This window comes from Roseiconus lacunae, assembly GCF_008312935.1.
GTDB classification, from domain to species: Bacteria; Planctomycetota; Planctomycetia; order Pirellulales; family Pirellulaceae; genus Stieleria; species Stieleria lacunae.
Genome location: NZ_VSZO01000009.1, coordinates 173,015 through 230,685 on the forward strand (window position 1 = coordinate 173,015; position 57,671 = coordinate 230,685).

Sequence of the window (57,671 nt, forward strand, 5' to 3'; positions counted from 1 at the left end):
TCCGCCGTCACCAACTCCGAATTCGGTAGCCGCTAGCGAATCCCCTATCGATCGCGGCTTCGCGAAGTTGGCTCTGCTGGCACCGGCAAACGGAAGCCGCCAGATCGCTAAACGCCCGCTCTGAAGATCATCTCCACTCCCCTGCATTTGTCGAATATGAGCCGAGTCATCTACATCAACGGTGAATTCTTCGCCCCCGAAGACGCCAAGATCAGCGTTTACGATCATGGCTTGCTCTATGGTGACGGCGTTTTCGAAGGTTTGCGAGTTTACAACCACAAAGTCTTCCGGCTGCAAGAACACCTGCTGCGTCTGGAAGAGTCGGCACGTGCGATCGGACTAGCGCTCCCTATCTCGCTCGAACAACTCACCGAAGACACCAACGCGACGGTCGCCAAAAATGAAATCAGCGACGGCTACATCCGCATGATCATCACGCGTGGATCAGGACCACTCGGCTTAGATCCGTTTACTTGTTCCAACCCGCAAGTGATCATCATCGCCGACAAGATCACGCTGTACCCAGACAGCTACTATGAAAACGGACTAGAACTGGTCACCGCATCGACGATCCGCAATCACCCCGCCGCACTCAGCCCAAGGATCAAGTCGCTCAATTACCTCAACAACATCCTCGCCAAAATGGAAGGACTCAAAGCCGGATGCATCGAGGCACTGATGCTCAACCACAAAGGTGAAGTCGCCGAATGCACCGGAGATAACATCTTTATCGTTAAAAACGGCAAATTAAACACGCCGCCGATCGAAGCAGGAATCCTTGAAGGGATCACCCGCAACGCCGTTTTGGAACTCGCTCGCGAAGCCGGCATTCCGACCACCGAAGCTCCGATGACGCGGCACGACATCTACATCGCCGACGAATGCTTCCTGACCGGCAGCGCCGCCGAAGTGATTCCCGCGGTCAAGCTCGACGGCCGAGCGATCGGCGACGGAAACGTTGGCCCCGTCACCCAACAGCTCAATCAAGCCTTCCGAGAGCTCGTCCGACAGTAAACACCACCCCACAGGGCCACTCCGGTCGCTCGAGTGACCGAATTCCTGACGATACGCGACAAAAATTCACCACGGCAGACTGTCGCATGCCCGTTCACCCTCAATTCAGGTGTCCACGTTGAATCCGAATGTGTCATCGGACCGATGACCGTTTGTGCAACGGAAGCTGATCAGGAGTGCGTGGGGCAGGCCTAGTCAGCCAATTTCAGTTGCACAGGAAGTCGAGCGGCCTGGATTTTCTCAAGCGAGACTGTGCGAGCGACAGTTCTCCGTGGGGCAGAAAATCCAGGTCGTCTCGCATGCGCGGTCACTATTTTTCGTCGCCACCGATTTGACTTTCGCTTGCATTTGAGCGTTAATACGGAGGCGCGGTCAGACTCGACTGCGTTGTGAGCTATCCCACCAATTTGCCCCATAGTTCTTGGGCATGACAGAATGGTTTCGCTACTGCCTGGCGTTGTTGCGCCGCTGGCGTTCGTGGCGAGTCTGTCACACGAAGACACCCGGAGACGATGAATGAAACGGTTCGCGATCCTTTTTGGCTGCTTGGCCCTGTTGGCTTCGCCCGCACTTGCGACGAGCGATTTCAACAAGATGTGGAAAGAAAAATACATCACCGACGATGACGCCAATGAAGACCTGAAAAAGACCGCCCGCAAGCACGGCTGCTACATCTGCCACGTGAGCAAGCAGAAGAAAGACGTCCGTAATGAATACGGTAAGGCCGTCAACAAATTCCTCAAGGCGGAAGACTATCCCAAGGACTGGGTCAAAGCCAATCCCGAAGAAGCACGCAAGAAAATCTTCGCCGGCCTCGACGAAGCCGCTAAAGAAAAGAGCAAAGACGGCGACACCTTCGGTGACAAGATGAAAGCGGGCAAGGTACCTGCCGTCGATCACGGCAAAGACTGATCTGGCAACGAATCGCTTAAAAAAATCAAAACGCTTGTTTGCACCCGCGCGTGCGGCAAGCGTTTTTTTGTGTCCTGATATTCGTCAATCTATCCCCCACCTAGTTCCCCACACCCCATCGTGTCCGCCATGAAGTCATTCCCCCAAAGCATCGCTGTCGCAGCACTACTTGCCGGTTTCGTCACCGTAGCCGTTCCCCCACTGCATGCCGAAGAAACCGGTGACCAAGGCTTTGTCAAAATCTTTGACGGCAAGTCACTTAACAACTGGAAACTGGCCGAAGAAAACCAAACCGCTTGGCATGTCGAAGACGGCATGCTGGTCTGCGATGGCGAACGTTGCCACGTGTTCTACGATGGCCCGCTTCAACCGATGAAGGACTTTCACTTCCGCTGTGAAGTCAAAACCACCCCAGGAAGCAACGCGGGGATTTACTTCCACACCAAGTACCAAGCGACAGGCTGGCCCAAGTACGGATACGAGTGCCAAGTGAATGTGTCGCACAAAGACCCCAAGAAGACCAGCAGCCTGTACGCGGTTGAGAACGTAGCCGACCCGGGGGTGAAAGATAACGAATGGTACACCCAAGAAATCATCGTGAAGGGAAATCACATCGAGCTCAAAGTCAATGGCAAGACCATGGTCGACTACACCGAACCGGCGGGCAAAGATGCCTTCAGCAAGGATTTCGAACGGCGTCTCAATGAAGGCACGATTGCCTTGCAAGCCCATGACCCACAGAGCAAAGTTTACTTCCGCAATCTTGAAGTTAAGCCGCTCTAGATCGTTCCTCGACCAACGGGAAACGAACAACGGCCGACGGGGCACCGGCAACACAATGCCTTTGCCCCGGGGGGGCTCGCCAAGGCGATCGTTTCCGGTTCGACATAGAGAGTTGACCAGAGTTTCGGTGCGTTCACCGGTGCGAATGCACGGCGGCTGATGTGTCGAACCCGAAACGCTGATCGAGACGGAACACTCCCCGCCAGCGTTGTCCCTAGCCAAGGCTGGCGACGCAGGTCTGACGCTAGCTTGTGAGGACGATCAATTTCCAACCGGGCTTTTTAGGCGTGCTCGGTCGCGACGCTTTCGCCTTTGGGCTGACCGATCGCGTCAAGCAACTCGCCGAACCATGGCGTGTCGATATCGAAAGGCTTGCCGCCTTTGATACGCTCGAATTCAATCGCTCGCAACTCGTCGCCCTGGTCTTCATCTTCGCCGATCACGCCGCCATCTCCTGCGAGCGCACATTCGACGCCCTTACGTGCGCAGCGGGCGATCAATTCGATGTCGGCAGGATTGGCGGCAGCGGCGCGACTGTAGTAGCCGCTTTTCTGCACCAAGGTCTTTTCGGCACCCAACATTTCGGCGAACTGCTTACCGAACCACTTGCCGGGGTTCACCGCATCCAGTTTGACATGGCCGAATGCATCGGTAGGAACGTCTTCACCACGGGCACGCATCTCGTCAACGATTGTGCCAACTCCGGCGCCTTCGGAGATAAAGATATTCACGCAATCGTTCTCATCCATGATCTTTCGCAACCGATCCGCTTCCTGTTGCAGATCGAAGTGCATTTCTGGGATGTAGACTCCATGAACTTCTTTGCGTTCCCGGCTGAGGCCAGCTTCGGGTAAGAAATTCAGATTGTCCAAACGTTTGCGGTATTCCACGGCGGTCGCCGCGGTCAACCAACCACAGTTGCGTCCCATGACTTCGTGCACGATCAGCATACGTGGGTTGGCGTTGTGTTCTGCGACAACGTTTTCAAAGTACTTTGCGCCTTCTTCGGCAGCCGTCCACGCGCCCAAACTCTGCTTAATCGGGATCACGTCATTGTCGATCGTTTTGGGCAACCCAACGACGGTAAGATCGTAATTATTCTCAGCCAAAAAAGCGGCTAAGTCGGCGGCCGTGGTATTGGTATCGTCGCCACCGACTGTGTGCAGCACGTCGACTTGATCGGTCTTCAATCGCTCCGCGGCGACGTGCAACGGATCTTGCCCTTCGCTCACCAATCCGCGTTTGACACAATCGGCGACGTTAGTCAATTTCACACGACTATTTCCGATCGGACTTCCGCCGTGTTCGTGCAAGATTGCGGCCTTCTCGCGAACTTCAGGACCGACGACAAAACTATCGCCTTGCAGCAGTCCTTTGTATCCGCTTCGGTAACAGATAATCTCGACCTCGGGCGCCAACTCGGTATAGCTTTCGATGAGTGCTCCGATCGCCGACGACAAGCAAGGTGCAAGCCCCCCAGCAGTAAGAATTCCGACACGTTTGACTGCCATTGTGTTGATTCCTGTTGTGTGTCCGTCTGGGGTGGAATGAGAAGCCATCGATGGGCTGGCAAACCAAATGCGAGCCATGCACCAAAATATCGAAATCTCGGCGTTTGGTAAGGATCTCGATCGTGAAGATCCTGTGAGGGCGGTCAACACGTCGCTACTGCCCGATTGGGGCACTTCATCTCCGACTTTTTTTCACCCCCAGTGCCGCAGATCGATGCCCACCACGGGTGGCCAATCTCGTTAAACTAGACTCGCAGACGGGGTGAACGCGATTGCTACGAAAAGGTTGGTAGCGGAACGCGCGGAGCGTTTCGGTTCTGATCGGTTCAACGTGAGGTGGCCGGACGATCCAAACTCACCGAAAGCCTCGGCGGCTTCCGCTACGAATATGTTTCTCCCCCGAAAACACTGGCACACCACCAACAGCTTGCTTGATGAAACAATCTTTCGCCTCAGCCGCAATCCTTTTCGCACTTGCAACCTGCGGCGGCCTGCTCGCCCCGGCAACGGCTGCCGATCGACCGAACGTCCTGATTCTATTCCCCGATGATCAGCGTGCCGACACAATCGCAGCCCTCGGCAATCCTGACATCATCACCCCCAACTTAGACCAAATCGCCGACCGCGGCTTCCATGCCTCATCGGCGTATTGCCTTGGTGCGAATGTCGGAGCGGTTTGTCGCCCTAGTCGAAACATGTTGCTATCGGGTCGAACGTATTTCCGCTGGACGGCACCGAAGAACGGAAAACCGCAAGCGAACGCGCCAGCGACGGACACCACGCTACCGGCCGTTTTCAATGCAGCAGGATACGAGACGTACCATCATGGCAAACGTGGTAATACCGCCCAAAACATTCATCGCCAATTTGATCATTCACACTACCTAGACGATTTCAATGATCGGTGGTCGATGCAAGCTGGTCGCAAAGTCATTGACGATGCACTCTCTTTTCTCGACGCGCGCCAAGCGAACGCGGCCAAAAGCGATTCACCTTGGTTGATGTATCTTGCCTTCGCGATGCCGCATGACCCACGCGCCGCGAGTGAAGAAGCGTTAGCGATGTATGATCCCGATACGCTGCGGCTATTCCCCGCTTCTCGACGCGCCCATCCCTTTGATAACGGAGCGGTACTGGTCCGTGACGAATGGACAGCCGTTTGGCCGCGAACCGAACAGGTCCTTCGCGATCAAATACACGATTACTACGCGGCGATCACGACCCTCGATCAGAATATCGGCCGCTTGATCGACCGCCTGCGTCGCGACGGCGAACTGGACAACACCCTCGTCGTCTTTTCATCGGACCACGGGCTCGGGATGGGAAGCCACGGATTGATGGGCAAGCAAAATGTTTACGAAGCCGGTTACAAGGCTCCGATGGTGATGGCCGGCCCCGGTATCCCTCACGGGACCAACAATGATCCTGTCTACTTGATGGATTTGTTTCCGACGTTGTGTGAACTTACCGGGATCGCCGTTCCAGACGGCTTGGATGGAGAAAGCTTCGCGGCGATGGTCCGCGAAGGAAAATCCGGGCCGCGCGACGCTGTGCTGCTCAGCTACACCGACACACAGCGGGCCATCCGCCAAGGTGATTGGAAACTGATCTACTATCCCCAATCGCGGCGAACTCAGTTGTTTAATTTGGATCGTGATCCGAACGAGCAGCAAGACTTGTCAAACGACCGGTCGCAATCCGATCGCATCAATTCGCTTTTCACGGTGATGAAAACGCTACAAGACGAACAAGGCGATCCACTTCAAATTCCTGTGGAACGCCAACCTATGATCGAAGACGATTTCATCGCACCGGAAATCCGGCTGGCCAAATCAGGCCGTCCGAGTTTATCGGCAACGCCATCGGGATTGCACTCGACCGAACTTTCCGGGCAACAAACGGGAGACCCATTCTCCGTCCTTCGCCCCGAGGACGGATACTTCGCGGCGGTGTCGGTCGGTCTTAGCCGAACGGCCCCAAAAGTAGTCACGGGGATCCGGTTCGATATCGTCAAAGGTCCAGGTCGCGACGCTGATCGATGGACCGAGGTTGTCGGCAACCCACAATCTCGCTGGACACCGCTACTCGATCAAATGAATCCTAAACGCCAACCGATCGGAATCTATGGCACAGCTGACGGTGTTCTGCGGCGGCTTGGTTTCATTCAAACCGATACTCGAATCGCCCCGACGTTCGGCGGTTCCGATGGCGGGACTCCTTTCGAGGTGCGCATCCCAACGGAAACGAACACGATCGCCTCCAAGCAATTCGCGGGTTTTCACGGGACGGTAATCTCCGGTAAGCAACAAACCGTGATCGAGTCGCTCGGATTGCTCTACCTACCCAACGGCAAGAACTAGCTCGCGTGATGGACATGAATCTGAATTCGCTCCCAGTGTTTCGTCGGCCCAACCCACTGATGTTGTTGGGGTGCGTTGTCGTGTTGGGGCTCCTGCAAACCAATGTGTGTGACGGCCAACGCCGCCTCGACGAACCGCCGATCGATTATCGCACGACTGATGCGGATAACCCGGTTTCTGATTTGGCCGACAAGGTCAACTCGGGCGAAATACGATTGGAGTACGAACCAGGCTTCGGATACCTACGTTCGATTCTTGAGGAACTGGAGATTCCGATTTCGTCGCAGGCACTGGTGTTTTCCAAAACCAGTTTGCAAACCGGGCGTATCGAACCGAAAAACCCGCGCGCGTTTTATTTTAATGACGACGTTTACGTCGGCTGGATTCGTGGCAGTTCGCTGATGGAAGTCGCCACGGCGGACCCAAAACTGGGGGCCGTGTTTTATTCAATCCAAATGCAACCGCGTGGTGCTTCGATCCGCCGCGAGCATCATCGCTGCTTGGTATGTCACGAAAAAACTACCGATAGCGGCAAAGTCCCACTGCACACCATCACCAGCGTGATGACCCGCGATGACGGGCAAGTCAATCTGCTGCTGGCCGAATTCGAGACCGACCATACCAGCCCTTTCGAGGAACGGTGGGGCGGCTGGTACGTTACCGGCCATTCCGAACTAATGAAACACATGGGAAACGCATTTCTAGAAGGTGATGCTTTGGTCCCAATGCAACCAGCGTTTTTTGACCGCTTGGATCACGCCTTTGATACACGACATTGGCCCGCCGCGACGAGTGATATCGCGGCGTTGATGGTGCTGGAACACCAGGTTGAAATGCACAACCGAATGACAAACGCAAACTATGCGGTTCGTCGGTCCGAATATTTATCCGACGCCGGAAAACGGGACGACGAGGCACACCACCAACAGATCAACCAGGCCGCGAAATCAATCGTCGAGTACCTATTGTTTTCCGGTGAAGCGAAGCTGCCTTCACCGGTCACGACATCCAGTCCGTTCGCCGACGAATTTGCTCAACGTGGCCCATTCGATTCCCAAGGTAGATCACTCCGACAATTTGATCTCCAGACGCGTCTATTCAAATATCCGTGTAGCTACCTCGTCTACTCCGAGCAATTTCAACAACTTGAACCGGAACTGCTTAAACGCGTCAAAGGACAACTTCGTGCGATCCTAGAAGGCGACAACCAAGACGCCGCGTTCGAACATTTGACCGCGGCAGATCGGGAGGCGATCTTGAACATTCTGGTCGAAACCAAAGTCCTATAGTGGTCCGCCATTTGCTATGCGAAACTTTTCGGAGCCCCGCTTCATTGGAAATCAAGTCACGTGCACGTCGCATGCACACACTGTCCTTCCCCAGCCGAACGCACCTGATGTCCACAATTTCGATCCGCTTGTTGCCGTTATTGATCTTCGTTGCGTTTATGACGCACGCCTATCCGCAAGACGTCCCGGCGGAAACAGATCAACCCCAGACGGATCGATCTGCTCAAGCGAATGACGCGGGCAAACCGAAAGAGTCAAAACGCAAGAGCTATCTCGGTCGCGTGCTTGCGCAACCGATGAGCCACGTTGGGGCCCCGTGGCTGATTCGTCCCGAACGTGACGATGAGGAAAACGCGTCCGAGTCTTTTAAGATGCTGGAGCTTAAGACCGGAATGGTTGTTTGCGACCTCGGTTGCGGCAACGGTTATTGGACGCTCCCCATGGCACGCGCCGTTGGCGAAGAAGGCCTTGTGTATGCCGTCGACATTCAACAAGAAATGTTGCAAAAGTTAGGACAACGCGCCGCGAGGTTCAAAATCGAGAACATTCGCCCGACTCTTGGTCAAATCGACGACCCCAAGTTACCTCAAAACGAGATCGACTTGCTTTTGATGGTCGATGTCTACCACGAATTCTCACATCCCCAATCGATGCTTTGGGAAATTCGCCGCAGCCTGAAACCCAATGGCACGGTGGCGCTTCTTGAATATCGGGAAGAAGACCCTAACGTCCCGATCAAGCCGCTTCACAAGATGTCAAAAATTCAAATCATGAAAGAGTACGAGGCGAACGGATTTAAGTTGGTCAAGGAATACAACGAGCTTCCCTGGCAGCACTTGATGTTTTTTGCCCGCGACGACAGTCCGCTGAAGGCAATCACCCCGATTCCGGCAAACGAAGTGCTCCAATCGCTGAACAAATAAACGAAGCCGATCGACATCCTTCGAGAGTGAGGCTTGTCATGCTGCAAGTAACCTCGGTGTCGCAGACAACAATCTTGGGCAATCGAAATCGGTGATGGCGTGGTTAGCTATACTAGCGATACAGATCGTTTTCCGATCTATCTTCCCCGTCCATCCCCTTTGACTGTCACTGATATGATTCGCACCCTGTTACTCGCCGGATGTTGTGCCCTTTCCTCGGCCACATACGCGCTCGCTGCCGAGCCGACCGCATCAGAAGTGGTGAAAGTCTGGCCCGAAAGTCCGCCCTCTTGGACGCCTCCCACCGAACCGGAAGCCGATCAGACCAAAGCCGACGGTAGAAAGGTCGCCGATCGACACGTCATTCGCTTGGGGAATGTCAGCACACCACAATTGCATGTCTTCCCGGCCAAAGATTCAAAGACGACGGTGATCATTTGCCCTGGTGGTGGCTTCAGCATTTTGGCATGGGATCTCGAGGGCACCGAAATCGCGAGTTGGTTGCAAGATAACGGCATCAGCGCCGCAGTACTAAAGTATCGTGTGCCCACGCGAAGCGAGTCGACGAACTGGGTCGCCCCCGCTCAAGACTTGCAACGAAGTGTTTCCCTGATTCGATCCGGTGCCATCGAATCACTCCCGACCGAAAACATCGGGGTACTTGGCTTTTCAGCCGGTGGCCATACCGTTGTCCGCGGGACACTCTCGACGGAGCGGCTTTACGAAGCCAATGACGATCATGACCAAGCATCCGCCCGCCCGGATTTTGCCGCATTGATTTACCCGGCATACCTGACCAAGAAACGAGACTCTGCCGAAATGGACGAAACCTTGGTCGTGACAGAAAAGACTCCGCCATTCTTTTTCGCTCATGCCTTCGATGATCCGTTGACACCCATGGGAAGCGTCGGCTTGTTCGCGAAACTAAAAGCACAGGGAATCCCATCGTCGCTACACGTGTTTTCTTCCGGCGGACATGGATTCGGAGGTCGGGATACCGGTGCCGAAAAGGACGCATGGCTGCCGATGTTCAAGGCGTTCCTGCAAGATCGCGGTTTTTGATTCGTAGCGACATCCGCAATACGCCCCATACCCTGGCTATACAGCTCGAACGCTGGCGATGGACGATCACGTCTCCGGTTGCAGTGCTACTCGCCGAGATGCGTTTCGGTGTTCGCAGATTCATTGAACGCTTCCCCTTCTAACAACCCCACTCCCATCACCATGCCAGCGAACCGACATCTTTCCGCACTCGCTCTCTCAACATTAGCGCTGTTACTTGCCTGCACGACTGCCTTCGCTCAGCACCCCAACGTCGTGATCGTGATGACCGACGACCAAGGCTATGGCGATCTGTCGTGTCACGGAAACCCGATCCTAAAAACGCCACAACTGGATCAGCTTTACGCCGAATCGGTACGATTGACGGACTACCACGTCGCACCGACTTGTTCGCCAACGCGGGCGGCGTTCTTGACGGGGCACTGGACCAATCGCACCGGCGTATGGCATACGATCATGGGCCGTTCCATGCTTCGCGAAAACGAAGTCACGCTCGGAGACGTATTCACGGACGCCGGTTATGCGACGGGCATGTTTGGGAAGTGGCACCTGGGCGATAACTACCCCTATCGCCCTGAAGACCGTGGATTTAGTGAAGTGATGCGTCACGGAGGGGGAGGCGTCGGGCAAACACCTGACCACTGGGACAATGCGTACTTCGACGGCGCTTACTGGCATAACAGCAAAGTTACCCCAGTGAAAGGATTCTGTACGGATGTCTTTTTCGACTACGCCAAGAATTTCATTCGCAACTCCGTCGAAAATCAAAAACCGTTCCTGGCGTATATCGCAACCAATGCGCCGCACGGCCCGATGCATTCGCCGCCGAAATACAGCAAGCCGTACGAAGACCAGAGCAAGCACTTGGCAAACTTCTACGGGATGATAGCCAATATCGATGAAAACGTAGGCCAACTACGCCGCTTGTTAGACGAACTCGACATCTCTGAGAATACGATCTTTATCTACACGACTGACAACGGAACGTCGTCTGGCGAGAAGGTCTTTAATGCCGGTATGCGTGGTAAAAAAGGCAGCCAGTACGATGGCGGTCACCGAGTGCCATTCTTTGTTCGTTGGCCGTCTGCCGGTCTCGCGGATGGCCGCGACGTCGATACGATCACCAGTTATGTCGACATCGTTCCCACATTGATTTCGATGTGCCAAATCGACTCGCCAAGCGATGTTAAATTTGACGGCGTTGACATTTCACCACTGATTTTCGATCGCGCCACCGATTGGAAAGATCGCTATCTGATTACCGATTCGCAACGGGTCAAAGACCCGGTCAAATGGAAAAGTTCGGCCGTAATGTCAGATCGTTGGCGACTATGCAACGGCAAAGAACTGTATGACATGAACGTTGACCCGGGACAAAAGAAAGACGTAGCCGAAGCTAATCCCGAGGTCGTCGAATCGATGCGAGAGTTTTACGAACAGTGGTGGGCTGAACTTGAGCCATCGTTCTCGCAGTCAACCGCGATCGGGCTGGGACACCCCTCGGACAATCCGGCACGACTGACCAGTCACGATTGGATCACGACCAGGATGACACCTTGGAATCAGTCCCAAGTTCGCCGCGCCTTGAACGGCGAATCGAATACCGGATTTTGGAATGTCAACGTGATCTCCGACGGACGCTATCGCTTTCGCTTGCGTCGTTGGCCCGACGAAGTCAAAGGACCGATTTCGCAACCATTGCCGCCGGGCGATCCTGTCCCAGGTGATCGCGCGTTCCGAGAAACACCTGGCAAGTCTGTCAATGCGGTCAAGGCCAGCCTCACCATTGGCGAGCAAACCAAATCGACCTCCGTTGCACCAGACGCAGATGAGGTCATCATCGAAATGGATCTGAAACAGCAAACGACCCGGATGACGGCCCAATTCGAAACGGCGGACGGCGAGGTATTCGGTTCATACTTTGTTTATGTCGAAAAGCTGTAGTTCCCGCGACCCGTGTCACCCCCGCTACGCGAGTGACAGACGACAACCTCGACTGCCATCGGGCGCTCATTGCGATCGACACGGTGGCAGCAAAACGCCCGAGTCGCGATCTACCCTACGGGCAACTTGATTCTTGAGTTGCGGCTCATCGACCACAGAACACGCCGAATGGGAATTGCCGCACCATTCACGACGTTGTTCGCCCGAAGCAGTAAAACTCGATGCATTTTCCAATGCCTCGTGGGCAGGTGGCTATATTGAAGGTTCGATCGCTACAGTGAACCGCCAGGGCCGTCACGTGCTTCGTCGAGATGATGGTTGCAGAATCGCGAGAATCAGAATTTCGAGTCTACGGCGGCCGTCTCTGCCAAGTGACAATCCGGTAGTGCTCGTCGATGGTTAGCCAGAACAGGAAGCTTTCATAGCGACGAAGCACTCGCCTTGTTTTGCCGGCCGCCGCCGTATCCCACCGTAACCTTGCCTACCTCAACAATGTCGATGTTTCGAACTCTGGTTGCCCTAACGGCACTGCTACAACTCGGTCATGCAGTCGCGGCACAATCCAACCTGCATGACGCTCTCCTCGAACGCTCGCCCGATCAAATAGCCAAGCACGCCAAAGTGCTCGGTGACCCACGGCGTGGGGCGATCATCTTTTATTCTCAGCGACTCAGTTGCAGCCAATGCCACACCGCCGGCGATGGCTCGAAGTTACTCGGGCCAGACCTAGCAACACTGGCGGACCGGGCGAACTACGCTCATGTGATTGAGTCAATTTTGCGTCCGAGCAAAACAGTGCTCAAACCGTACACGACGCAGAAACTGCTACTCGAAGACGGCCAAGTGATTGTTGGATTGGTCAGCCGCGGGTCCGACGACAAAATCTCAGTCATGGTGCCGGGCGAAGACGCACCGCGACTAATCGATGAAACCGATATCGAGTTACGCAAAGACGCCGATTCGGTGATGCCCGTCGGCTTGATCAACCAGCTCGATGGCGAATCAGAATTCTACGATCTGGTCGCCTTCCTCGTTGAACTTGGGCAACGCGGACCAAAGGACGCCGCGATGCTCAAACCTGATCTTGCCGCAATCACTCCGCCACCGCTTCCCGCGTACGAAAGCAACTTGAATCACGCGGGGATGATCAAGGACCTCGGCGAACGTTCCTTCGAAAACGGAAAACGCCTGTACCAATCACTGTGCATCAACTGCCACGGAACCAAGGATCTTGAAGGTTCACTTCCCAACGCACTTCGATTTGCAAGTGGCGTGTTCAAAAACGGAAGCGATCCCTATTCGATGTACAAGACGATCACTCACGGTTACAAGATGATGTTGCCTCAGCGTCAACTGGTCCCCAAACAAAAGTATGACGTCATCCACTACATCCGCGAAGCCTACCTTCGGCAACACAACGATGGACAATTCTTTACAGTCACCGATGAGTACCTCAAGTCGCTACCCAAAGGCAAGCTTCGTGGCCCGGCGCCGAATCGAAGCGAACCATGGCGTGAAATGGATTACGGGCCATTCTTGATCAGCACCTACGAGCTCAAATCGCCGACAACCCCACCGCGTCTCGGAATTACCGACGAGGAACGCCAACGGGCGCGCCAGGAAAATCGTCCCCCGGCGGAAGTCTGGCCAGACGACGTCAACTTTGCCTACAAAGGCATCGCCGTTCGATTGGACAATGGCCCGGGAGGTGTTGCGGAAGGTTCACACTGGATGGCGTTCGACCATGACACCATGCGAATAGCCGGAGCGTGGTCAGGCGAGGGCTTCATCGATTGGCGCGGAATTCTGTTTAACGGCAATCACAACATGACGCCAAGGACCGTCGACCGATTGCATTTTGGATCCCTGCCGGGTCCGGGATGGGCGAATCCTCAGACCGGATCGTTCGAGGACCCAAGACTGCGTGGCAAAGACGGCCGCGCGTACGGCCCCTTGCCTCGCCAATGGGCGCATTACAAAGGGCTTTACAAACATGGCGATCGCGTCGTGATCTCTTACACGGTCGGCGACGCCGAAGTCCTCGAATCATTCCATCTGAAACAAGTCGACGGCAAAGCTGTCTGGCAACGCACGTTGAATGTCGGACCATCGACGCACGACCTTCGCTTGAGAATCGCCCCCTCCGACCAGACCATCGCTACGGTCAATGGCGGTCTGTCAGTCGAGCCCGAAAAAGGGTATTTGACCGTTGCCATCTCCGCTGACCGAACCCCTATTCGTTTTGATATCCTGACGACCGAACGTAAGCACCAGATCCAACTTGACGGTTTACGGCGATCGCCTACCGAAGACCTCCGACCGTTAACCATGGGCGGCGAATCACGCTGGCCGGCTTTGCAAACCAAAGCGTCACGCGGACTGGAGACGGGCGCGTTTGCGATCGATACGTTGACACGTCCGACCGATAATCCGTGGAAAAGCCGATTGCGGATGTCAGGGCTAGACTTTTACGACAATGACGATTCGTTGGTCGCATGCTGCTGCGACGGAGACGTATGGCGAGTTGACGGGATTAGCGATCCCAATGGACGCCTCACTTGGAAACGCATCGCGTCGGGACTGTTCCATCCGTTGGGGATCAAGATCGTCGACGGAAGAATTTTTGTCACCTGCCGCGATCAAATCGTGGTCCTCAACGACCTCAACGGTGATGGTGAAACCGACTTTTACGAGTGCTTTAACAACGATCATCAGGTCACGGATCACTTTCATGAGTTTGCGATGGGATTACAAGCAGACTCTGATGGCAATCTTTATTACGCCAAGAGTGCCCGGCACGCGCGTGACTCGCTAGTGCCTCATCATGGGACGTTGCTGAAAGTAAGCCGCGACGGCGAAACCACTTCGATCGTTGCCAACGGCTTTCGCGCCGCAAATGGTGTCTGCTTAAATCCGGACGGATCGTTCTTCGTCACCGATCAAGAAGGACATTGGAACCCGATGAACCGGATTAACCGAGTGGTTGCGGGTGGATTCTATGGCAACATGTATTCCTATGGCGCCCCGGACGATTCTAGTGATGACGCAATGGAACAGCCTTTGTGTTGGCCGAATAAACCTTTTGATCGCTCGCCTTCGGAACTGTTGTGGGTTGACAGTGATGTTTGGGGACCACTTGATGGGACGCTTTTGAATCTGTCGTATGGCTACGGAAAAGTCTTCGTCGTTCCGCACGAAGAAATTGACGGCCAATGGCAAGGTGGTCTGTGTCGCCTACCATTGCCAAGTTTCCCCACCGGTGTGATGCGAGCGAGATTCCATCCGAGCGACGGCCAGATGTACGCCTGCGGGATGCAAGCTTGGGGAAGCGATCAAGACGAAAGCCCCGGAGGGTTGTATCGTATTCGCTACACCGGAAAAGCATCTCACCTGCCAACTAAAATCCAAGCCCACCGATCCGGCGTGACGATCACCTTCACCGAACCCGTTGATCCAAAGCTGTCAGCGGACCCAAGCAACTTCCTAGTTGACACGTGGAGCTTAAGACGAACGAAAAACTACGGAAGTGCTCGCTACGATGAACGGAGTCTGACCGTCGAATCCGTCGATGTTTCCGACGACGGACGTGACGTCACGTTAATGATCCCAGACATCGAACCGACGTGGTGCATGGAGATTTCGTACAAATTACGTGATCGAGATGGGCAACAGTTCCTCGGCACGATTCAAAATACCATCCATGAATTAGGAACTCGCGAAAAGTGACGTCTCCGATCGATGCTGAGCACGTGGAGAGTGACCAATCGCAGCGCAGGACGCCTAATCCTTACGACAGCCCACGTCCTGACACGACCGTTCTACGCAGAAGAGCGGTCGTGCGTCCGGCTTGCTTTGCCGTAGTGACGGCGCTAACGGCAATCCTCATCGCGATCCCCGGAGTCGTTATGCTCAACCAAAAGATGCAGGTGATTCCGACGACGACATTTATATCCGGTGTCGAATTGAATGGTGTCGCGATGGATAACACGAGTGTGATTACGTATTCGCTAGGGATCGCGTTGCTCTTCTTGCTCTCGGGGATGTATTTCCTGGCATTGTCGTTTAAGAACTGGTCAGAAAACCACTCGGCGATCCGATCAGATCGAACTTCGCAATTTGCGTCCGTCAATCGTCGATCGGTTCCGGTGCTGGCTCCAGCATCGACGATTGAAACGGATGACTGATCATCGTGTAGGTGCGATCGGCATTGTGCGACATGGGATTATCAGCGTCTCGCTCGGAACTCCAGACGTTCCGACCCTTGTAGTTGGCATAGAGGTTGTGGTGCGAAAAACGTGCAAGTGTCCAGTGCCATTGCGGGCCGTGGTCGGTTTGAATCGCCTTGAGGTGTAAGAACGCTTCTGGATCCGTGCCAACAGAGCAGACGAAGGCGAACAGGGCTCCGTCCAAAGTTTTCGCATCTGAACTTTGCGATCGATAGAAAGGTTGAGGAAGCAGTCTTAGTTCGACACGATCACCAGACTCCGAGATCGAATGCAACGCAAAGTCACGCCCAATTGCTCGCATCTGACGAAGTCGAATTGCAGCGGTCGCCCCTGCCTGGCCAGCTGACCCCGGGACGGGTTGGGGGCGGACGCCGGAACGAGGTTGCCAAGTGTCGAATTCACCTACCGAGCGAAGCTTGGTCGACGAAAGTGAATGGAGTTCATGCACTATCGCACGCTGACCGGCTGCATTCACGTACCGCCAGATACAAGCCACCGCTTCGGCAGTCCCCTTATGAGTCCACACGTAAACCGCACCATAAGTTGAACCTTGTTGTTGTGGTCGCCCCCAAACATAAAGCGGTCCTTCGGCCATCTGAAGTTCCGATGAATCGCTTGCCTCTGCTTCGCGCAAGATCCGGTATTCACCAGAGACTGAATCAAACAGGCGGCGCCAAGCTGCTTCGGTATCGGCTTCGTCGGCTAGGCAGGACGCCGAAACGACAGCCACCATCACGAGGGAAGCCAATCGCATCCCCACCGTCGAACAATTTCTGGACCGCCGCATTGGATCTCCTTAGCATAGGACGACGCGAGTTTGTCTTGCCACGAAACAAAACTGGGTATGAGTCAATTTCAACAACGAACTCTGCCCCTCGCGGGACTTCACAAAACCCATTATAGACACACCGTCTTTTCCATGTCCAACCAAAAAGCACTGCCCCCAATCTGCCCCGTGCCGTCGGGCGAGCGATCAATAGTGGTTCGCTTCAATTGTAAATTTGGATAAGCTTTAAGGTCACGATACTGGTGGTTTACGCTTTCGAGAAAACGAAGATGCTCCGTTCATTCGCAACTTCACGTCCGAAATTTTTACTTGCCGTTGTTTTATTGCTGGTCACCGTCGTGAGGACAGATCAGACGTTCGCCGACGACCCAGCTCGTTCGGAAAAGTTAGAAACGGCAACGTTTGGCGGCGGGTGCTACTGGTGCACCGAGGCAATTTTCCAGCAGATCGATGGCGTGCAATCGGTCAAACCAGGGTTCATGGGAGGTCGCAGTGACTCCCCCACCTACGACCAAGTCTTGACCGGACGTACCGGCCATGTCGAAGTGGTCCAGCTTCAATTTGATCCCGAGCGAGTTGGTTACGAAAAGCTGTTGGAGATCTTTTGGAAGACGCATGATCCGACAACTCGCAATCGACAGGGCCCCGATCTGGGTTCCCAGTACAGAAGCGTCGTCTTCTATCACTCCGACGATCAAAAACAAACTGCGATCGAATACAAAACGTTGCTCGCTCGTAGTCGTACATTTCGAGGCCGGATCGTGACTACCATCGAGCCGGCTTCAGAATTTTTTGTCGCCAAGGACGATCACATTGACTTCTTCAAGAAGAATCCAGAAAACCAGTACTGTGAGCGCTACTTGGTCCCCAAACTGGAAAAACTGAAAAAGCAGTTTCCCGACGACCTCAAGGATCACTCGTCCAAGTGAAGCACTCATCAGGATGCCTATGAGCTTTTCGAAACCCGCAGCTAGCCGTGAACACGGTTCTTGAAAGTATCCGGCGATGCATGCCCGATGCGAACGCGTTCGCGCGACGGGTTCAATTCACATCTGGTTCATCGATTCGGGCACACCGTTTGCTACCATCCCGCCAAGTCACCTGCGACGCTTCCCCATTCGCAATCGATGCGCAAGGAGTCGTCGCCCTTCGCTCCTTCGCGCTTATTGCCGGTGGGTCAGCTTCGATGTCTTTTTTGCAACGGTTCTTCAGGGTTCGTTTCGTCAAGCTCTTCTCAGTAACGCTCCCCTTTGTCGGTTTCACGGTGCTTTCCGCACAGGCAGCTTGGTCGGAAACAGACCAAAACGACGAAACCGCTATCGTCGCATCCGCATCACCCCCGGCGACGCCGCCGGTCATCATCCGTGTCTCCGAGGACTTGTTTAATTCCGGATCGGAAATCGAGAGCACGTCAGATGTGGACAGTTGCATTTTGGGAATCCGCAACCTCGGTGAAGCAGACGTCATCGCGAATACGTCGATCGAATTCGTTCCGGCGAGCGATGCGGCGCACTTGAAGATTCGCTTTCGAGGCCACTTCACCGCCGACACTCGAGGCCGAAAAGGCCCGGCGATCATTCAATCGCAGAGCACGATGCGGTTTGATTTACACATGTCGGCAACTTTCGACCGCGAGGACGGTTTTGTTGCTGGAGATCCGGATGGTGATGTGATTCCCACCGAGTCACGTCGGACCGTGTCGAGCACGCTCCCCGGATTGCGTGGCAGGATTGTCAAGAATGTTGCTCGTCGGCGGATGGCTGAAACCAAACACCAGGTCGAGCAGATCTGTATCGCGAACGCACGCGAACAGCTCATTGTCGAAATGGAGCGACGGGTCAAGAAGCAACTCGAACAAGCGAATCAACGGCTAGTCAATTTGAAAGCTCGCTTGAAAGAGCAGCCCTGGTACGACGAGGTACCAACGTTGAATTTCACCAGCGAAGAAGGCTATCTGGTCATCCAAGTGATCGGTTCCGATGTCGATCCAGATTCCATTGACTTTCAGTTGCCATCTGATTTGCCCGCACCGAACTCTGGCGCGATGTCAGAGTTGCTTTTGGCGCGAACTTGGGTTGATGAAAAGGACGACACCAATGCGCTCCTTGACTATGCCGCTTCTTACCCAAGCCTTGTGAACTTGACGCTGCAGGCAGCCACCAAGTTCGCACTTCCATACCAACAGCATGACAATTGGTTGGTGTTCGCTTTACATAAGGACGAAAGAGATTCGGAAGAGAACGAGCGCCGCACGTTTTTTGTCAATCGAAATCAACGCGGCGAATGATTTTGCGGCCGTTCGAACGAAGCGTAATCTGCGGCGTCTGTTCCATCATAGAACTCAGGTGCGATCCCCAAGCCGATGGGCGTTTGCGCCGGCTATTGCGTCAACCTTCACTAGCGCCAATCGGCTGATTTGGGACTGCACCAAGGTAACACTCATAAGAGACACCATGTCAATTGACGTGATAGGCCGACAGATGGATCGGCCGCCGCCTGATGTCATTTAGAAAACCTTGGTTTGCGATCGCGTTAGCGAATCGATTCGTCTGGCAGTTCCGACCCGATGCCTTGGTCAATCGGCATTCGATCGCTTTCTTGGTCAAGCCCCACCGCTTTCATCGCACGGATTAAGCGTCGCTCCATTTCGGCGATCGTCGCGGCATGTTTTGCATCATGAACTAAATTCGTTGACTCTGCGGGATCGGCTTGCATGTCGTAAAGCTCGGCCATGTGACGATCCTTGCTGCCGTCACCGTGTGGATAACGAATGTACTTGAAACGATCCCCGCGAACCGCACGCACGTTTGGTGTGTATGGGAACTGCTTTTCGTAGTTGTAATAGTACAGCCACTCGGTGCGCCATTGATCAACATCACCGCTCACCAACGGACGGATCGACTGGCCATGGATGTTTTTCAACGGTTCCGCGCCGGCAGCGTCCAGAATGGTGGGTGCGACATCTGTCGTCAGTACTTGTTTGGTGATTCGAACCGGGCTTTTGGTCCAACCGGGATAGCGGATGATCATCGGCACGCGAAGGCTGCCTTCATGTGCGGTGCGTTTGTCGACCATTCCGTGTTCACCTTCGAGCAATCCGTTGTCCCCCATGAACACAAACATTGTGTTGTCTAGTTCGCCTGTTTCGTTCAGATACTCCACCAATCGGCCTACGCTATCGTCGACCGAAAGAATCGTCCCCCAATAGGCGCGAACCATTTTGGCGAAGTCGACCACCGCGCTCGCTTTGTCATCGGGGAACTGTTTTCGCCAGTCGAACAGTGGGCCATAGATGCCGTGCCAGGTCATCAAGCGTTGAGTGATCCACTTGGGTTTGTCACCTAGCTGAAACGATGAATGTGGATAGTTGACTTCGACGTGATCGAAAGCATGTTCATATTTTGGCTCCGGATAATAGAAGCTATGAGGAGCTTTCTGCCCGATCATCAACAGGAAGGGTTTGTCATCGGACTGCTTCTTCATCCAGTCCAGTGACATGTCCGTCACAACGGTGGTGTAGTAGCCTTCGACAACCTTTCTTTCTTTACCGTTCAGATTGAACTCGGTATCGAAGTATTGCCCCTGGCCTTTGTGAGTTACGAAGTAATCAAAACCAGGACGCGGCTGGTCATTCTTTTCCCCCATGTGCCACTTTCCGATGTAAGCGGTTTGATACCCTGCCGCTTGCAATCGCCTGGGAAAACTATCTAACTCGGCGGGATAATCGGTGAAGTTGTTTGTGACGCCATGCGAATGGGCGTACAAGCCGCTTAAGATCGTCGCACGACTGGGCGAGCACAGACTAGTCGTGCAGAACATGTTTTCTAAATAGATCCCCTCGGCCGCCAGCTTGTCGATATGCGGCGTCTTTAAGTGGGGATGCCCCGCGCACGACAGCGCGTCGTAGCGGATGTCATCGCACAACATCACGACGATATTCGGCTTGGATGTCTTCGCCGACTGGGCTGTCACTTCAAGCGGCGCGACGACCAGGGTGGAAAAGGCGAGTAACGCGAGAGCCGATATCAGTCGTGCGTGGAGTCTCATTTGATAATCGATTTGGTCCGCAGGAGTTCGATAATTTGGTCGGCACACTCGTCAATCGAGTTTTGCGAGGCATCGACGACCAAGTCCGGTGATGCGGGCGGTTCATAGTCCGCCGTGACGCCGGGAAAGTTTAACAGCTCGCCGGCGTCAGCTTTGGCATATTGTCCTTTGGCATCACGTTCTCGACAAATTTCCAGCGGCGTCGCCACATGAACGACAAAGAATCGATCTTCGCCGATGACCTTGGCAACCTTTTGCCGGACCTCTTCGCTCGGCGCGACGAAGCACCCGACGCAGATCAGACCGGCGTCATTAAGCGAATGGGCGAGGTAGGCACTGCGGCGAAGGTTTTCGCTGCGGTCTTCGGCGCTGAACCCGAGATCCCTGGAAAGCCCTTTCCGCACATGTTCTCCGTCGATAATCGAAACGGCACGGCCAGAGTCGAATAGCTTTCGTTCGACGGCTTGTCCGATCGCCGACTTGCCGGCCCCGGTCAGTCCCGTCAAAAGGACCGTCGCCGGCTTTTGACCGAACCGCGCCGACCGTTCCTCGTCGGTCACTTCCGATATCGCTTGGTCATCCCCCTTGGAGGCCGCCGGATCGTCATCCCAGACCGACTTCGATTGTCCGTCTCCGGATTTATCCAAGATCATCCCGGCGGCAACGGTCGCGTTTGTGATTCGATCAATGACGATGAACGCACCGGTCGAACGGTTACGACGATAGGCGTCAAAATGAATGGGGGCCGACAGCGTGATTCCCACACGACCGATCTCGTTCAATTCCAGTTCCGGCGCTGGACTGCGGTGCAGCGTGTTCACATCGACGCGATAGTTTAGTGTGTCGATGGTTCCGGGAACCGTTTGTGTGGTGTGCTTGAACAAGTAGGTCTTGCCGGGGACCATCGATTCCTCGTTCATCCAGACCAGCATCGCTTCGATCGAATCGCGCGACTTGGGAACATTCCCGGGGCGAACGATCATGTCACCACGCGAGGCATCGATCTCGTCTTCCAACGTCAACGTGATCGACAACGGTGCGAAGGCTTCTTCCAAATCGCCGTCATAGGTCACGATCGATTTAACCTTGGATGTCTGCTTGCTGGGCAAGACCATGATCTCGTCACCCTTGCGGATGATGCCCGAAGAGATCGTGCCACAGAAACCACGGAAATCCAGGTGCGGACGATTGACGAACTGGACCGGCATTCGGAAATCTTGCAAGTTGCGATCGCTGCCGATGTAAACCGTTTCCAGAAAATTCATCAACGTCGAACCGGTGTACCACGGCGTCCGTTCGCTACGGTCGACGACGTTGTCACCGTCGAGAGCACTGATCGGAATAAAGTGCAAATCGGGCAAGTCTAATCGTGTTGCGAACGATCGATATTCATCGCAGATCTCTTCGAACTTTGCCTCATCAAAATCGATCAAGTCCATCTTGTTGATCGCGACAACGATGTGCCGAATTCCCAACAGTGAGACGATAAAGGAGTGACGCTTTGTTTGAGTCAGTACGCCGTGACGAGCATCAATCATCAAGATGGCTAAGTCGGCGGTCGAGCCTCCGGTCGCCATGTTCCGCGTGTACTGTTCGTGGCCCGGCGTATCGGCGATGATGAACTTTCGCTTTGCGGTACTGAAGTATCGGTAAGCGACATCGATCGTGATGCCTTGCTCGCGTTCGGCCTTCAAGCCATCTGTGAGCAGCGCGGGGTCAAACTTCCCGCCGGTCGTCCCGACGATTTTTGAGTCAGCTTCGATTTGAGCCAAATGATCTTCGTAGATCATCTTGCTGTCGTACAACAGGCGACCGATCAACGTTGACTTTCCGTCGTCGACACTACCGCAGGTGATGAACCTCAGCAGTTGCTTATTCTCGTGCTGCTTCAAGTAAGCTTGAATGTCGGTCGCGATCAGATCGGATTGATGGGACATGAAATCGGAGGTTGGTTTGAAGTCTTGACTGGGTCGCCGCGCAGGATCCGAGGTCAGCGTCGATGCTGAGCTGCGGCTGTCGCTTAAAATGTCGCCTTATGCTCTGCGAAACTCGCGTTCTGCTGTCATCGCGGTTCTTCGATGATGTTCCGCACTGGCAACCAGGTGCCGGGGCGCGTCCCGGCTGAAATACAAAAAACGGCTGAACTAGAAAAACCGCGGCCGATACTCGCGGCCGCGTCGATCAAATGGAACAGGACACCGGCGGTTGGCTAGAAGTAGCCCCGTCGTTTCTTCTCTTCCATGCCCGCACCACCTTCGTCTTGGTCGATGATTCGCCCTTGGCGTTCGGAGGTGGTCGCGAGCAACATTTCCTGGATGACGTCAACAAGGTCGGTCGCTTCGGATTCGACCGCCCCGCTGAGCGGATAGCAACCGAGCGTCCGGAACCGCACCATCTTTTCCTCTTCGACTTCACCGTCGAGCAACGGCATGCGATCGTCATTGCGCAGAATCAAGATGCCGTCACGATTAACGACTCTTCGTTTTTGCGACAGATAGAGGGGAACGATTGGGATTTTTTCCAGATGGATGTACTGCCAAACGTCCAGCTCGGTCCAATTGCTCATCGGGAACACACGAATGGATTCGCCTTTATTGACCCGTGCGTTGTAAACGTTCCAGAGTTCAGGGCGTTGATTTTTGGGGTCCCAGCGGTGCGACTTATCGCGAAAGCTAAAGACGCGCTCCTTCGCGCGACTTTTTTCTTCGTCGCGACGGGCCCCACCGAAGGCCGCGTCGAACTTGTATTTGTCGAGGGCGGCCTTGAGCGAATCGGTTTTCATCAACTCGGTATGTCGTTCACTGTCCTCCCAGGGCTTGATCCCATGCTTGAGGCCTTCCTCATTGATGTGCACCAGCAATTCGAGGCCGAGTTCCTTGGCGACGTAGTTATCGCGGAAGTCGTACATTTCCTTGAACTTCCACGTCGTGTCGACATGGAGCAGCGGGAAAGGTGGTTTCGCCGGCGCAAATGCCTTCAGTGCTAGGTGAAGCAGAACTGACGAATCCTTGCCAATGCTGTAGAGCATCACGGGATTAGAGAATTCCGCAGCAACCTCGCGAAAGATATGAATGCTCTCGGCTTCGAGTTGTTTCAGGTGGGTCAGGCTATAGTCCGACATCAGCTCACTTTAAGGGAGGCAAAAATCACGTTCGCGTAGTGGTCTGCCATCGGCGTGCCAAAGTTGCTCGCCCCGGCTAACGATGGGCGGGGCCGAGTATAGTCGCCGACCGGTTCAATCGGAACGGGTTCGAGAATGAGAACGGCGGTTGGAAACACGAAAATGACGGCGGGGGAGTGACGACACAATGCGGACACGGGGCAAGCGGGTTGGGTTCCGTCGCCCTCGTCTTTTCTTCGCTCCCGTTGCCACCGCGGCCGATGACGTTTAGGCTCTTGGATTCTGCGCCGGCAAAACCAAATTGATGCCGGACAATCTAGTTGCCTCCGGAGTGAATCGGTGTCGGGAACCTGCGTAATCGGTTTGCAGTGGGGAGACGAAGCAAAAGGCAAGTTGGTCGATTTGCTCGCCCCTCAGTTTGATCTAGTCGTTCGTTATCAAGGTGGCGCCAATGCGGGCCACACGGTGGTCGTCGGTGATGAAGTTTATAAGCTGCATCACATCCCAAGCGGGATTCTGCACGGCGGCGTCGAAAACTTGATTACGCCCGGCGTGGTCATCAACCCAGAAACGATCATTACCGAAATGGACGGGTTGGCCGGTCGAGGCATCGATTGCGCCAAGAACATGCGGATCAGCGAGCGTGCACATTTGGTGATGCCATGGCACATCGCCGAAGATCGCCAAATTAACGCCACCGCAGTTCGCGGTGAGTCGATCGGCACGACGAATCGCGGCATCGGTCCGTGCTATCGCGACAAAGTCGGCCGAACGCACGCGATTCGAATGACCGACCTGATCCAGCCGACGCGTGACGAACGCCTCACGACGGTTGCCGAACAGAAGCAAACAATCTTGCGAAATCTCGGCGCGTCAGAAGAAGAACTCGAATCGATCGCACCGCAACGGGTCGTCGCCAAGGCGGCGCAGTGGGCCGAGCGACTCGGTCCGATGATCGCCGACACGACCGACTTCGTTCTCGATGCTTGCGAAGCTGATAAACGCATTCTTTTCGAGGGTGCCCAGGGCGCGCTGTTGGACATCGACCACGGGACCTATCCGTTTGTGACCAGTAGCAACAGCAGTGGTGTCGGGGTTTGCGCCGGCGCCGGTGTCCCGCCACGTTGGATCAATACCGTCTTAGGCGTCTGCAAAGCGTATAGCACCCGTGTCGGCGGCGGACCCTTTGTGACCGAACTCGAAGACGCGACCGGCGATCGAATTCGCGAACTTGGCAATGAATTCGGCACAACGACAGGACGCCCACGTCGTTGCGGTTGGTTCGACGCCGTTGCCGTTCGGTACACCGCACGACTAAGCGGTGTGACTCGATTGGCACTGATGATGATGGACGTGCTCGCCCATTTGGATGAGCTGAAAATTTGCGTCGCATATGAACTTGATGGCGAACGGATCACACGCTTCCCGAGTCATGCCGATCAACTTCGTCGCTGTAAGCCGATCTATGAAACCATCCCAGGTTGGAAACAACCGGTCGACGACGTTCGACGCGAAGAAGACTTTCCCGCCGGGGCTCTTGAATATGTCAAACGAGTCGAAGAACTCGTTGGCATCCCCGTCGGCGTATTGTCCGTTGGGCCGGATCGATCGCAAACGATCTTCACGTCCCAGGCTGACAAGTTGAACCTACAGCCAATCGGAGCCTAACGGCTACGTTGAGCGACCAAGAGATGAACGCCAAGGAATCGAACCCCGCCGATTCGGCGGATTCCGTCCCGAAACTGGGGCCACTCCCCGACCACATCGCCATCATCATGGATGGAAATGGGCGGTGGGCTCAATCACGCGGCATGCCTCGAATCGAAGGGCATCGCCGTGGCGTGGACACCGTCCGAATGGTCAGCGAAACCTGCACCGAACTTGGCATCGAAGCCTTAACCCTGTATTGCCTTTCCAGCGAGAATTGGAAACGCCCCCAACAAGAACTCGACTTCTTGATGGAACTCTTGGAACGCTACTTGGTCGAAGAAAGACCGCTGATCATGGAGCAGCAATTGCGACTGCAGGTCATCGGACGACGCGACCGCTTGCCCGATAGCGTTATCAAGGAAATGAACGAAACGATCCGCCTTTCCGCTGGCAACCCCGGTACCAAACTTGTCTTGGCGATCGACTACGGTGGTCGCGACGAAATCACGCGGGCCGCTAAGCAGCTTTGTGACGATGTCCAGGCCGGTCGACTCGGCCGAGCTGAAATCGATGAGCAAGCGATCAACGATCGACTTTATACGCACAACCTCCCGGACGTCGACTTGATGATTCGGACCGGCGGGGAAATGCGAGTCAGCAACTTTTTGCTCTGGCAACTGAGCTATGCCGAACTGTGGGTCACTGAAACCTGCTGGCCAGAATTCCCAAGGTCAGAACTTGAACGGGCGATCGAAAACTTTCGGAGTCGTGATCGACGTTTCGGAGGACTCTCGGTTGGGCAGTGACATACGGCGACGGAGTCGAATTGAATCACGTTTGCCCCCGTCAGAGCGAGGCGATTGATGCTCCGCGAGCGAGTTTTTTCTAGCACGATCCTAATCACGCTGACCGTCATCCTGCTATGCCTAGACGGTCTCCGTGCCGTCAATGGTGCGCCCGGGTTGTGGCTGCTGCCGCTGCTATCGTTTTTTGCGATCGGCACCGCCTGGGAAATGTCGACGATGCTCAAACAAGGCAATCACCTGATCCGCCCTAAATTAGCAGTCTTCGGTGCCGCGTTGATCGCGCTGTCGGCGGCGGTTCCGTATCTTTGGGCAATTGGCGGAACGACCTATCCGGCGGATTGTCCTGTCGGACGACTAGGCTGGATCGTGCTCGCGGCGACCTTGGCGACGTTCATCATCCTGATGGCCGAGATGCGCGAATATGGCCGAGTCCCAGAAGTACAGCTCGGAAGGGCGATCGAACGAACCAGCACGGCCGTTTTTGTCTCCATGTACGTCGGATTGCCGATGGCCATTTTGATCGCGATTCGCTGTCTCGATGGCCCGGGCATTCCTGGGCGTTTCGGATTGGCAGCGTTGATCACGTGCGTACTGGTGACCAAGGTGGCCGATATGGGGGCCTACTTTTCTGGAAGAGCCTTTGGAAAGCACAAACTGATTCCGCGGCTCTCGCCTGGAAAAACCGTCGAAGGCTCCATCGGTGGCATTTTAGCGTCAACGATCGTTGCTTACGTTTGCCTGAGTGTCTTGTTCGAAGCGCTCGGGGCGAGCGTCGCCGCCGGTCCAGGCACTACGTCCCCGCAAGTTGTCAAAACCGGATTGGTATCGTTTTTGGCACAGCCACTCTGGGGGGCATTGGCCCTCGGTCCGACCTTGGCAATCACGGGAATGATCGGAGATTTGGCTGAATCGTTGTTTAAACGTGACTGCGACGTAAAGGACAGCGGAAGCCTTCTCCCAGGTTTGGGGGGTGTATGGGACGTGACGGATTCGTTGATCGCGTCAAGCATCCCAGCATTTTTCTGCTTCGTGTCCGGAGTTGGTGGGTAATAATCGCGTGTGGAGTCGACGTAGAGGCGATACCATAGTCGCCGCCTCTGGCAGATTCACCGTGCTACTAGACAAACGAACCCCTGTTTGTCTGATTCAGAACCGTTTTGATGTCCACAAAGAGTTCGCTGTAAATTTCTACGACGAGGAGACCATGGCCCGCAGTCGGCCCTTGCTGAATGACTGAAGCCACATTGACGGTCAGCGCCCCCGAAGAGCTGCTACAGCTTTTCGGCCCACGCGACCAGCATTTACGCATTTTGCGACAGTTATTCGATGTCACGATCACACATCGAAACGGACGCGTTCGGATCGCCGGCGAAGGCGACAACGTGAACGGTGCGCTGCGCGCGCTCGAGAAACTGCGGCACAAGATCCAGAAACAAGGCGGTATCGCGGGCGGCGACGTGGAAACGGCGGCACTCGAAGAAGGCGCCCAACCGCGTGATGGCGGTAAATCGGTCAAGCCGGGTGCTTCAGCAGGCGCCTCGGGCGAAGACATCCAAATTCGCCATGCCGGACGCCGCATTCGTCCACGAACCCGAGGCCAAGCTCGTTACGTCGACGCGATCCGTGAACACGACCTGACGTTCGCGACCGGTCCGGCAGGCTGCGGGAAAACGTTTCTTGCCGTCGCGACCGCGGTCGAAGCTTTAAAGGCAGGGCAGATTCGGAAGATCGTGCTGGTCCGGCCCGCCGTCGAAGCCGGTGAGAGCCTGGGCTTTCTTCCGGGGGACCTACGGGCGAAGCTAAATCCGTACCTCCGTCCGCTGCTTGACGCCCTGGGAGAGATGGTCGACTACGACCGAGCACGCGAATTGATGGAACAAGAGACAATCGAGGTGATCCCGCTGGCATACATGCGTGGGCGGACGCTCAACGATGCGTTCATCATCCTTGACGAAGCTCAGAATACGACGATCGCACAGATGAAGATGTTCCTGACGCGGATGGGCGAGCGCAGCAAAATGGTTGTCAGCGGTGACGCGACACAGCTTGACTTGCCACGCGGCGTCACAAGTGGATTGCATGATGCCCTGCGCCGACTCAGTCGGATAAAAGCGATCGGCGTGGTGAGACTGTCAGGCGAGGACATCGTTCGTCACGCCTTGGTGCAACGAATTGTTGAAGCCTATGACGATGATGATCATTCCGTTTCGGCGCGACAAAGACGCGGCAAAGTTCGCGTGGTCGCCGAATCCAACCCAAATGGCGAGGAAGCTCTGGATCGATAGCGCCCTCCGGGGTTTCGATCCGATGTGATGAACGGTCAATCCAAGACTCGGACCCGCCAAGAACGAATCGAATCGCTGGGAATCCCCAAGCCTCGATTTGTTCAGTGGTGGATCGATAGCGACAAGGCCGACTGGGCGGTGCGTTCTGCGATCGGTCTGTTCGCCGCCGCTGCCCTGCTGATCATTTGCAAGACTTGGGAACCACGGTTCGCGTTTCGTAGCGGATCGATCCCGACGCGCGACGTGATCGCCAAAGTCGACTTCGAAATCGAAAACGAAATCGAAACCCAAGCCCGCCGGCTGCAACAAATCCTGGGCGTTCCGGTTTTCTATCGCAATAACCCCGCGCCGCTGCAACAGCTTGGCGCGCGGCTGAGCAATCGCTTATTCGTTGTCCTCGAAGCTCCTTCGATCGAAGAGATGAATGAGGACGAGAAAGCGGCGTTCGGCGAATTTATCGCCAACAACCCACTCGCGCCCGAAACTCTCGATGGCAGTCGACCGACCGACGAAGATCGCTTCACGGCACTGAAGGCGGTCTTTAAAAATGATGCCGAACTAAAAAAACTGCAAACCGCGTTCAAGCATTTGGTCAAGGACGAGTTTGAGTACGGCGTCATCCAGTCGCTCAAGCACGATCCCGAACAGGGCAACCAACAATTCATTCGTGTGTACACCGTCGATCCCGCCGACGCAGTGACCGTCAACGTCGAAGACGTTCAGGTTGCGTTGATGGGCGATCGGATCGAAAAAATGCTAGCCGAGGAATTTCGCTCGCTTTACGGCAACGACGTCAGTTCCGATCAGTACAGCTTGGTCGCAAAGATGATCAGCCGCTGGATCGGATCGCGGTTGCCCGAATATGAAACGCTGTCCTACGACAACCAGGCGAGCGACAAAGTTCGCGCCGACGTCGCCGCTAGCGTCGCGCCGGTCATGAAGCAGTACTACGCCGGCCGATCCGAACTTGCCAGCGCCGGCGATCCACTCGATCAAGATGAGTTAAAGCTTCTGCGACAAGAGCACTCCCAATGGACACAGTACCGTGGCACCATTGATCGAATCTCGCGGTTGGCAGCCTACGGTGGGATGATCGCAGCGTTGTACCTGCTGTGCGGTTCTTATATCTTTTTTGTCGACGATCGATCACAGGTCATGGATCGCGTCAAACTATCCAAACTACTGCTGCTGTTCGTCGCGGCGATTAGCGTGAGCTACTGGGTCGCTAGCGATCGTTATCGCAGCGAGCTTGCGCCGTTGGTCGTGGCCTCGATCATCGCCGCGATCGTTTATGGTCGCGACTTGGCGTTGTTGTTGATGGCAGCCGCCAGTATCAGCGTGACACTATTCCTCAACGAAGACCTGCGTCACCTTGTGATGCTGGCTGCCGCGACCACCAGCGCGACATTGTTGACGGGCCGAATCCGATCGACCAGCCACCTGCTGTTTGTCGGTTTGATTTCCGCCGCCGTCACGATGTTAACCATGGTCGGCGTCGGCATCGTCGCCGGCGAAACCATGTCGGTCGGTCAGATCACCGAAACCAACGTCGAACAGATCATTCCAACGTCCACGACATTCATCGACGTGCTGGCAGCACTTGCGATGGACAGCCTACGGGCCGGGGTCTTCATCATTGTTGCCGCCGCAGCCTTGACGCCGGTGTTGCCATTTATTGAGAAGTTTTTCGGCGTCCAAACCGACCTCAGTTTGCTGAAATTGAGCGACGCAAGTCACCCGCTACTGCGTCGCTTGGCCCAGCGAGCCCCCGGGACCTACAACCACAGCATCAATGTGGCATCAATCGCCGAAGCGGCGGCCGATTCGATTGGCGCGAACGGATTGTTGGTCCGGGTCGGGGCTTACTTTCACGACATCGGCAAGATGTTCAAGCCCGAGTACTTCATCGAAAACCAAAGCGGTGTGAACCAACACGATTCATTGCAGCCGGCAATGAGCACACTTGTGATCATCGCCCACGTCAAAGATGGCGCCGACTTGGCTCGCAATCACCACCTGCCACAACCGCTGATCGATCTGATCCTACAGCACCACGGAACGACATTGGTCGAGTACTTCTTTCACGAAGCGGCCAAACGCAGCGAGGAGAATCCTGACGAGAAAGAAGTCAGCGACAAAGACTTCCGCTACCCTGGCCCGAAACCACAAACCTTGGAAGCGGCCGTGATGATGTTGGCCGATGCCGTCGAAAGCGCCAGCCGAACGCTGGTCGATCCTACCCCGGCCCGCATTCAAAGTTTGGTCGATAAAATTGCCCAAAAGAAAATGGCTGACGGCCAGTTCGACGAATGCGGACTGACGTTTCGCCAGTTGTACCTGGTTCGAAAAAGTTTGGTGAAGTCCCTTACCGCGATTTATCACGCACGTGTCAAATATCCCAGCCAGCAACCCGCCTGAGAATTCGGCGACCGAAACGTCGACCAATGGCAGCGGCGACAGTTCTGCGGAGTCCGACTGTCGACCTCCCCATGCCGCCGATCACCCCACGACCTCCGTCACGATCGATCTCGTCTGGGACGAGTCTGTCGAGCCCTGGAAGTCCAAACTTGGCCTGACCGACGACCGAATCGTCGACGCCGCCCGTGCGGCCGCCGTACATCTCGGTTTTACGTGTGGGCAACTGGGAGTACGCGTGACCGATGACGCGACCATCCACATCATCAATCGGGAACACCTCAATCACGACTATCCGACCGACGTGATTAGTTTCCCCTACTCCGACGATGCACCCCATTTGGAAGGCGAACTTGTCGTAAGCATCGAAACGGCCAACGAGAACGCTCTCCAATACGAAACAGAAACGGTCAGCGAGCTGCTGCTATACGTGATTCATGGGGTGCTGCACATCGGCGGTCTCGATGACCAAAGCGACGAACAACGCGACGTCATGCGTGCCGCCGAACGCACGGTGATGGGTGTCCTTGGTTTGAACGGGATTTCTTCCGGGGCTCCACAAGCATGAACGAGCCTTGGCCATACTTTGTCGTCTCCGCCTGCGGCTTCCTGCTCAGCAGTATCGGCGGCTTGGGAGCGGAACTACTTGACTCGTTCGCCGGCCGATCACTCGAAGCGTTTTGCCGCGTCAAACGCAATCGCGATCGCTTCGGAGCCGTTCTTGAGCATCAGGATTCGGTGATCCGAGGTAGTGAATACCTGCGGATGATCGGGACGGTGTTATTTCTTGTTTCCGGAACGGCGGCGTTGATTATTTCCAAGCAAGACTCCGAAGCAATCGGCTTGACTTGGGAGATCGGAACGCTGTTCGCATGGACGCTGCTGGCGATCATCTCGATGATGTTCGTGCACTCCTGGCTGCCGGCGGTCGTGACGCGTTTTGCATCGGCCCCGGTGCTCTATCACACCTGGCCGTTCTGGCGAGCCCTTTCGTCGGTGATGAACCCGTTCTCGATCCCCGGGGATGTGATCGAAGCATTCACGGCGCGGTTATCCGGAAAGAATGAATCCGAAGATGATTCGGAAGAACTGATCGAAGACGAAATTCGGACGATCGCCGCTGCGGGCACCAACGCGGGGATCTTTGGACCCGGGGTCCGCGAAATGATCCAAAACGTGATGGAGCTGAACGACGAAAACGTCGGCCACATCATGACCGTGCGCAGTGACATCGATGCCATCGAAATCGGCGACAGCTGGGACAAAATTCTTGAGACAGTGATCGAGTCGGGGCGGACCCGATTGCCGGTCTATCGCGAAACACTCGATGACATCGCCGGCGTCTTGTACGTCAAAGACCTGCTTCCCGAAATCGTCGACGGAACCCAACCACGCAAGACACTCGAAAGCCTGATGCGACATGCCTGGACGGTGCCTGTGGACCGCAGCGTCGAATTTTTGCTGCGCGAGTTCCTGCATAGCCGAAGTCACATGGCGATCGTGCTTGACGAATTTCAACACACCGTCGGAGTGGTCACGATCGAAGATGCCCTCGAAGAGATCGTCGGCGAAATTGTTGACGAATCCGATGAGCACGAGGAAACGCGTTTCGACATCCTTGACGAACACACCGTTGTCGTCAGCGGCCGTGTGATGATCGATGACCTAAACGATCGACTTCACTGGGACCTTCCCGAAAGCGACGATTATGAAACGATCGCGGGATTTGTGCTCAGCCACCTTGGCGAGATCCCGGAAACGGGCGCCAACTTCACCATCGGCGACGCCGCTTTCGAGGTAATCCAGGCCACCCGACAAAAGATCGAAATGATGGAAGTGCGCTACGCCCCGGGGCAGCGTCTGGCCGTCTAACGGGCTGACGATCGAGCTTCGCGTCCGAGTCAGATTCTTTGGTCGAGAGGTGGGAGCGCCGTGTCGCCGCAAAGCGTCGACGGCGTCCGCTACGGGTTGCTGATTTGATTGGTAGCAATTGCGTGACAGAAACCGTCATTCTGGCAGGCCAGTGCATGACCTGACCCGATTTGCAAGCCTCGATCTTAACCTGACGTTCGTTTCTTGCCCAAAATGCCTCATTCATCACGTGTGGTCATTACGTTTTGGCGACTGATTTATAGAATTCTGAAAAGTTTCCGATTTGGAATACTCGATACAACCCGTACAGTCCGTCCCATTTGATTGGGGCCGACCGTGCCAGCAATCTCGCCGCTGGCACAGAATCCAGATCCCACCCCGATCGAGCTTGCCGCCGATCGACAGAATTCGAGCATTGATTCGTTGATGACTAATAAAGATGTCAAATCGGTCACCGGAATCACCGTGCGATTGGCCGGTGATTCGGGTGACGGAATGCAACTACTGGGGACCCAGCTAACCAACACGAGCGCCCTAGCGGGCAACGACGTGGCGACCTTCCCGGACTTTCCGGCCGAGATTCGTGCCCCGCGTGGTACACGCGCTGGGGTCAGTGGATTTCAGGTTCAATTTGCGAAAGAGGAAATCTTCACCCCTGGCGACACGCTTGACGCCTTGGTCGTGATGAATCCCGCCGCGTTGGTGACCAACATCGGCGATTTGCGCAAAGGCGGAATCTTGATCGCCAATGAAGACGGCTTCACCGAGAAGGACTTCAAGCTCGCCAAAGTGGACGCCAATCCGCTCGAAGCGACGGTGATCAACGACAGCTATCGCTTATTCCGTGTCAACATGACCGACCTGACGCGGAAGGCGGTTTCCGAGCACGGACTTAGCCCGAAGGTTGCCGACCGCTGCAAAAACTTCTTTGCCATGGGTTTGGTGTATTGGTTGTTTGGCCGATCGCTCGATCCGACGTTGCGATTTATTGAAGCCAAATTTGGAAAGAAGCCAGATGTAGCGGCGGCCAACGAGGCGGCCTTGCGTGCCGGTTGGGCGTACGGTGAAACGACCGAAGCATTCGGCGAAAGCTATCAAGTCGAGGCAGCGGAACTCGAGCCGGGCACCTACCGCAACATCATGGGCAACCAGGCGCTCGCATGGGGATTGGTCGCGGCAAGCAAGCTGAGCAATAAAGAGTTGTTCTATGGGACTTATCCGATCACGCCGGCCAGCGATATCTTGCATGAGCTGACCAAGCACAAGAACTTCGGCGTCCGTACCTTTCAAGCCGAAGACGAAATCGCGGCGGTCTGTGCGACGATCGGGGCGGCGTTCGGCGGTACGATGGCAGTCACCGCCAGCAGTGGCCCCGGGATTGCGCTCAAGGCCGAAGCCATGGGGTTGGGGATGATGCTTGAACTGCCGATGGTTGTCATCAACGTTCAACGCGGTGGGCCCAGCACGGGGCTTCCGACGAAGACGGAACAGAGCGATTTGCTGCAGTCAATGTTTGGCCGCAACGGAGAATCACCGCTGCCAATCGTCGCACCACGTTCCCCCGGAGATTGCTTTGACATGGCGATCGAAGCATGGCGGATCGCGGTTGAGTGCATGGTCCCGGTGATGATTTTATCGGACGGGTACATCGCCAACGGTAGCGAGCCATGGAAGTTGCCCGAACCGAATGAGTTGTCCGAGATCAAGATCGAACACCCCGAGGCCGGTGAACCCGATGAGCCGTTCTTGCCCTACCTGCGCGATGAGAACTTGTCGCGACCGTGGGCGATCCCCGGGACCGAAGGGCTGATGCACCGGGTCGGCGGCTTGGAAAAGCAACACGAAACCGGCAACGTCAGCTATGACCCTGCCAACCACCAGTTGATGGTGCAAACACGGGCCAACAAGGTCGCCAACATCGCCCAACGCATCCCCGAACAGGACGTCGTCGGCGAAACCAGCGGTGATTTGCTGGTTGTTTCGTGGGGAGGCACCTATGGCGCCTGTTTGACCGCCGTCCGTCGCTGTCAAGAAGCCGGTCATCGTGTCAGCCACGCCCACATTCGTTACCTCAATCCGCTGCCACGCAATATCGGCGACTTGTTGAAGTCGTTCGATCGTGTGCTCGTGCCGGAGCTCAACACGGGGCAACTTCGCATGCTGCTTCGTAGCGAATACTTGGTCGACTGCATTGGATTCAACAAGGTCCAAGGCAAGCCGTTCTCGGTCAGCGAATTAATCGAAGCGATCGAGAAACACTTGCCGTCTGCCGTCCCTGCCTAATCGCTCGCGTCTGAACCCTCGGCGAACGCCCCCGCAGCCGCCTTTCATTCGCGGCAACTTTACAATCCAACGAAGCCTTTCCATACCAGTTTGTCATTGCCATGACGCTTCCCATTTTAAAAGCCGCCGACTTCGCATCTGATCAAGACGTTCGCTGGTGCCCCGGATGTGGTGATTACTCCATCTTGGCCCAGATGAAAAAGGTCTTGCCTGATCTCGGTGTGCCACGCGAAAAAACGGTCTTCATCAGCGGCATCGGCTGTAGCAGTCGCTTTCCGTATTACATGAACACCTATGGAATGCATAGCATTCATGGTCGAGCACCGACGTTCGCGACCGGCCTTAAGGCGACCCGTCCTGACCTGATGGTTTGGGTGATAACCGGTGACGGAGACGCGTTGTCGATCGGCGGGAATCACTTCATCCATGTGCTGCGACGAAACGTTGATTTGAACATCGTATTGTTCAACAACCGAATCTACGGATTGACCAAGGGCCAATACAGCCCAACGACCAGCGAAGGTCAGGTCACCAAGAGCACGCCGATGGGATCGATCGATCACCCGTTAAGCCCGCTATCGGTTGCACTTGCCGCCGAAGCGACCTTTGTTGCCCGCTCGATCGACGCCCACGTCAAACACCTCGGCATGGTCCTCAAGCGTGCCGCCGAACACAAGGGCACCTCTCTGGTCGAGGTCTACCAGAACTGTAACGTCTTCAACGACGGTGCGATGGCGTACGCTCAAGAGCGAAAGCAGCGCGCCGAAAACGTGGTCGAACTCGAACACGGAAAGCCGTTGGTGTTCGGCAAAGATAGCGAAAAAGGCATCCGACTGGTCGGCAATCACTTACAAGTCGTCGAGCGAAGCGAAGTCCCCGACGATGACCTGCTGATCCATGACGAAAAGGACCCCAATCCGTCGATCCAAATGATGCTCGCAAGAATGCGGTATCCTGAGATGCCCGAACCGATCGGCGTCCTGCGTGATGTCCAAAACATCGCGACGTACGACGATCAAATCAATGATCAAGTCACCCAGGCGCGGCAGGCACGCGGTGAAGGTGACTTGCAGGCCCTATTCACCTCCGGTGACACTTGGGTGGTCGATTAAGGCATCGACCGCGGATTTACCATCGCCAACAACATTGACAGTACACGCCCGGTTTCCCCAGGGAGGAATGAAATGGCACGTGGAAAACTCTACTCCGATGCGACGAAAGCCTTCGGCGACACACCGATGATTCAAATCAATCGGTTGGTCCCCGAAGGTGGAGCGACCGTGTTCGCAAAATGCGAATTTTTTCAGCCGCTCAATAGCGTCAAAGATCGTATCGGCGTCGCGATGATCGAAGCGGGCGAAAAGGACGGAACGATCACGCCGGAAACCCATGTCATCGAACCGACCAGCGGGAACACCGGGATCGCGCTCGCATTCGTTTGCGCCGCCAAAGGCTATAAGTTGACGTTGACGATGCCCGAATCGATGTCGGTCGAGCGCCGGGCACTCTTGCGTGCGATGGGCGCTAACCTTGTCTTGACCCCGGCCGGCGAGGGCATGAAAGGAGCGATCAACACGGCGGCCGAACTCGTCGAAAAAGAAGGCAACGCCTTCATGCCGCAACAGTTCGAAAATCCCGCCAACCCCGCGATCCACGAAGCGACCACGGGCCCGGAGATTTGGGAAGACAGCGGTCAGCAAATCGATGCGATCGTCGCAGGGGTCGGAACCGGCGGTACGATCACCGGTGTCGCGCGATACCTGAAGCAGCAAAACCCAGACTTCAAAGCGTATGCCGTCGAACCGGTTCATTCTCCGGTCATCAGCGGTGGGTCGCCCGGCAAACACCGAATCCAAGGCATCGGTGCCGGCTTCGTCCCCAAGAACCTTGATACCAGCCTGATCGATGATGTCGTCCAAGTCGACGACGAGGACGCCTTCGCGTGGGGACGTCGGCTCGCCAAGGAAGAAGGAATCGTCGCCGGAATCAGCAGCGGCGCGAACATGTGGGCCGCCGCCCAAGTTGCCGCGCGTCCGGAAATGAAGGGGAAACGGATCGTCACGATCATGTGCAGCCTCGGGGAACGCTATTTGAGCACCCCACTGTTTGGTGACCTGGGTATGTAGTCGTCACTGACGGCGATCACACCATCGAAATGCAATTTCAGCGGTCAAAGGCGGCGGCTCGTTCCAACGGGCCTCGTCGCTGACCGCTCGATGCATTAAAACAGCGGTTTGGCGCGGGGCTGACGAACGTGTCAAACGGTTCCGCGTAGTTGAACAGGTCAACATCGACGATGGCGAAAGGTTTATTTACCCAGGGAATGTGCGTGCTATTTCGGGAGCCGGTCTCCCTCGAAAAGCTGCAACAATCACTGACATCGTTTGAGCTGATCGGCGTTCAGGAGTCAGTCGTCGACAACGCGTCACCGGAAACGCTGGTGATGAAGTTCCGCCCCGAAGTCGGCGGACATCTACTGGTCACTCCTTCGACCGAAAAGTGGCCGGATGACATGGGTGACCCCGAAACCACCCCAGACGTTTTTGTCGCGTGGTCATTAGGGCAATTCGGTCCGCTCGCATTCCCCGGTTGCCTACAACGGGCGGCCGAGCAAGCGTGGACGTGGGACGAAGCCGAGGACGCGGTCGCCGAGCATTCCTGCCATGTGCGGCTGCTGATAAGTTATGTGCTCGGTTCGGAAAACGAAGAGCAGCCGGACGATGATTCTGACGACGTCGTGCTGATTCCCGACGACTACAACGCTGTCGAAGAACTGATGTTCTTAATGAAAGGCGTTTCGGAGTTGCTCGAACTTCCCGAAGCGATCTGTTATTTCAACCCTGGGGGCGAAATCCTGCAGGACCAATCCGGATTGCGTCAGGGATTGAACTTCGCCTGGAATTACGAATTGCCGCCGCTGGACATGTGGGCAAACGTTCGCTTGTTTCGTAGCGACGATGCCTGGGCCTTGATGGACATCGTCGGAATGGGGCAACTGGATCTTCCGGACATGGAAGCGGTCTACGACACCAACAAATACGACCCCGAAGACGTCGAGCGTTTTCTTCGTACCGCGTCGATGTATTTGATGAATAGTACCGAAGAGTTCCAAGACGGCGATAGCGCCGATGGCCCCGGTGACCTTTCCTGGATCGCCTTGGAATGTGACGACAGCCTCTCAGATCCGCCTCGAGAAACGATTCGCTGGATTCCCGACGACGGAAGCGAACCTCCCGAAGCGTTGCTGCGTCGAGCGGAAGTCGACCTCGATGATCCGTTCGACGATGAGCCCGACGACCTTGACGACGAAGCGTTCGAAGCCTGAGCGTCATCTGCACGCGGTGACCACATTGGGATCAAGGCAGGACGTTCACAACGCGAGCGGGATGGTAAAACAAACGCCATCTCGATGGCGATCGTGCGGACTGATAATACGGCATGTCTTTCTCACACCACCGGCCGGATTGCGATATCATTGGGTCACCCCGTGATGTGTCGCGCACTCCAGTCCGTTTCCGCCATCCGATCCGACCACTCGCATGTCTTCGCCAGAGCCCGACGTCACGTGCGTTGGCATTGATCTTGGAACCACGCATTCGCTGGTAAGCGTCTTTCGCGACGGCAAACCCAATTTGATCCCGAACAGCCACGGGGCGGTGTTGACCCCTTCGGTCGTCGGCGTCCTTCCAACAGGCGAAGTCATCGTCGGACAGTCCGCGAAGGAGTTACGGGTGACCGATCCGGAGGCTTGCCTGTCATGTTTCAAGCGTTTCATGGGCCAGGATCGTCGCTTCCGACTTCGCGACAAAGAATTCACGCCCCACGAATTAAGCAGCATCGTTCTAAGGTCGCTCCGCGAGGATGCCTCGAACCATCTCGGCGTCCCAATCACCGATGCCGTGATCACGGTACCGGCTTACTTCAACGATCATGCCCGCCAGGCCACGCGGCTTGCCGGCGAAATGGCAGGACTGAATGTTCGCCGCATGATCAACGAGCCGACCGCAGCCGCATTGGTCTATGGATTTCACGATCGGTCTGAAGAGAAGAACATCACGATCATCGATCTCGGGGGTGGCACCTTTGATGTGACGGTGATGGAGGTTTTTGAGAGCACGCTGGAAATCCGATCGACCGCGGGCGAGAGCATGCTCGGTGGTGAAGATTTCACCGATCGCATCGTCGCCGACATCTTGGCACGCGAAAAACTGCAGCTCGAATACTGTGAACTCAACGCACCTCTCCGCGTCGCCCGACTTCGGGGTGAATGCGAAATCGCCAAGCGTTTGCTCACCCGAGAGCAATCCGCGACAATCCGTATTCCCGATAATCAGGGGCACTTCGATCAGTCGGCTCCGACATACGAACTTTCACGACCTTCGTTCGCGACGATCTCCGAATCTCTGTTCGAGCGTGTCGCCGCACCAATTGCCAGGGCATTGCGTGACGCCGATCTGAAACCGGACGAGATCGACGAGGTCATCTTGGTGGGTGGCGCAACGCGTATGCAATCGTTCCAAGCGTTTGTCGAGAATTTCTTCGGCAAACCTGCGACGCTGCGATTCAATCCTGACGAAGTTGTGGCACTCGGTGCGTCGATTCAAGCAGCGTTGATTCAAAAAGATGCCGCCGTCGACGACATGATGATGACGGACGTCTGCCCCTTTACCCTCGGGGTTGAAGTCAGCAAGGAACTCGGCGGGCAGCATCATGGCGGGTACTTCTCGCCGGTGTTACATCGCAACAGCACCATACCAATTTCGCGTGAAGAAACGTTTTATACCGTCGCAGCAAACCAACCCTCGGTTGTTATTCGTGTCTTTCAGGGCGACGCCCGAAAGACCGCCGATAATACCCTGCTAGGCGAACTGGAAGTCAGCCAGTTGCCGAGCGGGCCGGCGGGAAGTCCGCTGATGATTCGGTTTACCTACGATATCAGCGGTGTGTTGGAAGTCGAAGCTTACGCGCCCGGCGGAACAAAGTATCGAACTGTCCTGACCAATCACATTAAGAATTTGTCGCACCGCTCAATCGACGAAGCGAAACAGCGGATCGACTCACTGAAGTTTTACCCGCGTGAAAATTTGGCGAACTTGCAACTGGCCCGTTACGCCGAGCGGATGCTTGGTGAACTTCCGCCGTGGCAACGCGAACAGCTCGACCAAGCCATCGATGCATACGAAGCGGCGATGAATCGGGCGAACCGTGATGAATTTCAAGTGGCCAGGGAAATGCTGTTGTCCTGTCTGGCTTCGTTCGGACTGGAGCCGGAGGAAGATGAGCCTTGATTCATTTCGAAGACCATTCCTCGGACAAACCATCGGACAACCCAGTTGCATATCTGAAGGAGATGCTGCAACTGAATCCCGTACTTCAATCGGGAGAGATTATCCGCCGACGTCGGCAGTGGAGGAATGCAAATTTCGCGACAACGGCCGACGCATCAAACACCAAGCCACCTTCGTTCAGCCAACGTCACCGGACCGCGACAGAGTCGCTCTCATCGGACGACCTCGAACGCCTGCGAGAGCGGGCATGGCGTTATCTCGATCGACTTCACAAGCAATTTTACTCGTTGCCCGAAGAGACATTAAATCGATACATCACGCTATTACATCATGCTCAAATACCCGAGTTCGCCGAACGGGCCGAACGATTTCGTCAAGTAGCGCGGCACCGTAATGCGATCTTAGAGTTCTCGTTGAACACCAACGATCAGCCGTTCGCCGAAGCTTTGCAAAAAGCGTTGATCGCACCGGTTTCGGTCGCCGGTCAGATTTGGGAACGCTACATCGATTCGATGATTTCGGCCAAACGAGTCAACCAACGCGCCCGACGTGTGCGGAAGTTTGTAGACCAATACCCCGCGATTTATCAACTCGATCAAGCATGGTTTGACGAGCTACTGAATCGGCGCAACCAACGCGACTGGGAGCGATCCTATTCATTCACCACCCGCGTAAGAAACCTGATCGGCAACCGAACCTTTCAAGTCATGGTTTTCCTGATCACCGCAGTCATCATGATCGCCGCGCGTGCGACCGATTTGGATAATTCTCGGAGTCGTTCGCCGAGCCGTCGGTCGATACAACCTCCGCGATTCAAGCTGAACATTCCGAAGGCAGAAGACCTTCCAAGGACGAACCTACCAACGACAACCATTCCGAGTACCGTTTTCGATCCGCTATCTCCGGACAAGGCGACGGGGCAAAAGCCGCCCGATCCGGTCAATGAGTTCCTGCTGAAACGCACTTGGTCAACAGATGTGATCGATCAAATGCAAACCCGATCCCCGTCTCGCCTGTTGCCTGAAATCGCTGGCCCCGAGGCGAAGATACCGCCTCCGCCCGAACTGCCGGAAGCCATCGACCCAATGCTTCCGAGTCGTGAGCTGCGAAAATCAATCGAACGAATATTACAAAGCCGACGCAGTCTCCAACAAGACCTCGTTCCGAGGAGGAATAACGATCCGCAGCCGATCGTCGAACCAAGTGCCGATTCGATGTCGCCAAGTGGCTCTGATCAAGATTTATCGGAGAGCGGTGCGACCGATGTTTCAAATTGAGCACCTGCCACACGCCCCTGAGCTATTTTTTGGATTAAGCGCGGGCTACGATCGCCGTGATTTAAAACGTGCCTACGGAAAGGCAATCCGTCAGTACTCACCAGAAGATTATCCGCGAGAATTCCAACTCATTCGAGAAGCCTACGAGCGACTTGAACGCGAGCTCCGAGACAACCGTGATCAGGCCCGCAGTGACGAAGCCGACCAGGCGTGGATTCCTGGGAATCATCCGGTAGAGAAAAACGACACCGCTTCAGGACGACCGTCATCGGTAGACACGGGAGCGACTTCGTCAGACCATTCGCGACGCCCCGATTTCTCGCCATCGCTGCAGCATCTTGCCCTCGCTGACCCGGCAGGGACTTATCGCCGATTAACAGAGCAAGCAACACGATCACCGCAGGAATACTACGTCGCCGCAGTTTTGTCCGATGTGATCGGTGACGGCCGATCGGCAGAATACTTCAATCAGATTCTCGCCGGACTCTCTCGACACCCTTCAGATGCCGGATTACTGGCGTTGGCAAAGGAGTACCTGCGACACGAGGTCGACGATGCCGATGTCGTCCCGGTGTTGGAACGCGTCGTATCGAATCTTCGTACGCCATTGTTTTTCCCGTTGACCGAGACGCTTTGGACAAGACTGATCAACACGGCACCGTTCGAGCAATGGTCGGAGTTGCTGAAGCGATGCGAAAGTGAAGTCCGCCAGGTCGATCCCACACAGCGATCTGCTTTTTACGTGCGACTTATGAAAGTTGCTGTTTGGAAGGCACCAATCGACTGGAGCCACGGACAACTAGAGCAGCTCGAATCGCACTCGGTCACGCTTGATGAGTTCAGTCAGTTCGAACTCGAATACCTGGGGCATCTTCACGACTTGCTGCGAAAACATCCCGATCGAGATCGGTTACCGCCAGTCAAACAAAAACTGCTGGAAGCTTACAAGCTTCACTGCCAGTCGGACGATCCGCAATCGATGCGAGCCTTAATCGAACATCTCGCTAGGCTTTCCCGCGATGCAGCCGGTTTCCAAAAAGCGTTTCCGGTCGGCACCGATCATGATGACAACTCATGGGTGATCGCGACCCAACTAATGATCAATCAAGTATCCGGTCAGTCGCTTCCGAACGCATCAAATGACACTGACGAAATGCTGAGCGCCGTAGGAAAGTTACTTCGCGATCTTGCACCGACGAATCAAGCAGTGCTTGAAGGACAAGACAAAGCGAATTCACGCTTTCGAACGCTACCCCTAGTGGTCTGGATGGTTCTTGGCTGCGTGCTTGGCACGCCTATCATCATTTTACCGATCGCGTTAGTCGTTGATCCAGTCGGAGCAATTTTGACGATGGCGATGATCGTCTTTTTGTTTGTCGGCCTTTTCATCAGCTACTTTCGGTGGCTGTACCCGAAACACTTGCAAAAACGCCAAGAGCACTACGCTTGGCGTTGGCTAATGCATGGTTATCAACGTCATTGGCGGCGGCGTTTGTTTCGCTACTCGCAAAGCAACAACCTTCGAATCGGTGAGATGTTTCGTTTCCTCATCGAGGCGACCGAGGGTACGAAGTGGCAACCGCTTGGTGAAACGCTTCAATACTTTGGATCCCAGGATGCTGGACTGATCATATTTGTATCGATCCGTTCGGTTACCAGTTAAACGGATGCGTTGATGCCGTTCTTTGCTGCTAATTGAAAAACGGATTCGCGTAGACCGCCGGCGGGCCAGTGACTTCGGTCGCCGACAATGCTCGTTCGGATGCATTCTCCCGAATCCAAGACTCTAGCTGGTCCGCCGATTGGTAGCCGACGAGGTCCCCGATGACTTCACCATCTTCGGTCAGAATCAACCGGGGGATGCTGGAGACGTCGTATTGTTCGGCGAGCGACTGGTGCTGATCGACGTTAATCTTACGCACTTCGACGGGCAACTTGGCTTGTTTGAGATCCAAGAGTTCCTTGTCGACCATTCGGCAGGGTGGGCACCAAGGGGCACCGAATTTCATCAGCACCAACTTCGGCCCACGCCCCGAGTGGGGATCCGGCTGGAAAGTCGCTTCTTTCGAGGCGACGTAGGCTTCACCCGCCGCACCCTCGCTGGGCGAATTCGATTCCAATTGTTCCGCATCGGTCAGCCCCGCGTCACCAAAATCAAACGCGAGGGCGAGAAACACGAGCGTTCCGATCAAACAGACAGGCAATAGAATGTGTTTCATTGCAGAATCGTCACAAACGGGAGACCAAGCGACACGAGCAACGGCATCAAGCGGACGCCGGTAGACCAAGAACCGGTCTAAACGTTGCTCTTTAACAATGGAGGAGCAACTGCCAGATCCGCCAGATGCCCGCAAAAATCAGCCCCCGATCGCTTCGGCTTTCTCAGTCCGAAAACGCCGATCAAACCACACACGCGATTCAACCGAGACGACGAGCAACCGGCCTGCGGTTATTCGCCGGCGAGTTTCAACAACCTTGGCATTTGCCGAAGTAAGAATCGCGGCATTACCGCCAGACAGCGACCGCTTTGCGGGTCGACCGCCACCGCACCGATGAACTGTTGACTTAGCCGGGCACCATTGATGACTTCCGAAGCCACGCGGTGATACTCCTCCGCACGTGACGCGTCTTCGAACCAGACGACAACCGGCAAGCGATCAAAGTAGGCCGCTGTTCCAACCCACCAGTGCCGCTCGTCGACTTGACGCACTTGCAATCCTTCTGGTTCGAACACCTCGGCAAACGCATCTGCTGCGGTGACGTTGGGTCCCGTTTTGGGCATCAACAACGACCCTGGGTTGAGGTCGCGTTTGGCGACCTCTTCCCAATTGACGAAACAAAGCACGTCGTTTTCTTTTGCGATTCGGCGAACCAGCGAAGCCATCGCAAGTGGTTCCTGCAAGACATCACCCGACTTTCCGCCGCTTAACACCGGCCAGCGTTCCACTTGCGAATCATAAGTTCCTGACCACCGGGAAAGATTCGCATCGTCGACTTTCCCTTTTTGACCTCGGACCCTACGGATCGCTTCACAGACCAACACGACCAACTGCTGCGGTCCCGGTTCGGCGGGGATTTGAATTTCGGTTGGGTTGTCTTCAGTTTGTCTCAACAGTTTCCGAGCGGTCGCAATCGCGGACTCGGGTTCGCCGAGGTCACTGAAATCGATCGCTGCCGATACGACCGCCGCAAATCGTTGATCGAGGGGACGGATTTCAATTTCACTGAGTTGCTGCTCATAAACACCGCCCAGACTTTCATTGATCGATGTCAAGGTTTCCTCAATGGAAACCCAACGCCCGGATGGCAGTGGCACCTTGGTCGCAATCGGAGTTCCGACCAGGTCTAGAGACACCCATTCCAGGCTGATCGGCACTCCTGTCATTTGCGAAATCAACAAGGCGAGATCAGCCAGCGGATACCCGTCGGGACTTTGCGATTGAAACGCGACGGTTAACCCCATCGCGGCAGTCATGTTGACCGGACGCGGAGTGTCGACCATCACTTCCAATTTGACGTCATCGTCGGCGGCTTGATCCAACTGGATCTCATCGATTGACTTTGGCGCCGGTTCATTCGTTGGCAAATGGGGACGGTCAGTGTCCATACCTAGCAGAAACGGCTTAAGTGCATCGGGTAGCTCGGTCAGCGTTGCCGCCTCGGGACCTTCATCGTTCGATGATGTCTCGGCAGGCCCCGGTTTAAGACTGTCCAGAGGATTGCTGGGCAGCAACGGATTCTCGGGCAGCAACGGATTCTGTGGCAACAGATCCGCTGGCGGTGCGATCGCCGTGGCGGTTTCCTCGCCGGAGTCTGCCATCGATTCCGCTGCGGTCGCCGAATCATTGGATGCCCGAACCGCTGAAATCGAGCGATCGGGATCAGGCAACGTTTCGGCCGCATTGTTAGGCACGCCGGCCGGATCGGCTTCCGAAGAAGACTCGGTTGTCGCCGTTGACGACTCCGCAGGTCCTTGTTCTTGGATTACGTTTCCGTCCGCATCACGACTTGCTTGCTCGTCATCGGAAACGTCATCACTCGGCGGTAGTTGTGTCGTCTGATCGGCAGTCGTCTGATCGGCAGTCGGTGGCGTCGTGTCGACCAGAGCCACATCGTCGGCACCGCGACGCAGCAATACGGTGACCAGAATCGCGATGGATAACAAACCGGCAATGACCGAAAGTGCGATCACGGCGAGCCGTCGGCTTTTAGCGCTCGTTTGACTTTGCCAATCCAGTGGCGGGCCGGCGGCCGTGTTGTCCTGAACGGAATCACTTGCCGCCGAGCCGTCATCGAGAGTGCTCAGCTGGTCATCGGCAACAATCGGTGGCGCGATCGTTTCGTCGGACGCAGGGGGCTGTGGATCAGAACCGATCATCGCCGCCGGCTGGGGTGAGTCATCGCCTCTAGGATGATCCTGTTCCGCGGTCACCGGAGAATCAACCGCCGGTGAATCGCGCCGTGGTTCGAGTTCGGGCGAATCCGATGTAATCGAATCCTTGGTCAGGGCAGCAGAATCGACGGGGCGATTTCCGAGCATGACAGGTGACGCAGCATCGGCGGCGGCTTTGGAAAGCTGCACCATCGACTGACATTTCGGGCAAGCAACGATCCGATCGACCAACGATTCACGTCGAACGCTTAGCCGGCATCCGCAGGTGACGCAAGTGACGGTGAATGGTTGAAATGACAAGTAACCGCTCTGTGTTTTGAACCTGGAATGCCAAAGTCAATTCGATTTAATGAGTTGACTCTCCCCGTGTGCACTTCGACCTGATCGACGGCCTGAGAGACGCCTGGATGATTCGCAAGCGGCAGAATCACGCTGCCTTGAAAACGCGACGCAGCCTTGAAGGTCATCCATCATTCCCCTGCGAGGTCGCCCACATCGTTCACTCCGATTCAACGGCGGGAGCGGCATGCAAGGCTTCCTGGGATCGCGTTGACGCAGTGCTATCTTACCACGCTGTCACCGATTCTTAACACGCGAAGGCTGTTTCTTAATTCACCAGGCCCCGGATCCGGACACATTGGTGTGGGCCAATCGGCCGCCGAACGCTAGGATGCATCATAGAAATGTGACCTAAGTTGTAGGAATCCTAGACTGATTAAATCCCCTTCGCCCCTCGATTGCTGCGGGCACAGCCCCTAAAGTCGTTAAAGTTGATTACATCCCCCATGCTGGACACTCGCCGGTACGACGATCGCGAGCACTTGCTGTTGGCATCCTATGCGATGCATAGCCGGGACTCGGGTGGACGTCGATACCAGGAACCCGAGCACACCTATCGCGGTCCCTTCGCCCGCGATCGCGATCGGATTTTACACAGCAGTGCCTTTCGCCGCCTTTCGGGAAAGATGCAGGTCTTCACGGGCGAGATGGGGATTTATCACCGCACACGTTTGACCCACACCTTTGAAGTCGCGTCGATCGCCCGCACGATGGCCCGGGTCCTGCGATTGAATGAAGACCTGACCGAAGCACTCGCTCTGGTGCACGACATCGGGCACCCTCCGTATGGTCATTGCGGCGAGGATGCCTTGAGCGATTGCATGCATCATGTCGGGGGATTTTCACACAACTCGTTTGCGCTCATCATCGTCGAACAGTTGGAAAAACGCTACGAGCAGTTTCCGGGGCTGAATCTAACCCGTGAAATACTCGATGGGCAGGACGTTCGCGCCCACAAAGCCGAGGCAGCCGTGGGGCGATCCCCGCTGTTGGAAGTTCAACTCGTCGACGCCGCCGACTCGATGGCTTACGACGCACACGATGTTGACGATGCCCTACAGCTCGGCTTGTTGACGATGCGAGAACTTAGCGAACTATCGATCGTCCGCCGCGCGATGGCTTCGATCGCTGCCAAGCACGGGCCGAGTCCGATTCGCCAAGAACGACAGCTGCTTGTCCATGAACTGATCGACCTCCAAGTCACCGATTTCTTGGAAGAAGCGACCGAACTATTGATTCCGTTCGCCGGCCAATCGTCCGGTGACTTACGCAACGCCGGGGTACGCGTTGAACACAGCGATCAGCTCGGTCGCGAGCGAGCCGAACTGGAAGCGTTCTTGTTCGAAGCCGTCTACCGGCATCCGCGTTTGATCCCCGTCCGCCGCGCCGCCTATCATCGCTTGCAAGACATGTTCGAAGTCCTGGTCAATCAGCCCTCACGATTGCCACTTCGTTTCCGCCGACGTTGTGAAGACCACCCGATCGAAGCGGTCGTGGGCGAATACTTGGCGGGCATGACCGATGCCTTCTGCGATGCCCAGTATCGCTACGCGACCGATGGTAGCACCGGACCGCTGGCAGACTGGTAACACCGACCGTTGAGACGCATCCCTCGCGGTTGTTTCGGTACATCGTTGTGCACATCGCACCGTTAGGTCCAATGTCAGCCGACGTCGCCACAAAGGCTGACCACCATTCCCAACTCGAACGCGGCCGTTGCTTTGGCATGCAACGCATCGAGTGCTTCAGCTTCACCGGTCGCGTAAGCCACCTGAATGTGGTTGGCCTTGTGCCGAGCCATCATCTGATCACGCGTCACGCCACGCAAGACCGCGTGCATGATCGGCCATTGACTGGTCGTGGCGTTCCAACGGCGATCGGTTTCTTCACGAGGCAACTCGATCGCATCGGCCAGCCCGAGATCCATTTTCAGTTTGTCGTCTTCGACAAAAATCCGTGACCAAATGACAATTCCCGGGCGACTGATCCCACGCACCGTGCTTCCTCCGGCGGGAAAATACATCGGCGGCTGACGAAAACCTTCGGCACCTTTCCAACCGTCGATGAAATGGGCCGGTGGCGCTGCACCGCTGATCTCCAGTACCCAAACTTCCTGGTCGGTCGTTCCAGATTGGTCCGCATCAGACCAACGCAGGTCATGCAATGTGTTTTCGGTCGGTTGCTCCAGCAACGCATGGACACGTTGTGTGATCAAGCCATCAATACCGGCGCATTCGTCGACTTCATTAAAATGCGTGAGAGGCACACCTGGGTAAAGCTCACGATCACCGCCGCGACTGGCCACCGGCGGTCGTTCGGCATTGTTCAACATTCCCTCGACCAAATCACTGGCCGGCAACAAATCCTTCAGCCCCTGCTGATACTGAATCCCGATCGCGTCGCAACCAAAATCGTCGGCAATACGGACGGCGGCAATGTACATGCGGCACTGATCGAGGATCTGTGCGTCGGTCAAATCAGTTTCGTGCACCTCGCCGGTATGAAAAGTCATTCCCGCTTGGTCCAACCAATCACGTACACGCTGAGCGTCATCATCGGAAACTTGCTTGGATTCGTAGTACAACGCCGATTGGCTGAGACGTTCCTTGAAAACGCCGGTCGGGTTCAGAAGGTGATCGGGGATAATCGCGTTAAACATCCCCATGCAACCTTCGTCAAAAACCCCCATGATTGCTTTGTCATTTTGCAGCGTCGTGGCGACTTGCTGGCCCAGCGTTCGAGCGTTGTCGCTGGCGATCGACGGATCGAAGGGACGCACATGCGAGGTGTCGTGTTCGACCTTTCCGGTGCTCAACCAAAGACTAAGCTTCTCGTTGAACCAATCATCTTCAAATGACTCGCTCCAAAGCGAACTGTAATTGATCCCCGCCTTGGTCAACGAGCCGTTCAAGTTCAATAGACCGACCAACCCTGGCCAAGTCCCCGACCAATTCGCAACCGTCAGAATTGGGCCACGATGCGTGGTCAGTCCGGCGAGCACGTGATGCGAGTATTGCCAAACCGCTTCGGCGACGATCAAAGGTGCGTCCGGATCGATCTGCCGAAAGACTTCGATGCCTTGGCGTTGAGACGAAAGAAATCCGTGGCCACTGGTATCATCATAAGCATGCCCTCGTTTGACGGCCCAGCCTAAGCGTTCGATCGCCGCGGTCAGCGTGGCTTCCATCTCGGCTTGAGCCGGCCAGCAGACTTGGTTCGCTGATTCACGAAGGTCGCCGGAGGCAACCAAAGTAACGGTGTTTGACATGGTTTGGGTTTAAAGAGAGGGGAAGTGGGAAAGTCAACCGTGGCTAACGCCAGGTGGCTGATCCTGAGCCGGATCGAATCCCGATCACAATGGCCCATCGGCGGTCTTCAAGGCAACAGTTTGATCAGCCAGTTCACGGTATTGTCGATAGACATGATCATAGGTCTCTCGATCGTCTAGGTTTGGTTTAACGATCAATCGATCGGTTTCGGCGACCGAAGCCATCGCGCGGGCTGCTTCGCCAATCGTTTCAAATCCACTTGCGTCCGATCCGGCGGCAAACATTCCCAGCACCGCAGCTCCAACGGCTGGCCCCTGTTCGGACGGATGGACCTCGATTTCACTCGCAAGCACGTCGGCATAGATTTGCACGACGGCCGGGTTGTGATGCGGAAGCCCCCCCGTAGCGACGAATCGTTCGACCGGGATGCCACCTTCACGAAGGACATCGACGATCCAACGAACGCCGAACGCAGATGCCTCCAACAGCGAACGATAAAGATGTGCCGGCGTCGTCTCTAGCGATAGCCCCGTGAACGCTCCCTTGACCGAACCATCCATCAACGGAGTCCGGCAGCCATTCATCCAGTCAAGACACAACACACCATCCGATCCGGCGGGGATCTTCATCGCTTGTTCGGCGAGTGGTCCGAAAGAATCCAGGTTGAGTAGTTTAAGTAACCAAGCAAACGCATCGCCCACGGCAGCTTGCCCGGTTTCGTATCCGTACAGTCCGGGAAGGATGCCGCCTTCGACGACACCGGCGATACCTGGAACGGATTGAAACTGCTTTGCGTTCAGCATGTGACAACTGCTCGTTCCCATCACCATCACGAGCGTACCGGCTTCCGCTTCGCCGACTCCAGGGACGCCGCTATGGGCATCGATGGTCGCGGCCGAAACGGCAATGCCACTTGGCAAACCCAATCGTTGCGCCATCGATTCGCAAAGGTTGCCGGCACGTTCTCCGGGTGACAACATTCGACCGGGCATTTTGTTTACGGCCGCGTCGCCAAGTTTTTGATCCACCGCCCGCAGGTAGTCCTCGCTGGCGTAACCTTCATTGGCCGACCAAAGCGCCTTGTATCCTGCTTGGCAAGTCGAACGCGGTAGCGATTTGGCATCACCGCCGACGAGTTGCCATACAAACCAATCGCCCGCTTCCAGCCAAACCTCCGCGGCATCGGCAACCTCCGGGGCAAGCTCGATCGTTTCGAGCATTTTTGGAAAGAACCACTCCAAACCGATGATCCCGCCATAGCGTTTCAAGAACGCTTCATCGCGCTGCCGAGCGACTTGATTCATTCGTTCGGTTTGATCGATCGCCCCATGGTGCTTCCATAGCTTCGGCCATGCCAGCGGAGTGCTTGCGAACCGATCGAGGTTGCACAACGGTGTACCGTCGACCAACGTGGGCAACATCGTGCAGCTCGTGAAATCGACTCCGACGCCCACGATCCGGTCGGCCGTGATCCCACTTTGCTTGAGCGCCGCACGAGTCGCGTCGGCAGCCGAATCGATCCAATCACCCGGAGCTTGCAATGCGTACCGTGCCGGCAACGGTTGATCATTTCCGGGCAAGTGATCGACGATCTGCCCATGACGATAACGTTCCGAAGCTACGCCGAGTTCCTGTCCCCGCCCGTCAATCAAAACGGCGCGAACCGATTCGGTTCCAAAATCAAGTCCAAGGGCAACGGGGATCTCATCAGATATGGGCATAGGAGGGCTTGAAAGGGAGTTCCAAACAATGGTGGATGATATGAATCGATCGCCAAGGAACGATCACGTCCGTCGGGTTTCGTTAGGTCTTCGTTAATAGCCGAACGATTGGCGGTCGTCGTGGTGCAATCATGCCGCAAAGCCAGCCGGGGGAGCGATCCGACCAAACCATTAGTTTGAATTCGACTCACTAGCCGACCGGTTTGATCCCCAGCGATTGCATGGAAACCGTGGCTAAAATGATTCGGCCAATGGCTCGCTCGCAAATGGAGAACCGAAACTCCTGACGAGTTCCGGTTCTCCAGAAATAAACGAAGCACTCACTTGTTCGGCTGCCCGTTTGGGGTCAGTTGAACTCGGGCTGCAAAGTGAAGCACAATCGCGATGACCACGGCGCAGATTCTAACAGCCTTATCGATCAATGTGTGGTCGGTGGGAGCGATTCGGAGGGACCTGCAACGTCACACGTAGCGGCAGGTTTTCAATCACCAGCGGTAGCCTGCCAACGTAGTCGCCGTCGAGTTCAAAGGCCACACGTTCGTCAGCCTCGACACGCAATCGTTGCGCATGAAATCGCCGCACATCGGCGTGCGTTTCAAGTCGCCCGCGGATCGCACCGGCGACGTATTGCATTCCCTTGAAGAATCCTTGCCCGGGCAACGCAACCACGTCAAACATTCCGTCGTTCTCGACCGCTTGCGGCGCGATTTGAAGTCCGGCTGCGTATCGCGGCAGATTAAAAACCATCGCCCACGCCGCCGTCGTTTCTTCGATAACGGAACCGTCGTCGGCCAGTTGTGAAACTCGTAAGCTCGGGAATCGATAACGCTGCAACGTTTGCCAGATCGGTGCGAGATAACTGGATCGCCGAATGTGCCCTTTTCGACGCAGATGTAGGCGACGAACGACTTCGGCATCAAAACCTGCCGTGGCCATGATCAAAAACAACCGTCCGTTGGCCGAACCTGCGTCGATGCGGCGCAGATTTCCGTCGGTCAGCGTTTGCATCACGGCTTCGGCTTGTGCGGACTGACCGATCATCCTCGCCAGCAGATTTTCCGTCCCCATCGGCATCGGGATCAACCGTGTCTCGGGACGTGTTTTCGAAGCGGCTAAACTGAGCGTTCCGTCGCCACCGGCAGCGATCACGCAAGGCGGTTGCTGTTCGCCCCCAGATAACTCGCTTACGATCGCTTCAAGTTCGACAGGACTGTGAACGAACTGATGATCGAAACCGCGATGTTTGAGCAACTCTCGCAAACGAGGGATTTGCTCGCGATTCGCCCCACTCCCCGCTTTGGGGCTGGTGAAGACGATGATTGGGCCGATAGTTGTCGGATCCATGACCGGATGATTCACAAGAGGAGAAATCGATTGGGCTGCCATCGGCGAATTCGGGTATAGCATAAGCCGAATAGCACTCCGTCTAGATCAAATGCTTGCGTTCAGCTCACCAGCCGACGGGCATTCGCCCCTGCCATTGCTCCGAAGCCGTCGCGAAATCCAATCGGCGTTCCAAGTTCAGTTGTTGACGAAGCACTGGCACGAAGAGAGCTTCGGCAGCCCCATGAAACATCCGTTTCACGAGTCTCTTTAAGAAATTCTTTTCATTTTGCTGCAGTGCTGCTGTTTCAGTGCCCAAATCTGCCTTGTGGTGGCGCGTCCTGGATTGATACCACCGCTTTTGGTGCAGAACCGACCAAAGCGTTGGTTGCACCACTCCAACAACTCGTTGGTAAAACGGAAGGCTTCTCATGGATGAGGGGTCGAACAGAAATGTCGAAACAGACTGTTTTCGCCTTATGGAACTACCCCAGAATCTCGGCGCCGTCGCCAAGTACTTCCTGCTGGTCATCGCCATCGCGTGTGTCGATGTTGGGTCCGCAGCCGCGCAATTCGGCGGCGGGGGCATGGGGGGTCCCGCGGGTGGTTCCGGAGCCGGAGCCCCCGGCCCGGCCGAACGCCCCAAGTTTCGCGACCACATCCACAGTCTGGATGCGTTGCCTATCGGCCGCGAACAAGGCGACCAAGTGGTCGCGAGTGTTTCGGTTCAAGGCAATCGTTCGATCAGCGAAAACACCATTCTGCAAAAGCTACAGACAAAAAAAGGCCGCTTCTACAGCCGTGAAGCGTTACTGGCCGACGTTCATCGCCTGAACGAGATGAAGACGTTCGATCACGTGACGTTCCGCACCAAAGATCTCGCCGACGGTGTTCATGTGACCTTCGTCGTCAACGAACGCCCTTTGGTCACCGAAGTCGCTTATCACGGCAACCATGGCATGAACGATCGAGAGCTCGCAGGACGCGCCGGCATCGAAGTCGGTGACCCGCTTAGTGAATTTTCGATCGAATCGGCTCGTCGTCGCCTGATGGATTTTTACCGCGAAAAAGGGTTCAACCAAGTCGCGATCACGACGTCGATTGGATACGGAGAAGTACCCGGCCGAGTCGTTTTCAGAATCAACGAAGGACCGCTGGAGCGAATCAAGTCCATCGAGGTGATTGGAAACACGATCCTCAGTGACGCGAGACTGAAGAAAATTATCAAGAGCCGTGGATCGATGCTCGGTGTATGGAAGTGGGGCTTCAATAAAGCAGATACATCGCAAATTGACCGCGATGTCGACATCCTGGCTGCCCACTATCATAACTTAGGTTACTTGACGGCAACCGTTGGCCGGCAGATCCGCTACGACGACGACGGCAAGTACATTCACGTAACCTTTGTGATCAACGAAGGCGAGCGATTTCAAATCAAGAATATCCAGGTCGTCGGAAATCAATTCATCACCGAGGATTCGCTGAGGCAACGGCTCGAACTCAAACCCGGCGATATGTTCGACGGCACCTTACTTAAGCGTGACGTCGGAGAACTCGTCTACGGCTACGGAGAACTCGGGTTCATCTATGCCGACGTTCAACCTCAAACGATCATGCGTGAAGAAGAAAACATGGTCGATTTGGTCTACAAGATCGAAGAGGGCGACCGTTGGAAGATCGGCGAAATCCGCGTCAATATCGAAGGTGAACCTCACCTGATGCGTGAAACGGTGATGCTGAACCTGCTCGACCTTCGGGAAGGCGACTTCATCGATCGCCGCATGCTTGAAATTGCCCGTCGCCGGATGACTCGCGGCCAATTGCTGGAAACCAACCCGCAAATCGCGAACCCGCCGGACATCATCGTCGAGCCGAAGGAGGACGTTTACTAATGGTACCTCCCGCTAACGCTCCCAAAACGTCTCCTCGGTTTTCGTCCCTCAAGTCTTTTTTTCCCAAGCGGCCAACGATGCTTCGAATTGATCGTCATGCCAAACCTGATGTCGCCGACGTCAGCTTCGACAATCGGTCGACGGCCGATGCTTGGTGGTCGCCACGCGGCGCGCGGCGGCGGCTGAAGTCGATCGGGCTCGCTGCCACGATCGCGGTCGGCTTGGCGAATGCTTCCTATGCCCAGACCGGCGGGAACTTGCAATTTGATCCCTATTCCGGCGGTGTTCCACAAGCGACCGGGACATCTCAATATCAAACGCAACCCAGCTACAGCGCTCCGCCAGCCTACGGAAACTCCCAAACCTACACCCCGCCGGCGTATTCATCCCCAACGCAGAACGTACCGACGGCCCCGTCCTACCCTCCTCAGGCCAACCAGTCCGCACCGTCAACCGCCTTCTTGCCGCAGACATTCGGTCCCCGGCAACGAGCACTGCTTCCCGGGGATTCCGTCCCCGGCGATGGGACCGCGTATCCGCCGATCGGAACCGCGCCGGTTTACACCCCAAACGTTCGTGTCGCCGATTTGGTGATCAATGGCTTTCCAGCTCGAACCGGTCGAATCATGCTCGGCGGTGCCGTCAACAGTGACGCGGGCGTGACAGGACAAATCACCGTTGACGAACGCAACTTTGACATCACGCGTTGGCCACGATCATTCCAAGATCTGTTCAGCGGAACTGCGTTTCGCGGAGCCGGCCAAACGTTCCGTCTTGAGGCTGCACCCGGTAGTGACTTCGATCGATACAGCGTTCAGTTTGCTGACCCAAACTTATTTGGCTACATGCCGATCAGTTTTTCAGCAAGCGGATTTTTGTACGACCGGCGTTTTGATGACTGGGACGAAGAACGGTTGGGAGGCAGGCTTTCGCTCGGCTATCGGATCACGCCTGACTTGTCACTGGCCGTTGGCGTCGGTGGACAGAACGTCGAAATCGGTCGCTTGCGATTGCCAGGCGTTTCGCCCGAACTTGACAGCTTGGTCGGAGACAACGAACTGTATACCGGCAGCATTACGCTGACGCACAATACTCGTGACAATCCCATCCAACCCAGCGAAGGGCACTACTTTGAGTTCAAATTCGAAGAGGCCTTCGGAGACTTCGACTACGCACGATTCGAGCTAGAATATCGGACTTACTGGCTGCTCGCTCAGCGTGCCGACGGCAGCGGCAAACAAACGATCTCGTACAGCACCCAGTTCGGCTACAGCGGCGACGAAACGCCAATCTTTGAAAACTTCTTCGCCGGTGGTTACGCCACCCTGCGTGGATTCGATTTCCGCGGTGCCGGCCCAGTCGTCGGTGGGGCGAATGGTGTCCGGGTCGGGGGGCAGTTCCAATGGCTAAACTCTGTGGAGTATATGTTCCCCATAACAGCAGATGACGCGTTCCGAGGCGTCGTTTTCTGTGATTTTGGGACGGTTGAGGAGAGTGTGAAGCTGGATTCTGATACATTTCGAGTCGCCCCTGGTGTCGGATTTCGCGTTGCGATCCCCGCCTTGGGCCCCGCACCTCTCGCGTTTGACTTCGCATTCCCAGTCAACAAGGGCGAATTCGACGACGAGCGGATGTTCAGCTTTTACATGAGCCTCATCAAATAGTCTGAACGCAATCACCCTGCACTCATCATCCTGCGTCTGAAGTACATGTCCTCCGTTCCGTGGTCCGAACAGATCCAGCAGCGGTACCGTTGTGTGCTTGCGGGGGACATCTGCGAATGGTTCGATCAAGAGATTTGGAAGCATGCCGACGACGGCTGCGGCCAACGCTTCCTGCACGCGGTACCGCCACAGGAATTGCTTGACGACACGCCACAAGCGATCTGGCCGGCGCTAATGCCCTGCGACTTTCTCCCAATCATCTCGAACGGCTTAGGCGACTACCTCTGCCTTCGATTTGGGAGCGACAATCGCTCTCGGGAATTCGTGCATTGGTATCACGGCGGCGGCGACTGGATCCCCTGGGGAGACTCGTTAACAGAAGCCTTGTTCTTTGATTCGGTTCGGCAAAACCTTCCCGGCGGACAACGCGACCACGCGCTTGCCGCGGCGTTTGAACCCGCCGTTCTCTCAGACAATGTGCACCCGGTGGACCGCTGGGTAAGACAGCGCATTTCCGATCGTGAAGGGGCCGAGATCGAATCGGACGACGGTAGGACGCTCGCCGATATGATGCTGAGTGGTGGACTTTCGGAGATCGCGGTTCGCTGCCAGCTTTGCATCGATGCGATCGAAAATCCGCTGCTCCATGAACTGGACGACGCAAATTGGAGGATGATCGATCCTCAAATCCGTCAACGCTACCTGTTCGATTGCGATCTGCTTCCCGACGACGTTGTCGGTTCGATCTCTGTCAAAGCGACGGAACTTGCGGCCGTCCAGGACTGGCCTGCGGTCGCTAGCCATTGTGAATCGATTGCCGAGCGACGCAGTGACTTGGCATGGGTCTGGGATCTTTGGGGATACAGCCTTGAACGATCTGGGAATGCCGAACACGCGATCGAGTGCTACCGAAAAAGCTTGCTTTGCTCAATCTTCACCGATCAAACCGTTCGGATCCGGACGCACGCCTTTGTTAACGAAGGCCAAAAGTTCTCCGCATCGCGACTATTGCAGCTGGGATACAAAGGCGAAGGCGACCTGGAAGCAAACTACCTCACGTGCCTTGCCGAATCATCACCCGATGTTAGACGCAAACGCGTTCGCGAGCTATTCGAACGGCTGGCGAGCACAGCGGAGCCTCCAGTGGCTTACGATGCCTGGATGAAAGCCGGATGGGACCTCGGCGCCGAACCAATGTCGGCATACGGCAAAGTG

General features: G+C 55.7%; 42 protein-coding genes (2 of these 42 running past the window's edge). 31 read left to right on the forward strand and 11 right to left on the reverse strand.

All coding sequences use genetic code 11. The features are described 5' to 3' along the window. From FYC48_RS13375 to FYC48_RS13390, 4 genes are all read left to right on the forward strand, one after another. Nucleotides 1-36, forward strand: the final stretch of a protein-coding gene (locus FYC48_RS13375; RefSeq protein ID WP_149497215.1) for an SDR family oxidoreductase. The gene continues 798 nt to the left of window position 1, outside the view; only the last 36 of its 834 coding nucleotides appear in the window; its start codon lies beyond the left edge, outside the window; the stop codon is at nucleotides 34-36. A gap of 120 nt (nucleotides 37-156) precedes the next feature. Next, entirely contained in the window at nucleotides 157-1,014 is an 858-nt protein-coding gene (gene ilvE / locus FYC48_RS13380; RefSeq protein WP_149497216.1) for a branched-chain-amino-acid transaminase, read from the forward strand. A 594-nt stretch (nucleotides 1,015-1,608) separates the two neighbouring features. Then, a complete protein-coding gene (locus tag FYC48_RS13385) occupies nucleotides 1,609-1,926 on the forward strand; it encodes a hypothetical protein (RefSeq protein WP_235034242.1) in 318 nt (105 codons plus the stop codon). A 129-nt stretch (nucleotides 1,927-2,055) separates the two neighbouring features. Next, nucleotides 2,056-2,709 carry a 3-keto-disaccharide hydrolase gene (locus FYC48_RS13390; RefSeq protein WP_149497218.1) on the forward strand — a complete coding sequence of 218 codons (654 nt, stop codon included), beginning with the start codon at nucleotides 2,056-2,058 and terminating at the stop codon, nucleotides 2,707-2,709. 281 nt (nucleotides 2,710-2,990) lie between these two features. Here FYC48_RS13390 and FYC48_RS13395 read toward each other — a convergent pair whose 3' ends face one another. Continuing rightward, nucleotides 2,991-4,220, reverse strand: a complete 1,230-nt coding sequence (locus FYC48_RS13395) for a pyrophosphate--fructose-6-phosphate 1-phosphotransferase (RefSeq protein ID WP_149497219.1) — start codon at nucleotides 4,218-4,220, stop codon at nucleotides 2,991-2,993. Nucleotides 4,221-4,654: 434 nt separating this feature from the next. Between FYC48_RS13395 and FYC48_RS13400 the strand changes: the two genes are divergently transcribed. The 7 genes from FYC48_RS13400 to FYC48_RS13430 all read left to right on the forward strand — a co-directional run bounded on the left by FYC48_RS13400 (nucleotide 4,655) and on the right by FYC48_RS13430 (nucleotide 15,982). Next, nucleotides 4,655-6,580: a sulfatase-like hydrolase/transferase gene (locus tag FYC48_RS13400; protein ID WP_149497220.1), complete on the forward strand. Its 1,926-nt coding sequence runs from the start codon at nucleotides 4,655-4,657 to the stop codon at nucleotides 6,578-6,580. Nucleotides 6,581-6,594: 14 nt separating this feature from the next. Further along, nucleotides 6,595-7,869 carry a hypothetical protein gene (locus tag FYC48_RS13405; protein ID WP_149497221.1) on the forward strand — a complete coding sequence of 425 codons (1,275 nt, stop codon included), beginning with the start codon at nucleotides 6,595-6,597 and terminating at the stop codon, nucleotides 7,867-7,869. A gap of 107 nt (nucleotides 7,870-7,976) precedes the next feature. Then, on the forward strand, nucleotides 7,977-8,792 hold the full coding sequence (locus tag FYC48_RS13410) for a class I SAM-dependent methyltransferase (protein ID WP_390622131.1): 816 nt from the start codon (nucleotides 7,977-7,979) through the stop codon (nucleotides 8,790-8,792). 174 nt (nucleotides 8,793-8,966) lie between these two features. Continuing rightward, nucleotides 8,967-9,854, forward strand: a complete 888-nt coding sequence (locus FYC48_RS13415) for an alpha/beta hydrolase (protein ID WP_149497222.1) — start codon at nucleotides 8,967-8,969, stop codon at nucleotides 9,852-9,854. Nucleotides 9,855-10,016: 162 nt separating this feature from the next. Further along, nucleotides 10,017-11,798, forward strand: coding sequence for an arylsulfatase (locus FYC48_RS13420; protein WP_149497223.1), 1,782 nt, complete (start codon nucleotides 10,017-10,019; stop codon nucleotides 11,796-11,798). Between the two features lie 498 nt (nucleotides 11,799-12,296). Continuing rightward, the gene (locus FYC48_RS13425) at nucleotides 12,297-15,524 is read left to right on the forward strand and encodes a DUF6797 domain-containing protein (RefSeq protein WP_235034243.1); all 3,228 of its coding nucleotides are present in this window, start codon (nucleotides 12,297-12,299) and stop codon (nucleotides 15,522-15,524) included. Next, nucleotides 15,521-15,982: a hypothetical protein gene (locus FYC48_RS13430; RefSeq protein ID WP_149497224.1), complete on the forward strand. Its 462-nt coding sequence runs from the start codon at nucleotides 15,521-15,523 to the stop codon at nucleotides 15,980-15,982. The genes FYC48_RS13425 and FYC48_RS13430 overlap by 4 nt, the downstream gene beginning before the upstream one ends. Here the strand turns inward: FYC48_RS13430 and FYC48_RS13435 are convergent. Beyond that, a complete protein-coding gene (locus FYC48_RS13435) occupies nucleotides 15,924-16,811 on the reverse strand; it encodes a hypothetical protein (RefSeq protein WP_160149508.1) in 888 nt (295 codons plus the stop codon). The genes FYC48_RS13430 and FYC48_RS13435 overlap by 59 nt on opposite strands. Nucleotides 16,812-17,080: 269 nt before the next feature. Between FYC48_RS13435 and msrA the strand changes: the two genes are divergently transcribed. Together msrA and FYC48_RS13445 are read left to right on the forward strand one after the other, a co-directional pair. Then, a complete protein-coding gene (gene msrA / locus FYC48_RS13440) occupies nucleotides 17,081-17,740 on the forward strand; it encodes a peptide-methionine (S)-S-oxide reductase MsrA (protein WP_149497226.1) in 660 nt (219 codons plus the stop codon). Nucleotides 17,741-17,997: 257 nt separating this feature from the next. Beyond that, nucleotides 17,998-19,098, forward strand: coding sequence for a hypothetical protein (locus tag FYC48_RS13445; protein ID WP_149497227.1), 1,101 nt, complete (start codon nucleotides 17,998-18,000; stop codon nucleotides 19,096-19,098). Nucleotides 19,099-19,343: 245 nt separating this feature from the next. Here FYC48_RS13445 and FYC48_RS13450 read toward each other — a convergent pair whose 3' ends face one another. The 3 genes from FYC48_RS13450 to cysD all read right to left on the reverse strand — a co-directional run bounded on the left by FYC48_RS13450 (nucleotide 19,344) and on the right by cysD (nucleotide 23,979). After that, entirely contained in the window at nucleotides 19,344-20,858 is a 1,515-nt protein-coding gene (locus FYC48_RS13450; RefSeq protein ID WP_149497228.1) for a sulfatase family protein, read from the reverse strand. Continuing rightward, nucleotides 20,855-22,795: a sulfate adenylyltransferase subunit CysN gene (gene cysN, locus FYC48_RS13455; RefSeq protein WP_149497229.1), complete on the reverse strand. Its 1,941-nt coding sequence runs from the start codon at nucleotides 22,793-22,795 to the stop codon at nucleotides 20,855-20,857. Before cysN ends, FYC48_RS13450 begins: the two co-directional genes overlap by 4 nt. A gap of 272 nt (nucleotides 22,796-23,067) precedes the next feature. Further along, entirely contained in the window at nucleotides 23,068-23,979 is a 912-nt protein-coding gene (gene cysD / locus FYC48_RS13460) for a sulfate adenylyltransferase subunit CysD (protein ID WP_149497230.1), read from the reverse strand. Nucleotides 23,980-24,318: 339 nt separating this feature from the next. Here cysD and FYC48_RS13465 point away from each other — a divergent pair, with 339 nt between their 5' ends. The 14 genes from FYC48_RS13465 (at nucleotide 24,319) to FYC48_RS13530 (ending at nucleotide 43,518) form a co-directional block, all read left to right on the forward strand. Beyond that, nucleotides 24,319-25,647 carry an adenylosuccinate synthase gene (locus FYC48_RS13465; RefSeq protein ID WP_200836601.1) on the forward strand — a complete coding sequence of 443 codons (1,329 nt, stop codon included), beginning with the start codon at nucleotides 24,319-24,321 and terminating at the stop codon, nucleotides 25,645-25,647. Nucleotides 25,648-25,670: 23 nt separating this feature from the next. Further along, a complete protein-coding gene (locus FYC48_RS13470) occupies nucleotides 25,671-26,435 on the forward strand; it encodes an isoprenyl transferase (RefSeq protein WP_149497231.1) in 765 nt (254 codons plus the stop codon). Between the two features lie 57 nt (nucleotides 26,436-26,492). Then, a complete protein-coding gene (locus FYC48_RS13475; RefSeq protein ID WP_149497232.1) occupies nucleotides 26,493-27,485 on the forward strand; it encodes a phosphatidate cytidylyltransferase in 993 nt (330 codons plus the stop codon). Nucleotides 27,486-27,664: 179 nt separating this feature from the next. Next, nucleotides 27,665-28,720 carry a PhoH family protein gene (locus tag FYC48_RS13480; protein ID WP_149497233.1) on the forward strand — a complete coding sequence of 352 codons (1,056 nt, stop codon included), beginning with the start codon at nucleotides 27,665-27,667 and terminating at the stop codon, nucleotides 28,718-28,720. 27 nt (nucleotides 28,721-28,747) lie between these two features. Further along, a complete protein-coding gene (locus tag FYC48_RS13485; RefSeq protein WP_149497234.1) occupies nucleotides 28,748-31,138 on the forward strand; it encodes an HD family phosphohydrolase in 2,391 nt (796 codons plus the stop codon). After that, nucleotides 31,107-31,703 (forward strand): rRNA maturation RNase YbeY, encoded by a 597-nt coding sequence (gene ybeY, locus FYC48_RS13490; RefSeq protein ID WP_235034244.1) that lies wholly within the window; start codon nucleotides 31,107-31,109, stop codon nucleotides 31,701-31,703. Before FYC48_RS13485 ends, ybeY begins: the two co-directional genes overlap by 32 nt. Beyond that, on the forward strand, nucleotides 31,700-33,007 hold the full coding sequence (locus FYC48_RS13495; protein ID WP_149497235.1) for a hemolysin family protein: 1,308 nt from the start codon (nucleotides 31,700-31,702) through the stop codon (nucleotides 33,005-33,007). Before ybeY ends, FYC48_RS13495 begins: the two co-directional genes overlap by 4 nt. A 426-nt stretch (nucleotides 33,008-33,433) precedes the next feature. Then, the gene (locus tag FYC48_RS13500) at nucleotides 33,434-35,290 is read left to right on the forward strand and encodes a 2-oxoacid:acceptor oxidoreductase subunit alpha (protein ID WP_149497236.1); all 1,857 of its coding nucleotides are present in this window, start codon (nucleotides 33,434-33,436) and stop codon (nucleotides 35,288-35,290) included. Between the two features lie 101 nt (nucleotides 35,291-35,391). Continuing rightward, nucleotides 35,392-36,402, forward strand: coding sequence for a 2-oxoacid:ferredoxin oxidoreductase subunit beta (locus FYC48_RS13505; protein ID WP_149497237.1), 1,011 nt, complete (start codon nucleotides 35,392-35,394; stop codon nucleotides 36,400-36,402). A 72-nt stretch (nucleotides 36,403-36,474) separates the two neighbouring features. After that, nucleotides 36,475-37,416, forward strand: a complete 942-nt coding sequence (gene cysK / locus FYC48_RS13510; RefSeq protein ID WP_149497238.1) for a cysteine synthase A — start codon at nucleotides 36,475-36,477, stop codon at nucleotides 37,414-37,416. A gap of 170 nt (nucleotides 37,417-37,586) precedes the next feature. After that, entirely contained in the window at nucleotides 37,587-38,615 is a 1,029-nt protein-coding gene (locus FYC48_RS13515; protein ID WP_149497239.1) for a DUF4261 domain-containing protein, read from the forward strand. Nucleotides 38,616-38,829: 214 nt separating this feature from the next. Beyond that, entirely contained in the window at nucleotides 38,830-40,578 is a 1,749-nt protein-coding gene (locus tag FYC48_RS13520) for an Hsp70 family protein (protein ID WP_149497240.1), read from the forward strand. Next, nucleotides 40,575-41,855: a hypothetical protein gene (locus FYC48_RS13525; RefSeq protein ID WP_149497241.1), complete on the forward strand. Its 1,281-nt coding sequence runs from the start codon at nucleotides 40,575-40,577 to the stop codon at nucleotides 41,853-41,855. Before FYC48_RS13520 ends, FYC48_RS13525 begins: the two co-directional genes overlap by 4 nt. Continuing rightward, on the forward strand, nucleotides 41,842-43,518 hold the full coding sequence (locus FYC48_RS13530; protein ID WP_149497242.1) for a J domain-containing protein: 1,677 nt from the start codon (nucleotides 41,842-41,844) through the stop codon (nucleotides 43,516-43,518). Before FYC48_RS13525 ends, FYC48_RS13530 begins: the two co-directional genes overlap by 14 nt. A gap of 28 nt (nucleotides 43,519-43,546) precedes the next feature. On the opposite strand, the gene FYC48_RS28415 is transcribed toward FYC48_RS13530, so the two are convergent. Together FYC48_RS28415 and FYC48_RS13540 are read right to left on the reverse strand one after the other, a co-directional pair. Continuing rightward, complete coding sequence (locus FYC48_RS28415; protein ID WP_235034245.1) at nucleotides 43,547-44,074, reverse strand: thioredoxin family protein; 528 nt, start codon at nucleotides 44,072-44,074, stop codon at nucleotides 43,547-43,549. 230 nt (nucleotides 44,075-44,304) lie between these two features. Then, nucleotides 44,305-46,548 carry a hypothetical protein gene (locus FYC48_RS13540; protein WP_149497243.1) on the reverse strand — a complete coding sequence of 748 codons (2,244 nt, stop codon included), beginning with the start codon at nucleotides 46,546-46,548 and terminating at the stop codon, nucleotides 44,305-44,307. Between the two features lie 485 nt (nucleotides 46,549-47,033). Between FYC48_RS13540 and dgt the strand changes: the two genes are divergently transcribed. Then, nucleotides 47,034-48,176 carry a dGTP triphosphohydrolase gene (gene dgt / locus FYC48_RS13545; protein ID WP_149497244.1) on the forward strand — a complete coding sequence of 381 codons (1,143 nt, stop codon included), beginning with the start codon at nucleotides 47,034-47,036 and terminating at the stop codon, nucleotides 48,174-48,176. Nucleotides 48,177-48,250: 74 nt separating this feature from the next. On the opposite strand, the gene FYC48_RS13550 is transcribed toward dgt, so the two are convergent. The 4 genes from FYC48_RS13550 to FYC48_RS28625 form a co-directional block, all read right to left on the reverse strand. Continuing rightward, nucleotides 48,251-49,855, reverse strand: coding sequence for a fucose isomerase (locus FYC48_RS13550; RefSeq protein WP_149497245.1), 1,605 nt, complete (start codon nucleotides 49,853-49,855; stop codon nucleotides 48,251-48,253). Nucleotides 49,856-49,939: 84 nt separating this feature from the next. Further along, on the reverse strand, nucleotides 49,940-51,577 hold the full coding sequence (locus FYC48_RS13555) for a ribulokinase (RefSeq protein ID WP_149497246.1): 1,638 nt from the start codon (nucleotides 51,575-51,577) through the stop codon (nucleotides 49,940-49,942). Nucleotides 51,578-51,988: 411 nt separating this feature from the next. After that, nucleotides 51,989-52,921 (reverse strand): diacylglycerol/lipid kinase family protein, encoded by a 933-nt coding sequence (locus tag FYC48_RS13560; RefSeq protein WP_160149509.1) that lies wholly within the window; start codon nucleotides 52,919-52,921, stop codon nucleotides 51,989-51,991. A gap of 106 nt (nucleotides 52,922-53,027) precedes the next feature. Continuing rightward, nucleotides 53,028-53,162: a hypothetical protein gene (locus FYC48_RS28625; protein WP_261345067.1), complete on the reverse strand. Its 135-nt coding sequence runs from the start codon at nucleotides 53,160-53,162 to the stop codon at nucleotides 53,028-53,030. A gap of 217 nt (nucleotides 53,163-53,379) precedes the next feature. Here FYC48_RS28625 and FYC48_RS13565 point away from each other — a divergent pair, with 217 nt between their 5' ends. The 3 genes from FYC48_RS13565 to FYC48_RS13575 all read left to right on the forward strand — a co-directional run. Then, complete coding sequence (locus tag FYC48_RS13565) at nucleotides 53,380-54,792, forward strand: BamA/OMP85 family outer membrane protein (RefSeq protein ID WP_149497248.1); 1,413 nt, start codon at nucleotides 53,380-53,382, stop codon at nucleotides 54,790-54,792. Between the two features lie 77 nt (nucleotides 54,793-54,869). Beyond that, entirely contained in the window at nucleotides 54,870-56,456 is a 1,587-nt protein-coding gene (locus tag FYC48_RS13570; protein WP_235034246.1) for a BamA/OMP85 family outer membrane protein, read from the forward strand. 45 nt (nucleotides 56,457-56,501) lie between these two features. Continuing rightward, on the forward strand, nucleotides 56,502-57,671 hold the 5' portion of the coding sequence (locus FYC48_RS13575; protein ID WP_149497250.1) for an SMI1/KNR4 family protein. It continues 102 nt past the right edge of the window; 1,170 of the gene's 1,272 nt are visible here — the first part of the coding sequence; its start codon is at nucleotides 56,502-56,504; its stop codon lies off the right edge, out of view.

Excerpts from the sequence above, each read along its gene's own strand:
- ilvE (WP_149497216.1), top strand. The coding sequence starts at position 157 with ATGAGCCGAGTCATCTACATCAACGGTGAATTCTTCGCCCCCGAAGAC.
- FYC48_RS13385 (WP_235034242.1), top strand. The coding sequence starts at position 1,609 with ATGTGGAAAGAAAAATACATCACCGACGATGACGCCAATGAAGACCTG.
- FYC48_RS13390 (WP_149497218.1), top strand. The coding sequence starts at position 2,056 with ATGAAGTCATTCCCCCAAAGCATCGCTGTCGCAGCACTACTTGCCGGT.
- FYC48_RS13395 (WP_149497219.1), bottom strand. The coding sequence starts at position 4,220 with ATGGCAGTCAAACGTGTCGGAATTCTTACTGCTGGGGGGCTTGCACCT.
- FYC48_RS13400 (WP_149497220.1), top strand. The coding sequence starts at position 4,655 with ATGAAACAATCTTTCGCCTCAGCCGCAATCCTTTTCGCACTTGCAACC.
- FYC48_RS13405 (WP_149497221.1), top strand. The coding sequence starts at position 6,595 with ATGAATCTGAATTCGCTCCCAGTGTTTCGTCGGCCCAACCCACTGATG.
- FYC48_RS13410 (WP_390622131.1), top strand. The coding sequence starts at position 7,977 with ATGTCCACAATTTCGATCCGCTTGTTGCCGTTATTGATCTTCGTTGCG.
- FYC48_RS13415 (WP_149497222.1), top strand. The coding sequence starts at position 8,967 with ATGATTCGCACCCTGTTACTCGCCGGATGTTGTGCCCTTTCCTCGGCC.
- FYC48_RS13420 (WP_149497223.1), top strand. The coding sequence starts at position 10,017 with ATGCCAGCGAACCGACATCTTTCCGCACTCGCTCTCTCAACATTAGCG.
- FYC48_RS13425 (WP_235034243.1), top strand. The coding sequence starts at position 12,297 with ATGTTTCGAACTCTGGTTGCCCTAACGGCACTGCTACAACTCGGTCAT.
- FYC48_RS13435 (WP_160149508.1), bottom strand. The coding sequence starts at position 16,811 with ATGCGGCGGTCCAGAAATTGTTCGACGGTGGGGATGCGATTGGCTTCC.
- msrA (WP_149497226.1), top strand. The coding sequence starts at position 17,081 with ATGCTCCGTTCATTCGCAACTTCACGTCCGAAATTTTTACTTGCCGTT.
- FYC48_RS13445 (WP_149497227.1), top strand. The coding sequence starts at position 17,998 with ATGTCTTTTTTGCAACGGTTCTTCAGGGTTCGTTTCGTCAAGCTCTTC.
- FYC48_RS13450 (WP_149497228.1), bottom strand. The coding sequence starts at position 20,858 with ATGAGACTCCACGCACGACTGATATCGGCTCTCGCGTTACTCGCCTTT.
- cysN (WP_149497229.1), bottom strand. The coding sequence starts at position 22,795 with ATGTCCCATCAATCCGATCTGATCGCGACCGACATTCAAGCTTACTTG.
- cysD (WP_149497230.1), bottom strand. The coding sequence starts at position 23,979 with ATGTCGGACTATAGCCTGACCCACCTGAAACAACTCGAAGCCGAGAGC.
- FYC48_RS13470 (WP_149497231.1), top strand. The coding sequence starts at position 25,671 with ATGAACGCCAAGGAATCGAACCCCGCCGATTCGGCGGATTCCGTCCCG.
- FYC48_RS13475 (WP_149497232.1), top strand. The coding sequence starts at position 26,493 with ATGCTCCGCGAGCGAGTTTTTTCTAGCACGATCCTAATCACGCTGACC.
- FYC48_RS13480 (WP_149497233.1), top strand. The coding sequence starts at position 27,665 with ATGACTGAAGCCACATTGACGGTCAGCGCCCCCGAAGAGCTGCTACAG.
- FYC48_RS13485 (WP_149497234.1), top strand. The coding sequence starts at position 28,748 with ATGAACGGTCAATCCAAGACTCGGACCCGCCAAGAACGAATCGAATCG.
- FYC48_RS13495 (WP_149497235.1), top strand. The coding sequence starts at position 31,700 with ATGAACGAGCCTTGGCCATACTTTGTCGTCTCCGCCTGCGGCTTCCTG.
- FYC48_RS13500 (WP_149497236.1), top strand. The coding sequence starts at position 33,434 with ATGACTAATAAAGATGTCAAATCGGTCACCGGAATCACCGTGCGATTG.
- FYC48_RS13505 (WP_149497237.1), top strand. The coding sequence starts at position 35,392 with ATGACGCTTCCCATTTTAAAAGCCGCCGACTTCGCATCTGATCAAGAC.
- cysK (WP_149497238.1), top strand. The coding sequence starts at position 36,475 with ATGGCACGTGGAAAACTCTACTCCGATGCGACGAAAGCCTTCGGCGAC.
- FYC48_RS13515 (WP_149497239.1), top strand. The coding sequence starts at position 37,587 with ATGGCGAAAGGTTTATTTACCCAGGGAATGTGCGTGCTATTTCGGGAG.
- FYC48_RS13520 (WP_149497240.1), top strand. The coding sequence starts at position 38,830 with ATGTCTTCGCCAGAGCCCGACGTCACGTGCGTTGGCATTGATCTTGGA.
- FYC48_RS13530 (WP_149497242.1), top strand. The coding sequence starts at position 41,842 with ATGTTTCAAATTGAGCACCTGCCACACGCCCCTGAGCTATTTTTTGGA.
- FYC48_RS28415 (WP_235034245.1), bottom strand. The coding sequence starts at position 44,074 with ATGAAACACATTCTATTGCCTGTCTGTTTGATCGGAACGCTCGTGTTT.
- dgt (WP_149497244.1), top strand. The coding sequence starts at position 47,034 with ATGCTGGACACTCGCCGGTACGACGATCGCGAGCACTTGCTGTTGGCA.
- FYC48_RS13550 (WP_149497245.1), bottom strand. The coding sequence starts at position 49,855 with ATGTCAAACACCGTTACTTTGGTTGCCTCCGGCGACCTTCGTGAATCA.
- FYC48_RS13555 (WP_149497246.1), bottom strand. The coding sequence starts at position 51,577 with ATGCCCATATCTGATGAGATCCCCGTTGCCCTTGGACTTGATTTTGGA.
- FYC48_RS13560 (WP_160149509.1), bottom strand. The coding sequence starts at position 52,921 with ATGGATCCGACAACTATCGGCCCAATCATCGTCTTCACCAGCCCCAAA.
- FYC48_RS13565 (WP_149497248.1), top strand. The coding sequence starts at position 53,380 with ATGGAACTACCCCAGAATCTCGGCGCCGTCGCCAAGTACTTCCTGCTG.
- FYC48_RS13570 (WP_235034246.1), top strand. The coding sequence starts at position 54,870 with ATGCTTCGAATTGATCGTCATGCCAAACCTGATGTCGCCGACGTCAGC.